The following is a 57,671-nucleotide window of genomic DNA, read 5'->3' as shown; positions in this document are numbered from 1 at the left end:
TCTATCACTTCCTGCACCTTATCTGTATCCAGATAACTGCCTTCTGTCTCTGGTATGATAACCGCCTCGCTCTTTTCAACTACTACATAGGCATCCTTTGGCTTATTCATATTCTTTTCCTGCATACAGTCCTGATTTTTTAAGAACTGATACAACTTTTCTTTATCATATGTTACTTCGTAACTGGTTTTATAATCTTTCCGATTATCATTCAGATACAAAAACCACAGAAAGCCATTTTGTTTCTTCTTGATGCTTTTCTCATTGGAAACTGCCTGTATCGTCATATCGATATCTTCCGGACGGATCACAAATGATGCATGTTCTCTGCCGTTTACGCTTAAAGAATATTCACTCATATATGTATCGATCGTGTTTTTTACAGATTTTACTGTATGATAGGATACATTCTGTCCGTCAATATATGTATTCTTGTTAAAATGAAAACTAAACCAGATCGACAATGTAAGATAACAAAGTAAAATAACTCCGCCCACAGAAATTGATATAATAGCAGCGATCTTTTTTCCTTTTTTCCGTCTATCGATCTGTTCATAGACACTCTTATCGACAAAGACATCCGATGGTATGGCAGCAGCCGTGGCAGCAACCTCCGGCTGGTCTTTTGTTTCTATTTCTTGAGTCTCTGTCTGGTCTGTCTCTTTGACTGCTTCCATCTCAGCCCCAGTCTGCTCAGCCTCTTTGTCCGCCACGTTTTCGGTTTCTTTGTCTGCGCCGCTTTCTGTTGGCTCTGCTTCACTCTCTGTCTGCTCTACTTCTTTGTATTCCTCACTCATAATCTTCCCCTGTTATTCTCCTTCCAGATGGATCACGCATATCTCCGGTTTATTATTGACCCGGAACTTTAAAGTATGACCACCAAGTCCACCTGTTAAAATCATTTTTTTATTACGATATTCATACATACCCCGGTAATATTTCGGAAACAGCCGTACCATCGGTGATATCACTCCCCCCAAAAACGGAAGTATGATCATGCCCCCGTGTACATGACCGGATAACACCAAATCTGCTCCCCATTCCGCATAAACCGAAAAATAATCCGGGTTATGCGCCAGTAGAATCGTATATGCATCCTGATGCCTTGTTGGAAGAAGCTTCACCAGATAGTCCGTCTCCATCTTCTGAAGCCGGAATCTTCTGTAATAAGCTGCATCCATGTCAAGCCCCACGATCTGAATGTTGTCAGATGCCAGAGTAGCTCCTCATTTATAAGCCAATGAACGTAATTCTTTGTCTGTTCATACAGGCATTCCCATATATCTCCATACTGCTCTGTATATAAAACGGTTCGCATCTCATGATTTCCCTTTGAAATATAAACAGGGAATTCACTTCCAAGCTTTTGCAGAAGGTCTATCGCAACACCCGGTCTGACATCTTTCTTTCCGACTATAACATCTCCTGCAATCAAAACTGCATCAGGAGCAATCTTTTTTATCTCTTTTATGAGATCCTCATTTTTATCTCCGAATTCTGCATTATGAAGATCTGCGATCATCGCAAATGTAGCAGACTTTTTTATCCTTTTATCCGTGATTGTATAATGAGATACCGAAAGCATATGATTCTCCCGTCTGCTTTCGATCAGAACTGCGCACAGACAGATAATCGCAAATATACAGATGATACTGATAATATCGAATAACATTTTCTCTTCCTCTAGGAACGAAAGGCAAGATATAATACTTTTTTAAAGCTGTAGCCAAACGTCATTTTCTTTATATTTTCTGCTGCAACGACCTCGACTGAACCAAGGATACGACCATTGATTGAATATTCTATATGACCGACAACATATCCTTTTTTTATCGGTGCTGTAAGCGGTTCATCCTGAACCAGTATCTTCTTTACATCATCTGCCTTTTCCCCGCGAAGCAGAACGGATGAGAAGTCCGATACACTGTCAATCGCCAGCTCGTCACTGATACCATTTTCTATAGAAACGCTACGGGTGTCAAGTACATTTTCATCTTTATACAGATTGCAATTTGCATATCCATAATCTAATAGCTTGCAGGCCTCTTTATTTCTGATATCCTTTGTTTCAGCTCCCATGATGACTGCGATCAATGTAATGCCGTTTCTGTTCGCCGTCGCCGACATACAGTATTTAGCTGTCGCCGTATATCCGGTTTTAGCCCGGTTGCCCCGGTATACATATTTAGGAATTTATTTGTATTAGCAAGGTCAAATCTTGACTCTCCCCTTGCGGTTTTATGTACGATTGAATCCATCCAGATACCGGAATAATTCAGGATCTCAGGATGTTCGTCAATTAACTGTCTGGACATGATCGCAATGTCTTTTGCCGATGTCTCATGTCCATCTGCATCCAGTCCACATGCATTGACGAAATGTGTATGCTCCATTCCAAGTTCCTTTGCCCGGTCATTCATTCTCTGAACAAAGGCTTCCTCGCTTCCTGCCGTGAATTCTGCCATAGCAACTGCCGCATCGTTTCCTGATGCAATAATGATACATTTTATCATATCTTCAACCGTCTGCTGTTCCCCGGTCTCAAAGAAGCATTGTGAACCACCCATAGAAGCTGCATGTTCACTCACAGTTACAATATCAGACATCTGATAATCACCTGCCTTCATTGCCTCAAAAATCAGAAGCAGCGTCATTACCTTTGTGACGGATGCAGGTTTCCTTGCTTCATCTGCATTTTTCTCATATAATACCGTTCCTGTCGTTGATTCCATAAGGATACATGATTGTGATTCCAATTGAAGTCCGGACTGATCTGTCGCTATTTCATCTGTTGCTGTTCCATCTGTTACAGCAACACTATATATTACCGATTGGCCGATATGTCCGACTACAAGTGCTATTCCAAGAACCGTACCTGCAAATGCTCTGCCTATCCTCTTTCCCATTTTTACCCGTTTCAATAACATCCCTCTAATCTGTTCATTTATACAATTTATGCTTAAAAAAATGAATAAAGAATGTTTGTGTTGATATTTTTCTTTCATAATTAATTATATTCTGCTATAATACTACAGAATTATGCGCAATATGCGGTAATTTAAGAAATAATGACACTTTCGTCATTTATTAACTGGACAAATTATAACAGGAGGAAAAATCAATGAGTATGAAATTGGTCAAACGAGTACCAACCGGTGAAGAGATCAAAGAGTTATATCCTCTCTCACAGGAACTCAAAGACATTAAAGCAAAACGAGATGAAGAGATCAGAAAAATTTTTACCGGAGAAGACAAGCGATTTATATTTATAATTGGTCCATGTTCCGCTGATAACGAAGATGCTGTATGCGACTATCAGAACAGACTGGCAAAGGTTGCAGAACAGGTCAAAGATAAAATTCTTGTAATTCCACGTATATATACGAACAAACCAAGAACAACGGGTGATGGATACAAGGGGATGTTGCATCAGCCGGATCCGAATAAGGCTTCTGATATGTTAGAAGGTTTATATGCAATCCGTAAAATGCATATCCGCGCGATCAAAGAAACCGGACTCACAGCAGCAGACGAAATGCTCTATTCCGAGAACTGGCAATATGTTGACGACATCTTATCCTATGTAGCGATCGGTGCACGTTCCGTTGAGGATCAGCAGCACAGATTAACGGCAAGTGGAATGGACATTCCGGTTGGCATGAAGAACCCAACCAGTGGGGATTATACTGTTATGATGAATTCTTGTCTTGCTGGACAGCATCCGCATACTTTCTTATATTCCGGATGGGAAGCCCACACAGACGGAAACCCACTGACCCATTGTATATTAAGAGGTGCATTAAATAAACATGGTCGTTCCATCTCAAACTACCACTACGAAGATCTTCGTCTTTTATATGAATCATACCAGAAGTTCAATCTGGTAAATCATTCATGTATCGTTGATGCAAATCATAACAATTCAGGCAAAAAATTTGATGAGCAGCCACGAATCGTAAAAGAAGTTATCCACAGCCGCAATTACGATCCTGATATCAAAGAACTTGTAAAAGGTGTTATGGTTGAAAGTTATATCGAAGACGGTAATCAGCCGGTTGGTGGAGGATGCTATGGCAAATCCATCACAGACCCTTGTCTCGGATGGGATAAGACAGAACGTCTCTTAAAGGAAGTTGCTGATCTGTTATAAAAATCTGATACCATGTAATGCAATGATATCAAACATCTTTTAAGTTGAGATGTAATGCAACGATATCCAAGCTTCTTTTATAAATAAAGATGTAACACATCGTTTATAGCTATAAAGGCAAAAAGAAACCTGCCAGTTAATATCTGACAGGTTTCTTCTTTTTTACTCTTTGATGATGCGTGACAGGAAATTTCTTCCCAATGACACATCACCAGCAATATTTAATTTTCCTGTAGCATATGCATAAATCGGATCCATTACTCCATTTATCACCCGTTCCAGACTGGATATTGTAACGATAAACTGAACATTTCGTTGTTTATATTCCCCCGAAATGACCTCAAGTGTACCATCTTTCAAATGAATATAAAAATGTCCACTGTCACGTCCAATAACATCAAACTGGAAATAGGTATCATCCTGTAATCCATCTATGTTCCTATGTACTGATAATTTATGAAAATAATCGAGACATTCCCTATATGTCATACAAATCAGCCTGCTTTATAAGAATTCGAAATCGTCATCCTCATCGCCATCACCGATCAGAACCTGATTGCGTTTAACGCCTTCTTCGATTTCTCCTACGATTACTTCGTCTTCTTCATCCTCTGTTACAGCACTCTTCCCTGCAAATGCCTGTGGCTTGCTTTCCTCTTTTGGCTCTTCCTTTGGCTTCATCTTCAGCTTCTGAGGTTCTGCTGTTGTCTGAGACTTCATCTTCAGCTTTGTAATCGGATCAGCTTCTAACGCATCTTCATTGATTGATGAAGCTGTCGTGCTGGCTGTTGCTGTTACAGTACCGCCATTTGCCTTAAGCTCTTCCATCTCCGCTTTTAACTTTGCAAGTTCTGCCTTTGCATTGGAAAGAACTTCATTTGCACGTTTCTTTGCATCGTTAATGATTTTGTTTGCTTCACTGTTTGCCGCATTCTGTTCCTTTTTGGAACCCGGAGCAGCCTGCTCTAACTGTTTCTCTAATTCATAGATCTTTACACTATTCTCTCTGAGAGAATTCTGAGCCAGTTCATTTTCTGCTACAGCGGCATCATATTTTGCCTGTAATGAAGCAAACTCATCCGATACTTCTCTCATAAATGAATTTACTTCATCTTTATTATAACCAAAAAGTCCCTTTTTAAAGGTCTTTTCTTCAATGCTTTCCTTTGTTAACATTATAGCGCTTCTCCTTTACGTGTTTATTTAACATAACCTAAACTCAATTATATTAATTCTTTGTATGTTTTTCAAGAAATAATCGTATGTTTTTGAAAAAAATTTACAATTTTTCATGCAAGATATTCAATTTGGATCCATTCCCATGTATTTTTTTACATTTCACGGCTATCAAACAGGATCGTAAACGGTCCATCATTGGACAGATCCACTCTCATGTCCGCACCAAAAATACCGCTTTCTGTAACTGCGATTTTTTCCCTGCAAGCAGACAGGACATATTCATATAACGCATTTGCTTTTTCAGGGTTGCCTGCCTTTGTAAAAGATGGGCGGTTTCCTTTCTTACAGTCTGCACATAAGGTAAACTGTGATACGATCAGAAGCTCACCGTTTACATCTGTAAGAGAAAGATTTGTCTTGCCATTTTCATCCGCAAATATACGAAGTCCCAGCAGTTTACGGATTAATTTGTCTGCAGCTTCTTCTGTATCTTCTTCGAATACACCTACAAATACCAACAGACCTTTTCCGATCTTTCCTACCTCTTTATCATCTACTGTTACACTTGCATGATTCACTCTCTGAATCAGAAATCTCATAATTTTTATCCCCTTTAGCGCTCCGACATGCTGATTGCTTCTACTGCAACGCTTCCTCCACGGACAACCTCGATCCGATTTGGAAAACTCTGCTTGAATAACTTGATCGCATCATTGTTCTGATTTTCTGTCTGTAAACATTCCACCAGAATATTCTTTCTGTCATAGTCCGTGATCTTGAAGTTAAATGCATTTGCAATACGGAATACTTCATCCTTATCATCGGTATTACATTCTTTTACCTTGATGAATAAGATCTCTTTATTATGGATCGGAATATCCGTATAATCAACCACCTTGATTACTTCCACGCTGCGGTTCAACTGCTTCTTTACCTGTTCAAAAGTACGATCATCACTGGTAAAACTGATCGTCATTCTGGATACCGTCGTATCCTCTGTTTCTCCTACAGTCAGACTGTTCAGGTTATAGGATTTACCGGAAAACAGACCGGAGATTCTTGCAAGTACACCTATTTCATTTTCAACATATAAACATATCCATCTTTTCTTTTCACTCATCTGTCTATCCTCCTTAACAATCCATGATCATATCATTTAATGACTTGCCACCCGGAACCATAGGGAATACATTTGCAGTCGGATCAATATAGAACTCTATAACTGTAGGTCCCTTTGTATTTGCCTTTGCCTGCTCAAATGCTGCTTTGATCTCTTCTTCCTTTGTAACACGGATTCCAAGCGCCTCATAGCTTTCCGCCAGTTTTACAAAATCCGGTGTATATTTCGGACAGCATTTGTCAGGATTCTGGCAGTCATGATTACAGCTCTTTCTGTATCTCAGACAGGTACTGCTGTAACGCTTGTTGAAGAACAGCTCCTGCCACTGACGTACATTTCCAAGATAACCATTGTTTAAAATACAGATCGTGATCGGAAGCTCCTGTGCAACCGCAGTCGCCATCTCCTGAATATTCATCTGTACACCACCATCACCGGAAATGCAGATAACATTCTTATCCGGGTTACCGATCTTTGCCCCGATGGCAGCAGGAAGTCCATATCCCATCGTACCAAGACCGCCGGAGGTTAAGAGCTGGTTCTCACCGCCAAGTGCAATATACTGTGTTGTCCATAACTGGTTCTGTCCTACATCTGTAGTAATAATGAGATCGTCATACATCTCGTTGATCGTCTTAATGATCTTCTCAGGTGTAACACCTTTATAAGAATTCATGTTGATCGGATACTGTTTCTTCACTTCCATGATCTCAGCAACCCAATCGGATATATCTAATTTCTTTGCATATTTTAACATCTTCGTGATCGCAAGCTTTGCATCTGCTACGATTGGGATGTCTACCTCGATATTTCTGGAGATTGATGCTGCATCGATATCGATATGTATGATCTTTGCATTCTTTGCAAATGTGTCAATCGTACCGGTGATACGGTCGTTAAATCTGGTTCCGATTGAGAATAAGACATCACATTCCATGATTGCTTTATTGGATGCGAGATTTCCATGCATTCCGATATTACCAACATATAAAGGATGGTCCGTCGGAATTGCTCCCTTACCCATGATCGTAGTAACAACAGGGATTCCTGTTAATTCACATAATTCCTGCATTTCTTTTCTTGCATGTGCGATATTCACACCGCCACCGATCAGAAATACCGGTTTCTTTGCATGGTTTAATTCTGCCAGAGCCTTCTTAAGCTGACCAGAATGTACACCCTCTGATGGCTTATATCCTCTGATATTTACTTCATCCGGATATTCATCCGAACCCATTGCAAGCTGGATATCTTTTGGTATATCAACCAGTACAGGACCCGGCTTACCGGTTCTTGCGATATAGAATGCATTCTTGATAATTCTTGCCAGATCTTCTCTCTTTCTGACTGTTACTGCATATTTGCAGATGTTTCTGGTGATACCTACGATATCGACCTCCTGAAAGGCGTCGTTACCGATCAGATTCATCGGTACCTGTCCGGTAAAACATACCAGAGGAACACTGTCATAATTTGCTGTTGCAATTCCTGTAACCAGATTCGTTGCACCAGGCCCGCTTGTAACCAGACATACACCAACCTTTCCGGTTGATCTTGCATATCCATCTGCTGCATGAACAAGTGCCTGCTCATGTCTTGGAAGAATCATATCGATTCCCTCTGCATCGTATAATGCGTCAAATAAGTCGATCGCTGTTCCACCCGGATAGGCAAACAGTGTATCAACATGTTCTTCCTGTAATGCTTTTACAAACATCTGTGCTCCATTAATCTCCATAACCTATATCCTCCTTTAATTGTCATCCATATAAATTTCCAAAAAGAGCGTTTCCCATCCACTAAAAAAGCCCTAAGCCGTATATCAGCTTAGGGCGAATAATCATATCCGTGGTACCACCTAAATTCAGGTTCTTCCTGCTCTCATCCAATACTTACAAATCTTATCTGCGTTATATTGTATTCCTATAACGGGGAAATCCGTTGAATCCTACTCAGCACTTCTTATGAAGTCATGCTTTTCAGTCCACTGCTCGAAGGCTACTTCCATACATCCTAGCTGAAGATTCTCACCACCATCTTCTCTCTGGGAGCCGGTCCTGTATGTACTCCTCCTTGTCATTGCATTTGACATATAAACTGTTGTTACTTTAGCATAAATGAGAAAAAAAGTCAATGCGTTTTCTGGGAAAAATCACCAAAACACCTGCATCAAACATACAGGACAATCCCCTTTTCTAAACGTTCGATCTCAAAGGCTGCATCCCGGTTGGCATCATATGTAATAAAGATCACCTTTGCAAACCGATGAATATCATGACGGAATTATCATTTGGTGTATCCAGTTCTTTTACCATGGTCTTTCCCATCTTAGCTGACATTTTCCAATGAATATTTTTGATACTGTCACCTTTCATATATTCCTTGATCTGAAGGATCTCTGAAATATCATTTCCTTTTACATGCTTGTAATTCACATCATTCTCGCTCACAAGACTGCCTTCTACATCATACAGATCCATGGAACACTCTTTCGGATATTGATAAAACATACTATAACAGATTGATCTCCGTTGAATCATCATTATCATTATTGTCCTGATCACTGCTGGAATCTTCTGATTCTGAATCCTGATTATCGGAACCACTGACCGCACCGTTACCAATGGTACTGTTATCATCCTCAGAATAGAAGCCCGGTGTAACTTCAACCGGAATAAATCCAAACCCATTTCTTCTAATTTCTCGACATATGAAGCAAGCGTAACATCTGTAACACTTTGTGTTGATTTTACATCTGCATAAATATTTCTTTTTTATTTTGTATTTTTCGGCACTTTTGTTTTGTATTTTTCGGATTTCTTTTTCTGCATATTTTACTGCCCTGTTTCATACAATTATACGACGAAACCGAAACGAGTTATCTATGTGTTCTATTTCTGGATTTTATAATGTACATGGCAGATACCTGGAAACGCCCGGACATTTTCATGATATTCTGTCTGCCATGAATGCAAAGCAAAAGCATCGCGGGCCGGATGATGATGGTATTCTTCTGATGGATACATGCGGACTGTCTCATACAAGATTATCCATCCGGGATATCAAAGCCGGACTTCAACCCATGTCCCGCACTGTACAGGGAAGAACGTTCACTATCGTATTCAATGGAGAAATCTATAATACAGATGAACTGAAAAGGGAACTGATCTTACGCGGTTATTCCTTTTCCACAACATCCGATACCGAGGTACTGCTGTTTTCATACATATACTATGGGCCTGACTTTGTAAAACATATCAATGGTATATTTTCTTTTGCGATCTACGATCATGCCGAAGAAGCCATTTTACTTTACCGGGATCCATTCGGTGTAAAGCCTTTATATTATACCTTTTTATCTGACCGGACACTTGTCTTTGCATCAGAGCGAAAGGCACTGTTCTGTTATCCCGGCACATTTCCAAGACTGGATAAAAAAGGCTTATGTGAGATTTTTGCTCTTGGCCCGTCAAAAACACCGGGCTGCGGTGTCTTCAAAGGAATCGACGAACTAAAACCCGGTCATTATATCCGATATGACCGATTCGGCTGTTCCATCACTTGCTATTTTCGGATTCAAAGCATACCTCATACCGATGACTATCAGACAACCGTGGAAAAGACCTCTGATCTGTTAAACGCTGCAGTAAAACGACAGATCGTATCCGATGTTCCGATCTGTACCTTTCTGTCCGGCGGTATCGATTCCTCGATCGTCAGTGCCATCTGTGCGGAAGAACTAAAGAAACAGGGGCAGGTACTCGATACCTATTCCTTTGATTTTACCGATAATTCACGCTATTTTAAATCAAATGCCTTTCAACCGGAACAGGATCGGCCATATGTAGATCAGATGGTCTCTTTCCTCGGAACGAAACATCACTACCTGACCTGCAATATGGAAGAGCTTGCCGACCTGCTTTATGATTCCGTTCTTTCCAGAGATCAGCCGACCATGGCAGACGTTGATTCATCCCTGCTGTATTTCTGTAAGCTGGTATCTGAAAACAATAAGGTTGTGCTGACCGGGGAATGTGCCGATGAAATATTTGGCGGATATCCATGGTTCTACCGGGAAGATCTGCTTGCATCCGATACTTTTCCATGGATGACCGATCTTACACCGAGAAAGCAACTGTTGGATCCGGAATTTGCAGATGCCCTGCAGATGGATGACTATGTGAAAAATCTTTACCATCAGATCATCTCCGAGATTCCGGTGCTGCCGGAAGAATCCAATATCGAAAAATCCCGTCGCCGAATCGGTTACATGAATATCCGGATGTTCATGCAGACCCTGCTTGACCGTATGGATCGTACCAGTATGTATCATGGTCTGGAGGCAAGAGTACCATTTGCTGACATCCATCTTATGCAGTATGTCTTTAATGTGCCATGGAAATACAAATACCGAAACCAGACAGAGAAAAGCCTGCTCCGTCATGCCGCTGTAAATCTGGTTCCAAATGAAATCCTGTTCCGGAAAAAAAGCCCGTATCCTAAGACCTATAACCCGCTTTATGAAACGATCCTTGCCGACCGGTTAAGAGAAGTGATCCACGATCCTGCAAGCCCTGTCAACCGGTTTCTGGATAAAAAAGCAGTTCTACAGTTTCTGGAATCTCCGAAGGATTATGGAAAACCATGGTATGGTCAGTTAATGGCAGGCCCGCAGATGATGGCATACCTGCTGCAGGTCAACTACTGGTTAAAGGAATACCAGATTGCTGTTGAACTCTGATTTCTGTTTTATACCATAAATAAAATGCAGGCAGAAACTTGTGTCTGGTGAAATCCACAATGGTGTCCATATAAATAACATCGACATTCGCGTTATTTCGTTGCGAGACCCGCGCTAACTGTCAGCATCAAGCCCATGTCTGAACCCGTCAGGGTGAGTTTGGGCGACTGCTGACAAAATAAGTGCACGTGTCGAGCAGAAATGAAGCGAGTCGTGTATTTATATGGACACCATCGTGGTTTTTTCCGGGCACAAGTTCCTGCCTGCGTTATCACTTGTCACATAACACCGGCTGAAGCTGCTTCCCCTTTAAAGCCTCCTCTATCGTCTCCGGTATCATGGACAGTTTTCCGATCAGGGAATTCGGCTTCTTTACCGGATCATCCTGATAAAATGGAACAAAATAAATATTCTTCATATTCATCAGCATTCCGATATTCTTAAAATTCATCCCCATCGCATCATTTGTTGAAATGCTGATGATCAGCGGTTTATTATTCCTGATATGCGCCTTCGCTGCCATCAGCACCGGAGAATCCGTGATACCGTTACATAACTTTGCAAGTGTGTTGCCTGTACATGGAGCGATTACCAGTACATCCAGATATGCTTTTGGTCCGATCGGTTCTGCCTCCTGAATGGTAAAGATCCCTTTCTTCCCTGTTATCCTCTGAATGTCTTTTACAAAATCATCCCCTCTGCCAAATCTGGTATCGTACGTTGCAGACCGTTCGGAAAAGATCGGATATACCGATATTCCAAGCTTTGTCATTTCCTCTATCTCTATCTTTACTTTATCAAAAGTACAAAACGAACCGGTTATTGCAACGCCGCAATTGCACCCTGATAAACTCATATCTATAATCCTTTCCATTCAATACAATCCATAAAATCATTCTGATCCATACTGTTTTATCAATTCCAAGCTGTTGTGTCTGGTTCCAACTATTTAACAGAACCAGACAAATACTACTGCCTGACAATGATTTTATGTTTATTATAGTGTATGCAGGATCATAAATTATGTGACTGTTTTATCAAAGATACGACAAAACTGCCTCGCCCAGGATCTCACCGGAAGTTTTTGGCGAATACCGTCCCGGAATCCCCAGACTATGTTTATAACAGATTCCCTGCTCATCCAGATATGCAAAATCCGTTCCGCCCGGTTTGGATGCTATATCCAGAATAACAACATCCGGACGAAGCTTTGACAAGACTGCCCGATCAAGCACAGGCGCCGGTATCGTATTGTAACAGAAATCAAATGTATCCAGCTTTTCACAGGAAGCCAACTGATTCAACAATATCGTATGACAATCCCCCATGGCTGCCTTAATACAGGCCTCCACACTTCTGGCTGTAACCGTCACCTCCGCTCCCATACGAAGCAGCTTCTGTGCAAGGACACGCCCGCATCTTCCATAACCGGTAACCAAACATTTGCTGTTTTCTATATTGATATCACTCATCATAAAGCTTTCCGTGATCGCACCTTCTGCCGTTGCAACCGCATTTTTTAGTGCAACACAGTCATCCTTCATATAATCATGACATGGTATACCTGATTCTGCACAGGCTTTTGTCAGTTCCTGTGAGATCACGCCCCCACATACCAGACCAAAGTCCCCCACCATGAAAGCAAGTGCTTCTGCCGTAAGCTCTGAGCAGCCATTGATATGGATACCGTCCTTTGTAACCGGAACCGGAAGCAACAGCCCGGTTTCTTTTAATGTATCATCGGTCTTGAGATTTCCAATTATATCCTGTAATTTTTCTCCGGTATCTGCAAGTTCCGGCACCTTCCATGTAAAAACCGGATAGCCCTGTTCTTTTAAATATAAGACCAGATAGTGGCAACGCAGGTCACCACCCACTACAACAAACTGTTTCAAATAATAACCTCCCTGTTCTTTTCATCAATCTTATGCTCCATATTATATAGTAACCTGTCATCTGTTGCCCGTATACTACAACTATAATTCAACGATCAGGAATAATTTCTGTCAATATAATACTTTATGTACCCACTTATAAAATCCTTCCATGTCATTCCGGATATTGTTTCTGTAATAAATACCGGATAAATAGCATAGACCTTACCGTTAATTGACAGAACAACGGAACCAATCTGCATCCCGGTTTGCAACGGAAGTCCAAGTTTCTCCGGCATAATATACCGGACAGTGATCTGCTCATCTTCCCGCAGCAACAATGTTTCTGAAAAATTGCAGTCCCATGCGATCGTGTCCTTTTCTGCATCCTGCTGTTTTCTGTAATTGGGATCATACTGAATAGGAATGTTCGTTTTTTGCAGGATATCATCTTTTATGGTATGTTCCTGATAATGATCCAGTCCATAGTTCATAAGCTTTTTCGTATCTGCCCATTTATAGGTTTTATTCCCCGGCCAGCCGCATCCAAGCAAAGCTACGATGAACAGCTTTCCATCCCTTTCTAACGCTCCAACATAACAGTAACCGGCTGTTCCTGTAAATCCGGTCTTACCTGTCAGTGCTCCATCCATCATATTCAGAAATGCATTATGATTATTGCAGGTAAAGCTTCTGGTTCCTGCAAGATTGGTAAAAGAATAAACAGATGTTCTTGTGATTGTAAGAAATGTATCCTTTTCAGGTGATTCTTTAATGCAATACCGCAGGATCCGAGCCAGGTCAGCAGCCGTTGTTCCGTGTATCCCATGTTCATCCTTTGCATCTAAGCCATTTGGTGTAATAAAATGTGTCTTCATGCAGCCAATATCCTTTGCCTTCTGATTCATCAGCTCCGCAAATTGTTCCACACTTCCGCCAATATGCTCTGCGATCGCAACCGCACTGTCATTATGGCTTTCCAGCATCAGCGAATACAGAAGATCTTTTAATTTATATTCCTCTCCCTCTCTGATATTAAGCTGTACATCCGGCATCTTTGCTGCATAGGAAGATACGACCACCGTATCGTCCAGATCACCATATTCAAGTGCCAGGATACAGGTAAGGATCTTCGTCGTACTGGCATTTGCACGAACTTCTTCACCTGCTTTATCATACAGGATCCTGCCGTTTTCTCCATCCATCAAAACAGCCGACAGTGCATGAAGATCATTGTCTGTGATCTTTTGCTCTGTATCTACCTGAAGGGTATTACTGTTCTGTTTGCTGCGGTTATTCCAATGAACTATCCTTTGCAGCTGCGGCTGCATCACAAATGCTTTCGCAGGAATCACAGAACAGAGCAATACTGAAGCAACAAGGATCCATGCAAACAGAAAACCTGCGGGAATCTTCTGTCGCCTTCTTCCTGCAGGTTTCTGTTTTCTTTTATGATATTTGAAATATAACCCTAACATACGATCACCGGATATATTCTTTCTTCATAAAAATATATTCCGGATCTGTCGGTTTTATGACTCGTTATCCAGCCCGAGTGTGATCTCATTTGCCTCTTCCTGTGCTTCCTTCTTAAAGTCCTCGATCTTATCCGGACTGATCATCGGAAGCTCCTCTGTCGATGCAACGCCGAAGCTTCGCAGGAATTCCTCTGTCGTTCCAAACAGGATCGGTCGTCCCGGAGCATCCAATCGTCCAACCTCATCTACCAGTCCGTATTCCATCAGCTTATTGATCGCATGTGCACAGGAAACTCCACGGATGGCTTCAATCTCCGGTCTGGTGATCGGCTGCTTATAGGCAACGATCGACAGGGTTTCAAGCAGTACATCCGTCAGATTTGGTTTCTTTGGTGTACAGACAACCTTTGTCAGCACATCGTAGTACTCATTTCTGGTACACAACTGATATGAATTTTCAAGCTCGACCATCTTAATGCCCCGGTCAGACTGGTTATAAATTTCCAGCACCTCTTCCATCTGCTTGGACAGCTTCTTTGTCTCCATCTCCAGTGCCTTAGCCAGTCGATCTACTGACACAGACTCCCCAATGGAAAACAGGATTGCTTCAACTGCAGAAACCAGATATTCTGTACTGTATTCTTTATAAACTACCAGCTGTTCTTCTACATTTTCCTGTGTTATCTCATTTACTGTTGCTTCGTTCTCTTTTATCTCACCCATACCCATCTTATCCTCGTTCTGTCTCATTGGCTTCACCATCTGCCTGATGAATGGTTTCTGCTTTTGTCTCTATTGAATCCGGCACATCTGCATCTGTTTTATCTGTATCAGTATTCTGGCTGTTCAACTCATATGCAGCAATGTCATCTCTGGAATCAATGATAATCTCTCCAAATATCTCTTCCTGCCGGATCTGAATGGCTCCAATCTTCATAAGCTCTAATATTGCAAGAAATGTTACGATAATATTTGATCTCGATGCCTGCATTTCAAGCAGTGTCCGGAAATTGATGCCTGCAAGTCCGCGAACCTGTTCCCGAACCTCCGCCATCTTTGCTTCCAGTGAGATCTCCTCTCTCTCAATATTTTTGAACTTACTACGGATCGGATCTACCTTTTCAACCTGTTTCCGCATCACAGATTTGAAGATCTCGTTTAGTTTTTCCAGATTCATATCATATTCCGAGATCAAAGCAACAGGATCCACGACCGGCTTGAAATTTTTCACCTCTGCAGGAATGCTTTCTTTTTTATAAAATGCCTTTGCACCGTCAAACTCCAGATCTTTCAGCTCACTTGCCGCATATTTGTACATCTTGTACTCCAGCAATCTGCGGACAAGTTCCTCTCTCGGATCCTCTTCCTCTTCATCCTCTTCTGTCACCTTTGGAAGAAGCATCTTGGATTTGATACGGATCAGAGTCGCCGCCATGACCAGAAATTCACTCATAACATCCAGGTCTTCCTCTTCCATATGATTCACATAATCCAGATATTGCTCTGTGATCGTTACAATCGGTATATCATAAATATTTACTTTATTCTTTTCGATCAGATGAAGGAGCAGATCAAGTGGTCCTTCAAATACATTCAGTTTTACATCGATTGCCGACATATCGTCTCCCTTTATCCCATACAGACGCCATCAAGGTTTTTTCGCATCTGTTCTCTGTGTGCCTATATAATAATGCAGACCAGTCCGCCATTTCCATCATTTACGATCTTCTCCATGGTATCCTGAAGCTTCTGCTTGCTTTCTACATTCATCTTATTTGTCTTTGTATTTAATCCATCCTCTACAAGCTGCTCGATCGACTTGCCAAAGATATTCACATCCCAGATATCTTCTCCATTCTCTCCGGTGCTTGTTTTGATATATTCGACCAGATCCTCCGCCTGCTCCTTCGTACCAACGATCGGTGCGATCTCTGTTGTAATATTCGCTTTGATCATATGAACCGATGGTGCCTCTGCCTTGATCTTTACTCCATATTTGTTACCTGCCTTGATCAGCTCCGGTGTTTCCAGTGTAATATCCTTCTTTTCCGGCATTACCAGACCATAACCGCCATTTTTCACACTGTCAAGTGCATTTATAACCCCATTGCAGAACTTTTTCTTTTCTGCCATATCTTTGATCTCTGTAATAAAATCATACTCATTATGGATCTCTGTCCCAAGCATATCGGAAAGCATCTCATAATAATATCTTCCATAGATCGTAACCTGAACACTTAACGAACCATCTGCAAGATTTACATTGTTATATGTATACTTTTCCACATATTCATTTTCCGGAAAAGCAAAATGAACCATATCATATATGTGCTGATTGCTGTTCATGATGTCCATGGCATTCTCGATCACACTCTTTTTGATCTTATTGTCATTCTCGGATACCTCCAGCCACTTTGGTATCACAAAATTAATACAGGTGATCGGAAAACTGTACAGCATCGAAGTAAAGATCGCATTGATATCATTTCTGCTCAACTGATCACAGTTTACGGGAAGAACAGCAACACCATATTTATCTACCATCGTTGCTGCAAGCTCTTTTGTTTCATTTGCTCCCGGCCGATTTGAATTCAACAGGATCACAAACGGCTTTCCAATAGCTTTTAATTCCGCTATCGTTTTCTCTTCTGCTGCAAGATAGTTTTCTCTTGCCAGATCGCCAAAGCTGCCATCACAGGTCACCACGATCCCGATTGTTGAATGACTGTTGATCACCTTCCTGGTTCCGATCTCTGCCGCTTTTGCAAATGGAATATCATAATCAAACCATGGAGTCTTGACCATCCGTTCTTTTCCATCCTCCATCTGACCTTCCGCTCCATCTACAACATAGCCAACGCAGTCGATCAGCCGGACACGCATATCGATCTCATCATCTACCGGATCTCAACGCCTTCTTTGGGTATGAATTTGGGTTCTGTCGTCATAATCGTCTTACCGGACGCAGACTGTGGCATTTCATCCAGCGCAATCTCACGGTCATTCTCATCTTTTATATTTGGAATGACCATCATTTCCATAAACCGTTTGATAAATGTTGATTTTCCGGTTCGTACCGGACCTACAACACCTATGTAAATTTCACCATTTGTTCTGGCATTGATGTCGTTGTACACATTAAAGCCTCCCATATATACCTCCTGCATTTCTTACACATTTTCCGTTTCTGCTCCTGTATTTGTATCATAAAAAATGGAAATACAAAATCTGTTTCCTATGTAAAGATTATCATATAAGTAATATATGAAAGAGCTTTTACAAGTATGTCAAAAACTTACTCCTCTACAGATATCTCTGCCTTTCTGTCTCTGGTAAGCAGATCCACAACTGCTTCACGGGCAGGCTTGCCCTCGAATAATACCTTATTTACCTCTTCAACGATCGGCATATCGACTCCGTACTTCTTTGCAAGCTTCAGTGTCGCCTTTGCAGAATATACCCCTTCTACTACCATCTTGACCTCAGCCATTGCTTCTTTGTAGCTCTTGCCCTGTCCGATCAGATAACCGGCATTCCGGTTACGGCTGTGCTTGGACGTACAGGTAACGATCAGATCACCCATACCGGATAAACCGGCAAGTGTCTCTACATGTGCTCCCATCGCAGTTCCGAGTCGTAAGATCTCTGCCATTCCTCTGGTCATTAACGCTGCCTTCGTATTATCTCCAAAACCAAGACCATCCGTAATTCCTGCAGCCAGCGCAATAACATTCTTAACAGATCCGCCAAGTTCGATTCCGGTTACATCTGTACTGGTATACACACGGAATACATCATTCATAAACGTATTCTGGATCAATTTAGCTGTATCCATATCGCGTGCTCCGGCTACTACTGTTGTCGGAATACCAATACCAACCTCCTCTGCATGGCTTGGTCCGGAAAGAACTGCAACCTTTGCTCCAGGGATCTCACTCTCGATGATCTCTACGATCGGAGTCAGGGTTGCCTCCTCAATGCCCTTGCTGACATTGACGATCAACTGATCGTTTGTAATGTAAGGCGCGATCTTCTTTGCTGTGCTCCGGATAAATGGGGACGGAACTGCACAGACGATCATTTTTTTCCCTTTTATCGTCTGTTCCAAATCTGTTGTAAATGTGATTGTTTCATTCAGATGAACACCTGGAAGACGGTCCCTCTGCTCCCTGTATGTGTTCAGCATTTCAATCTCTTTTTCATCAATGGACCAGACGGTAACATCATGCCCATTCCCCGCCAGCAGGTTTGCAAGTGCAGATCCCCAGCTTCCTGCTCCTAAAATACCTATTATCATACTAAATACCTCTCCATCTTTATAACTTTGTGGTCGATATAATTTAACATACTATGCCTGTTCTTCTGTTGTCTTATTTCTTCCCTTTAAAGAGAATTTATTCTCTGTTCCTTTGATCAGTCTGACAATATTCTGTTTATGACGATAGATTGCAAGCAAGGTAATAAGTCCTAAAACAATGCAGCTTTCAAGTTTCATCGAATCGGATGTAAAACCATAAGAACCTGTATATGCAAATATTGTATAGGAAACTAAAAGTCCCAGGACAAGGCAGATAGAACCTACGGATACATATTTGGTTACAACCACACAGAATACGAATAATCCTAGTTCAATAAGCGCAACTCTCCAATCCAGTAAACCGATTGCGATTCCGGATGTCGCTGCAATTCCTTTACCACCTTTAAACTGCATGTAAAACGGAAAATTATGTCCAAGTACAACGCCTGCCGCTGTATAGATTACAAACAAATATACGTTTTCAATGCCAAGAGCATTCATGATAATATGTGTGATGCTGCATGCGATCACTGATTTAAACAGATCACCAAGGAATACAACTGCTCCAGCCTTCTTTCCAAGTACACGGAGTGCATTCGTCGTTCCTGCATTACCACTTCCATATTCCCTTATATCAATACCATGTAATTTACCGTAAATATAGCTTGTCTGGATGATACCAAAGAAATATCCTCCAACCAGACATATGATTCTCGCCAGTACTAACATTATTTTTCTTTTCTCTCCCTGATAATAAATTTTAAAGGTGTTCCCCGGAAACCAAATGCTTCTCTGATCTTGTTTTCAATATAACGTGTATAAGAGAAATGCATCAGTTCTTTATCATTTACGAATATAACAAATGTAGGCGGCTTAACAGCTACCTGCGTAATATAAAACAGCTTCAGACGTTTACCTTTATCTGTAGGCGGCTGCTGCATCGCAACTGCTTCTGTCATGATCTCGTTCAATACACCAGTCGCAACACGAAGCGAGTGATTCTCGATGACAGCATCGATTGTTTCAAATAATTTCGGAAGTCTCTGTCCGGTCGCTGCCGATACGAATAACAGCTCTGCATAAGGCATATAAGACAGCTTTTCCCGGATCTCCTTTGTAAACTTATAAATGGTCTTGTCGTCTTTTTCCACAGCATCCCATTTGTTTACAACGATGATCATACCTTTTCCACGTTCATGTGCAATACCTGCGATCTTCGCATCCTGATCTGTGATACCCTCTGTTGCATCAATGACCAGAACCGCTACATTACATCGTTCAACAGCCGATACAGTACGGATGATACTGTAACGCTCAATATCTTCTTTGATCTTGCTCTTTCTTCGAAGTCCTGCAGTATCAATAAACACATACTCCGTTCCATTTCTGACGATTTCGGTATCGATCGCATCTCTTGTCGTTCCGGCAATATCAGATACGATCACACGGTTTTCACCCAAAAGCTTATTGATGATCGATGACTTACCTACATTCGGCTTACCGATAATGGCAATTCTAGGTCTGTCATCTTCCTCTTCATTTTTTGATTCTTCATCAAAATGAGACACAACTTCATCTAACATATCTCCGATTCCAAGTCTGGATGCACCGGATATTGGAACAGGATCGCCCAGTCCGAGATTATAGAACTCATATACATCATTCATATATTTCTCAAAGCTGTCCACCTTGTTTACAACAAGGATCACCGGCTTCTTCGATTTACGGAGCATCTGGACTACCTTATGATCATCGTCCACAAGTCCCTGTCTGACATCTGTCATAAATATGATAACATCAGCAGTCTCAATGGCGATCTCTGCCTGCTCCCGCATACTTTTTAAAATAATATTGTCGCTTTCCGGCTCAATTCCACCGGTATCTATGATCGTAAAATTATAATCGAGCCAGCTCACATCTGCATAGATTCTGTCTCTGGTTACGCCAGGCGTATCTTTTACAATTGAAATTTTCTCTCCTGCCAGTGCATTGAACAGGGTAGATTTACCTACATTTGGACGTCCAACGATGGCTACTATCGGTTTACTCATTTACGTTTCCTCCGTCTGCTGTCGATTTCAGCATGATAACAGCTCCCAGATTGCCACGTTTCCCATGGCTCGCCCTGTGTGAAAACAGGAAATCCGGATTGCAGCATGTACATATGTCGGTTACATTTATATGGTCAGGCAATATACCTGCACCAGTCAGATTATAATAATTTGCCCGGTGTAAATCAAGCAAATACTTACCATTTCCAATTTTTTTTGTCATTTTATCATACTGTTCCGGTAAATAAGCATCCTGAAATGCCTCAGCTACATCCTCGCTTACCTCATAACAGTTCTGACAAATAGACGGTCCGACCGCACAGATCAGATCCGAAGCCTCACATCCATACTCTTTATTCAAAGCTTCGACCATATGGAGGCTGATGTTCTTAACAGTTCCGCGCCAGCCGGAATGATTCATGGCTACAACCTCTTTTACAGGATCATAGAAGAAGACCGGTACACAGTCCGCATAAAACGTGATCAATGGCAAATCCTTTACATTCGTCATCAGACCATCTGTTTCCGTTATATCCGATTCTCTTGTGATACCTTTTCCGGCATCTTCCTCTGTTATTTTACGAATCACAGTTTCATGTACCTGATCAGAAAATACCAGTCGTCTGTAATCATATCCGACTGCCTGTGCCAGCCTCCTGTGATTCTCCATAACTGCATCCATATCATCTCCACGATGAAAGCTCAGGTTCATCGTAGAATACATTCCTTCACTGACCCCACCAAGTCTCGTTGAAAATCCATGAACGATCCCCGGCAGTTCCAGATTCTTAAATACAATATACGGAACTCCGTTTTCCTCTTTTATCTCTGTTGTCTTATCCTGATTGATATATGTTATGTTATACATTTTCATACCTCATAACCTTAATAATATCCCTGATAAGGGAAAGCATCTTTCATATGATGGATCTCATTCTCCGCCACCGCAACCACATCGAATCGTACCGGTGTATTGTAAGGATCATATCCATATCGTTTCATATAATACAGGGCTACCCTGCTGATCTGACGCTGTTTGACAGGTGTTACCGCCGCCTCCGGCGATCCGTATCTGCTGTTGCTCCGATATTTTACTTCTACAAATATCAGATACCCATCTTTTGATACGATCAGGTCAATCTCTCCGGATGCGACCCGGTAATTTCTCGCAAGTATCCGGTAACCTGCATCTTTCAGATATGATGCAGCCATCTCTTCATATTCTGTTCCTTTTTTTCTTGTATTATAATGGTCGATACAGTTGTTCTCCTTTTTCTGTCTATCTTCTATTCTTTCCAGAAATGTGTGATAAAAGATCTTCTGTGGATCTCACATGGTCCAAGTAATTTTAATGCTTCTATATGCTCCTTAGATCCATACCCCTTATTCTTTGCAAATCCGTATCCCGGATATATCTCATCATAAGAAACCATCAGACGGTCTCTTGTTACCTTCGCTATAATACTAGCGGCAGCGATCGAAGCAGATTTTGCATCTCCTTTTATGATCGAAACCTGTGGGATCTCTACCTCCGGTATCTTAACCGCATCGTTTAATAACAGATCTGGCTGAACCGTAAGCTTACGGATTGCAATCCGCATGGCTTCATAATCTGCATTTAAAATATTGATCTGATCGATCAGCTTCTCATCCGCCATACCGATTCCGTAAGCAACCGCTTTTTCTATAATCTCATCATATAATTCTTCACGCTTCTTTTCAGAGAGCTGCTTGGAATCATTCAGATACAGAATATCACAATCCTTTGGCAGGATCACAGCCGCCGCTACTACCGGACCTGCCAATGGGCCACGACCTACCTCATCAATTCCACAGATATACTGACAGTCAGCATGCTGTCTCTCATATTCAAACATATGCTCCATCCGGTCGAGCTCTTTTTGATATGCTGCAATCCTCTTTTTCACTGAAAGGATCAGTTTTTTTACACCCTCACGGTCATCCTCTGCATATTTTTCTATTACTTGTTTTACTGCATTCACATCTGCATTTGAAAATTCTGCTTTAATCTCTGTTATGCTTTTTCTTTTGTTCTCCATCTCATCCTCATATAGCATAAATGGCTGTTGTTTCTTACACACAGCCATTTATCTGCACTTATTATTCTTCTTTATTCAGAAAACCGAAGCCTCCGGTAAACCGGAATACTGCTTTCCCCACAAATTTATTCTTATGGATATTACCGACATCCGACAACCGGCTGTCCCGGCTGTTATTCCGGTTATCACCCATAACGAAATACTCATCATCACCAAGTGTGACCGGTTCTGCCGCAAGCCCTCTGTGATTTTCTTCTATGACTTCTTTTCCATAATCTTCCTCCAATGGTTCATCATTGATATAGATCACACCATCTTCATCAATATATACGGTTTCACCCGGAAGTCCAATGATACGTTTGATATAATAGGTATCATCTTCTTCCTCATATGGAAATACAACAATATCAAAACGTTCCGGATCTTTAAAATGATAGGACAGTTTATCGATCCAAAGGCTGTCACCATTATGAAGGGTATCATTCATGGAGTCTCCGCTCACCTCTGTACGCTGTCCAACATATGTAAGGATCAACCAGCATACTGCAACGATCGCCAGAATATATAAAGCGAGACTGATTAAATCTTTTACGATATTGATCTCTTCTTTCTCCTGTTTCTTCTTTTTCTTGTCTTTTTTCTTCTTTTTTTTCGACTGTTCTTCTTCCTCCAGTACATGAGTATTGGAGGATGCATCTGAATCAGCAAAATAATTCGTTACTGTTTCTCCGGCTTCATTTACAACATCAGACGCTGCTTCATTCTTTTCTTCCGTCTCTGCCTGCTCCGAAGGAATTGTTTCTGTTTCTTCCTTCTTCTGCTCCGGATCTATTCCCTTTTTCTTTAACTTTGCAAGCTGCTTTTCACGCTTCTTTTCAAGCTTTTCAATCTCTTTTTCCCGTGCTTTTTTTGCGGGATCATCGTCAAATATAGCATTCAGTGCTTCCACACGTTCGTTATCATCTTTCATATCAACTACTTATCCTTTACAACAGCCGGTCGTTCCAGTGATATCCTGCCAAGCTTTCCTGCCCGGAAATCATCCAGTAGCTGCGCTGCAGCTTTATCGATATCCAGTTCGCCGCCTTTTTTTATACATGCCCTTTTTTCTGCGATCTGTTCCAGAATATGAACAAAATCGGCATCCTCATTAATATTATACCTATCAACAAGGCTCTGACAATAGTTTAATTGTAAAAATTTGATCAATTCATACGCAAGGTCGGTAATACTTAAAATCTCATCATTGATCGAACCGATAAAAGCAAGTCGTAATCCAACCTCTTTATCATCAAATTTGGGCCACAATATTCCTGGGGTATCCAATAATTCAATATCTTTTCCAAGACGTATCCATTGCTTTCCCTTTGTAACACCCGGCTTATTTCCAACCTTTGTACATGCTTTTCTGGCATAAGAATTGATAAATGTAGATTTACCGACATTTGGAATACCAACAATCATCGCACGAAGCGGCCGGTTAATGATCCCACGCTTTCTGTCCCGCTCGATCTTTTCTTTACAAGCTTCCTTTACCACATTACTGATATTCTTCATGCCATCACCGGATCTTGCATTGATCTTTGCTACAAAAAATCCTTTTTCTTTATAATAATTTTCCCATTCTGCTGTTGCTGATACATCTGCCAGATCTGTCTTATTCAACAGGATCAGGCGGTATTTGTTCGCTGCAAGTGCATCAATATCCGGATTCTTGCTGCTATATGGCACTCTGGCATCGATCAGCTCGATCACAACATCGATCAGCTTGATGTCTTCCTGCATCATACGTTTTGCTTTTGTCATATGTCCGGGATACCATTGTATATTCATCGTGTCTTTATCCTTCCTAATATCTCTGCTTTTTTCACATTTCCCACTTTCAGGAATCTGGAATCTTCACTGTTATTGACATTATCACCAAGCAGGAAATACTCATCATCCCCCAGCTTTACTTCACTCTCTGCCAGTCCTGCTGTAAATATATAATCATCAAATGGCAGATCCGTCCGTTCACTGCCATCAATATATAATTTTCCATCTCTGATCTGAACGGTCTCTCCCGGCAATCCGATCACACGTTTAATATCATAATAAGCATCCGGCGTATCAACACTTCGGTATGCAACAATGTCATATCGATCCGGAGAGCTAAGAAGGTAACATAACTTATTTACTGTAACCTTCTCCTGATTAGTACACACAGGATTCATGGAATCACCAACGACATACACAGACTGAAAACAATAAGAAACCATTCCATATCCCAGCACAACTGCGATCAGAACGGACAACAGCCAGCCAAATATCGTTCTGACCGTACGCCTAAAGCTTCTTTCTTTTCTTCTCTGCCGACGTTTCTCCCGCCGTATTCTTTTTCTGCGTTCACTTTTATCGCTCATATCTCTACTCCGATAGATTCATATTACAAAAATGGCTGGAGCTATCAACCCCAGCCACTTTTTCATGTAACCTGTAAAAATTATTTAACAAGCTCTTTAACCTTTGCAGCTTTACCAACTCTTGAACGTAAGTAGTAAATCTTAGCTCGTCTTACTTTACCATGTCTAACTACTTCAATCTTCTCAACAAATGGTGAATGTACTGGCCATGTCTTTTCTACGCCAACACCGTTTGAGAACTTTCTAACTGTGAAAGTCTCTCTGTTGCTTCCACCCTGTCTCTTAATAACAGTTCCTTCGAAAATCTGGATTCTCTCTCTGTTACCTTCTTTGATCTTGTTGTGTACTTTAACAGTATCACCTACTGCAAAGTCAGCAACTTCTGTCTTCATCTGAGAAGCTTCAAGATTCTTAATGTAATCGCTATTCATTTGTGTGACCTCCTTGATATTTAGATGTTCTTACTACCACACCGGTACAGAGGACCATCGATTTTTTTCACAACTCGTTCAGTTTACCATACAAATAAAAAGAATGCAAGAAAAATCTACACCTTTTTTGGGTGTACGACCTTGCATCCTTTTTGCCATAGTTCATGCTATGGAGCTGGTGGGATTCGAACCCACGTCCAAAAGCTCATTCATCACGGCATCTCCCATCACATTCCGTATTTTAACATTTCCTCAGTACCACGCCTACGGACAGGCTGGATACATCAGTAGCTTCATGAATTTTCCGATACCGCAAAGCTTAAGCACCGGAGTTTCCCGTTGGATGATACCAGATCTGAAAGGTACGGGGGACCTTAAAGCTGGCAGTTGCCTTTAATTAGGCAGCGTAAGCTAAATTATCGTTAGCGTTTATATTTAATCTAAGTTTTAACGTGGTCCTAGTCCACGGATGGCTTCCATGACTGCAAAACCCCTGTCGAAACCAGTCAACCCCTGGTTTATAAAGGAAAGCTCTGTTGTCAGGTGCTTTCTTATATATTACTCAGCAGCTTCTGTTGTGTCAGTCTCTGCTGTAGTTGTCGTTTCAGATGAAGCATCTGCTTCAGAAGCTGTATCTTCAGAAGTATCACTGTCAGTATCCTCTGCATCGGATGCTGTAGCTGTACTGCTGTTCTCAAAATAGCTTCCATATCCCTGTTCTGCCCATGTCTGGCTGACATATGCGCCAAGCTTCTCAGCTTCTACATACTTTGGAATCGCTTTGTATATCTTTACACCCAGTGTAGCTGCAAGAATACATCCAACTAACACGCCAAATATGCACCATCCAAGGATTTTCTTTCTCTTTTCACGCTTCATGATCGCTGCGCGGTTCTTCTTCTCATATTTTCTTTTATCTACTTTACTCTGGCTCACTTACCTGACCTCCCGGTAAAAATCTTATTGGAGTATATCACATCTGTATGAAATATTCCAGTATTTCACAAAATCTTTAAAACTTCATATGAAATATCGGGAATTATCCAGTCCATCAGCCTCGGATATTCTGGAAATCCTGTATCAAATCTTACAAATTACGGATCTTGAACTCACGCTCATTCTCACGCTTGACATCCTTCTTCGCAATGTCCTGACGTTTGTCGTATAATTTCTTACCTTTTGCCAGTCCGATCTCCATCTTAACCAGACCGTCACGGATATAAACCTTTAAAGGAACGATTGTGTATCCCTTCACCTGCTGGGCTCCCATCAGCTTATTGATCTCGTATTTGTGAAGTAGCAGCTTTCTGGTACGAAGCGGGTCTTTATTAAATATATTACCCTTTTCATATGGGCTGATATTCATACGGTAAATGTAGATTTCTCCCTTATCGATACTGATAAAGGATTCTTTGATACTACAATGTCCCTGTCTGACTGATTTTACTTCTGTTCCGGCCAGTGCGATCCCTGCCTCGTACTTTTCTTCTATGAAATAATCAAAATATGCCTTTTTGTTATTTGCGATGAGTTTGTTTCCTCTTTCCTTTGCCATGTCCTGTTTCATCTCCTTCTTTGGCATCTGACCGGATCACGAATTCGATCCGTCTGCTCTGTTTGTCTGCCAGCTTTACTTTTACCTTAACGGTATCACCGATCGAATATTTCTTTCCGGTTGATTCTCCGATCATAGCATATTCATCCTGCGAATACACATAAAAATCGTCATAAAGTGTCGACACATCTACAAATCCCTCAATAGTATTTGGAAGCTCTACAAAGATACCACGGTTGATGACTCCTGATATGATACCTTCAAATTCTTCTCCGATATGATGCTCCATGTATTCCACTTTCTTTAAACGCTCGACCTGACGTTCTGCTTCTTCTGCGCGGCGTTCTTTTCTGGAATTATCATCGCTAACCTTTGGAAGGATCGCATCATAATGCGAAAGTCTCCTGTCATCCAATCTTCCATGAATATTATCCTTGATGATCCTGTGGATCTGAAGATCCGGATATCTTCGGATCGGCGATGTAAAATGGCAGTAATATTTACAAGACAATCCAAAATGTCCTTCACATTCCGTCGAATATCTCGCCTGCCTCATCGTACGAAGTGTCATACGGCTGATCAGATTCTCACATGGCTCACCCTCGATCTTTGATAACAGCTTCTGGAACTCCTTCGGATGAATATTCTCTTTGGATGCCTTAAAGTAATATCCAAACTTGCTGATCAGAATGGATAACTGCTTTACACGCTCCGTATCCGGTGCTTCATGGATACGATATTCAAATGGAATCTGTTGCCAGAAATAGTCCTCAGCGATTGTCTCATTTGCAGCCAGCATAAAGTCTTCAATGATCTGATTCGAACGTCTTCTCTCATACACTCCGATATAAGATACCTGACCGTCTTCATCAACTGTGATCTTAGACTCATCAAAATCAAAATCAATCGAACCTCGCTCATGTCGGATCGTTCTTAACAACTCTGACACATGAAGCATTAATTCAAACATCGGAACCAGTTCTTTATATTTTTCTGTTTCTGTCGGATCATGATCCTCTACGATCGCAGATACACTTGTATATGACATTCTGCGGTCAACATTGATCACCGATTCACAGATCTTATGATTGATGATCTTGCCGTTTGCATCTATATCCATCAGGCAGCTAAGCGTCAGACGGTCTTTTCCCTCATTCAGTGAACAGATACCGTTTGACAGCTTATGCGGCAGCATCGGTATGACCTTATCGATCAGATAACAGCTTGTTCCACGCTTCAACGCTTCTTTATCAAGTGGAGAATTCTCCCTTACATAATGTGTAACATCTGCAATATGAACGCCAAGCTTATATAACCCGTTTTCCTCATAGAGTGTGATCGCATCATCCAGATCCTTTGCATCCTCTCCATCGATTGTAACGGTCTGCAACTGTCTGAGATCGGTTCTTCCTGCCATCTCTTTCGTTGTTACCTCATCCGGTATATTCTTCACCTCTGCCATAACAACATCCGGAAAATCAACCGGAATATCAAGATCTCTTACAACCGATAATACATCCGTCTCCGGATCATTAATATGTCCAAGTATCTCAACGACACGTCCCTCTGCAGATTTAGACTTTTCTCCATAATTTGTGATCTCCACAACAACCTTATGTCCGGTTACTGCTCCCATGGATTTCTTCTCCGGTATAAAGATGTCACTGTCTAATTTACCGTTATCCGGAATCACAAAACCAAAGTTCCGGTTCTTCTGATAGGTTCCGACCAACTGTTTTAAACCTCGTTCCAGAATCCGTTCTACATGCGCTTCTGTTGATCTGCCCCGGTTGCCGGATGCAACACGGATCAGCACTTTATCATTATGGAATGCTCCCATCGTATACTTCTGTGGCACAAAGAAATCTTCCTTATATCCTTCCACACGGACAAATCCAAATCCTCTCTGATTGCTGATGAATGTACCGACAAGGACACCCTTTCCAAGCTTCTGATACTTACCTTTGGAGGTTTTCTCAATCCTGCCCTCATCGACAAGCTCATTTAAGATTTCTAACAGATCATCCTTATCGCGTCCTCCGATCTGAAGCAGATAACAAAGCTCTTTAAATTTCAACGGTCTGTAATCATCGTCATTGATCAGGGTATATATATTCTCTTTTCTTTCATTCTTTAATTCTTCTGTCATAAATACCTCTCCGTATATCTAAAAAGTGCTTACATATAGGATATATGTAAGCACTGATAAATTCTGTATATGAACTAGAACAGCTTAGAATCAAGAAGCAATGCAATTACTATAAAAAGAATACCAAGCACTGTTGTAATCTTTCTGAGAACCGCATCTTTTGAACTTCCTTTATTCTTGCCCCAGTATGAATTATCATAATTACCGCCGGTAATTGAACTTGTCAGACTGGCTGATTTACCTTCCTGTGACAGGACAATAATTGTTAATGCTATACATATAATTACATATACGACCATGATAATTGTCTTTACCATATTGCCACCTCCATTCCAAGTGTTCTGGTGTCAAATGCGCTTTTACACCAACTTTGTCCATAATAACATAGTCATTTGAGATTCGCAACCACTTTTTTCATGATTCTGCAAATCTGCTTTTCAGATCAAAGCCATGATTCATAGGTCCGCTTCCATGTCCCAGATCCATGCCATCCGCAAGCGCACCGGATATATAATCTTTTGCGTTTCTTATCGCCTCATCGATCTTATACCCTTTTGCAAGATTTGATGCGATTGCACTTGATAGTGTGCATCCGGTTCCATGAGTATTCGGATTATCGATCCGTTTTCCATAATACCAGTTGACTTTTCCGTCCGAATATAAGACATCATTTGCATCGTTGATACTGTGTCCTCCCTTGCAGAGAACCGCACAGCCATAGACTTTTGATATTTTTTCAGCTGCACGAACCATATCCTGTTCATCACGGATCGTCATTTCGGCCAATACCTCTGCTTCTGGAATATTCGGAGTAATGACCTCTGCGATTGGAAGCAGACATTCTTTTAAAGCACCGATCGCATCTTCGTCGATCAGCCGGTGTCCACTGGTTGATATCATAACAGTATCCACTACCACATGTTCTGCCTGATATTCCTTTATTTTATCTGCGATCACACGGATCAACTTCTCGGAAGCGACCATACCGATCTTAATCGCATCCGGCCGAATATCCGTAAATACGGCATCAAGCTGTAAGGCGAGCATCTCCGGTGTCGTTTCCTGGATTCCTGTTACCCCCAGCGTATTCTGGGCGGTTAATGCAGTGATCGCACTCATGGCATAACAACCATTTGCCATAATGGTCTTTATATCTGCCTGGATTCCCGCACCGCCGCTGGAATCACTTCCGGCTATTGTAAGAACTGTCTTCAACCCTTTTGTCTCCTTTACTTTTACAAATACTTTCGTTACCGGTCTGTTCCTGTCTGCTGTACATTTTTATCAATTCTGTATCATACCGGTTTCTTTAAAGGAAGAAAATATTATATAATTCCTTTGTATTGTCAACATACAGCGTACTATATTTTTTCAACTCATTTATATGCTCCGCACTTGCAGCATCATAGATGCCACATACTTTGAAACCTGCATCAAATGCTGTTCTTGCGCCATGATAAGCATCTTCAAACACCCATGTCTCAGCAATGTTCGTCTGCATACACTTTGCTGCCTGAATATAAATATCCGGATGTTCTTTCCCAATTCCTACCTCCGAGCAGGTAAGGATCTTTTTGAAAAACTGATCCATATGATTATGCTTCAGTACGGCTCGATATGAACCCTGTCTGTCGCAGTCGCTACTGTCATTGGGATCTTCCGCTCCTGTAAGGCAGATAAGAACTCTATGATCCCCGGCTTTGGTTCTGCTTCATTTCTGTAAAATGCACCAATCGTTTCATTGATCCCATCTATGATCTCAAGAATCGTTTTTGATAAACTGTAATTCTTCTTAAGGTATTCTGCCGATTCTGTAATCGTAAAGGTATACAGTTTTTTCTGGAGATGGGGTTCTGCTTCGATACCCATTCCTGCCAGATATCGTTCTGCCGCATGTTCCCACATTTCCATAGAATCGATCAGTGTTCCGTCTATATCAAAGATCGCACCTTTTATCATCCTTATTCTCCTAACATCTTCTTTGTCTGTTTTTTTAGATCTGCCGTGGCAGCCTCAATATCTGTCTGACCAAAGATCGCGCTGATAACTGCGATACCACAAATTCCACTTTGATTTAATTTCACAACATTATCTCTGGTTATGCCGCCGATTGCAATAACCGGGATATGCACATGCTCACAGATTTCCTTTAACGTCTCAAAACTGACTTCTGTTGCATCATCCTTGGATCCGGTTGGAAATACCGCACCAACGCCCAGATAATCCGCTCCATGCTCTTCAGCCAGTTCTGCCTGTTCCACTGTCTGTGCAGATACACCGATGATCTTATCGTCTCCCAGCACCTTTCTGACATCTAAGGCCTCCATATCAGACTGTCCGACATGAACACCATCCGCTCCGATCTTCTTTGCAAGCTCTACATTGTCATTGATCACAAAAGGAACCTTATAGTTTCTACATAATTTCTGGATCTCAAGCGCTTCTTTATAAAATGCTTCATCATCCAGATTTTTCTCACGAAGCTGGATAAAGGTCGCTCCGCCTTTTAATGCTGCCTCTACCTGACTGATCAGAGTTGCACCGTTCAACCAGTGTCTGTCTGTTACTGCATATAGCAGAAGCTCCTCCGGTTTTGTATTTGTCTGCTTACTCATAGCCTCATTCACTCCTTATCTGATCTCACACTTTGCCATACTGCAAAGCTTATCTGCATCCATATTATAGATTGCGTCAATAATGCGGTTTCTATAAGTTGAATTGCCATCTGTAGACTCCATATTCGCAAATCCGACTTCTCCGGCAACTCCCATCAGTATAACGGCAGTTGCAGCAGCTTCCAGTTTGTTATCCGGATTTGCTGTCAGATAAGCTGTCATAAGACCGGACAACTGGCATCCGGTTCCTGTGATCTTACCCATCTCCGGTCTTCCGTTCCGGATCACATAACAGGTATCTGCATCTGCTACCAGATCGATTGCACCTGTAACAGCGATGATACAGCCAAGTTTTCCCGCAAGTTTCTTCACAAAAGTAACTGCCGGATCGAGAGTATCTTCTGTGACTGCATCTGCCACATCTGCATCTACGCCTTTTGTACTGCCGGAACCAAATGCAAGTGTCTTGATCTCGGATATATTTCCACGAATCACATCAAATTTTATTTCATTTAAAAGCTTTATCGCTGTCTCCGTACGAAGTCTGCTGGCACCTGCGCCCACCGGATCAAGCAGCACGGCATGTCCCAGCTCATTTGCCTTTTTGCCGGCGGCAAGCATAGATGGGATCGTATTCTTATTTAAGGTTCCAATATTAATATTTAAGCCACCACAGATACTGGTGATATCCTCTACATCGTCAATATCATCTGCCATGATCGGACTTCCTCCACATGCCAGAAGCACATTTGCAACATCGTTTACTGTTACATAATTCGTGATATTATGCACCAGTGGAGTTTTCATCTTTACATTTTCAAAACATGTTTTTATCATTTTATCTACCTCCTGTAATAGCAGCTTAACTATACTCAGTTTTCTTCTCTTTTTCAACTATTTTTATTTGAAAAGATATTCTCTTATTTAAAATTCCTGCCACCAGCCTGCCCGGCTGATTTATATTAATTAATGTCTACTTCTTTCAATTTATAATTCATAGTAATCACGCTTTTTTCATAAAATACTGATGAATACATGAACTGGAGTTTTCCTTATGAAGCATCCTTCTGTCTTATCGGTCCGCTCATTCTTCTTATATCCGGCTTTCATCCTGCTTATTATCGTCCTTTGCCTGAATTCTTCCTTAGTTTCCAAAAGTTTCGCAGAGGGTCTTGTGTTGTGGTATAACAATCTGGTGCCCCTTCTGCTCCCATTTCTTCTAATCTCCGGCTTCTTTCTCTCGATGATCGACTGGAACCATCCAAACCGGGCAGGCTGTCTGATTCTGTTATTCTTATGCGGTCTGTTCTGCGGCTACCCGGTCGGCGCGATTGCTATAGGCAGGCTCTACAAAAATCAAGTCATATCAAAAAATTTCGCCCATGCCATTATGCCCCTCTGCAACAACATCAGTCCTATGTTTCTGATGGGATATGTCTGTAACCAATATCTGAACGGACAGATAAATACTATCACCGTACTGGCAATCATCTACCTGCCACAGATCTGCTATGCTATCCTGTACTATCTGCTATCAAAAAATTCTTTACATATTTCGCTTTTTAAACAAAATAAAAAAACAGTTCACAGATCTCCTAATGATGCGAAAGATCTCCAAATACCTCTCTCTGAAACTACGGGCACTATGTCCGAATATGCTGCAGCACAGGATATCGGCAATTCACCATCTGTTATCGAAAACAGTATAACAACCATCACCGTTATAGGTATCTATGTCGCTGTTTTCTCCGTTTTGTATAACCTTGCGATTGCATGTGGAGGAAATATACCAACTTTCCATATTCTGGCATGCTACCTGGAGATAACAAAAGGTCTGTCCGAATTATCCCTTTTTCCACTTTCTTCCATACAAAAAACAGCTCTGATCCTTTCTGTTACATCATTCGGAGGAGTCTCATCCCTCTTCCAGTCCATGCACATTTTAAAAGATACAAAGCTGTCTTTTGTACGCTATACATTCGGTAAATGTATCTGCGCTGTATTCAGTTATCTAATGACGCTTTTATTCTTAAATTACAGGATATAAATTCCTAATCATCTAAAAAATCATCGTCAAAATCATCATCCTCGTCATCTTCGTCATCATTGGAGTATTCTGTCTTACCATATACGTTATAATCCTGCTCATTTTCTACAGTTGTATTATCCTCCTCTGATGCTGTCTGTGCAGCTTCTTCAGGAGCCGCAGCCTGCTGCGCTGCTCCGGTCATATTTGCAATATCTCCATTAATCTCATTTGTATTATTCAATACAATATCCAGATTTGACTGTAAGGACTGAATCAGATTATCGTAATTTGCCTTTTCAGCCTCTAATGTTGCATTAATATAATTGCTGACCTCTGTAAGCTTATCCTTCGTGTAATACATAGAACCCAGACGGATCTCGTTTGCATCTGCATTTGCCTCATTTACAATCTGGTCTGCCTGACTTCTTGCCATATCCAAAATCTCATTCGCACGGATATTTGCAAGTTCTACGATCTGACTCTGATCAACCAGCTTATTTGCCTCTGCAACAGATTCTGTAATAATGGAATCTGCCCTTGTTCTGGCATCTGCAAGTATGGCTTCCTTGTTACGCATGATCTTCTTGCAACGCTCAATTTCATTTGGAAGCTTTAATTTTAATTCATTCAGCATCTGTTCCAGATCATCCTTTGGAACAATAATCATACTGGATGACAATGGTTTATACTTACAATTATCTATAAAAATCTCAATCTCGGAAATCATTTCCTCAATGCCTTTTTTTGCCATGACTTATTTCCTCCTAATACTATCTGCTATATTTTTCTTTTATCCGATCGACAACTCCTGCTGGTACAAACTGTTCCACATCTACACCAAAGCTGGCATACTCTTTTACGATACTGGAACTCAGATATGCATAATCAATACTGGTTGTCAAAAATACGGTGTCTATCTCAGGAGCAACCTTGCGATTACTCTGCGCGATCTGTAATTCATATTCAAAATCGGTTACAGCCCTTAAGCCTCTGATGATCGTCTTCACCCCATTCTGTCTGGCAAAATCAATCAGCAGACCTCCAAAACTCTCAACACGAACATTCGGTATGTCTGACACCACTTCAGACAACATATTAACACGTTCTTCTACAGAAAACAATGGAGTTTTTGAAGTATTATTCAAAACACCGATTATAACTTCGTCAAACATCTCCGCAGAGCGTCTGATAATATCAAGATGTCCTAATGTTACGGGATCAAAGCTTCCCGGATATATTGCACTGCTCATTTTTATAGAATCTCCTGTATAAATGTATGCTTATTTGTCTTGTATTTCTTCACACGATCGATCTCATATCCTATATCGGTCAGATAATCGTATTCCGTATCCAGATCTGATTCTACAATGATCCAGGTATTCTTATCAACAATGCCGGATGATGCAAGACGGTTCAGCACCTGTTTTTCCAATAATTTTCCATATGGCGGATCCATAAATATAATATCAAACACAAGTCCTGACCGTTCCAGACTGTCGATCGCTGCAACACAGTCTCCTGTGATGACTCTTGCCTTATCTTTCAATTTCGTAAATTCCAGATTCCGGTTAATGCAGTCAACCGCTTTCCGGTTCTGTTCTACAAGGACTGCCTGTTTTGCTCCACGACTCAATGCTTCGATCGCAATCGCACCGCTTCCGCTGAACAGATCCAGGAATGTACAATCCGGCAATTCTCTCGATATGATATTAAATAAGGTCTCTTTGATCCGATCGGTTGTCGGTCTGGTATCCATCGTGTCGATCGTTTCCAGCCGAAGACTTCTGGCAGTTCCCGCTATTACTCTCATAAATCATGATCTCCCATAGGTTGTTAAAATCTTTTTTTATTGTATATATTTCATCCCTTTTGTCAATAGAAACTCTCAATTTTTTCCTTAATATACCTTCCGCTGTCTGACAGATCATCATCTGTAAAACCGCTTGTCTTTGTACAGGAGGAATCAAATAATGATGACGTTTCAGCTTTGTTTGAGATATTCCATGCCGCATAGCTTAAGTTCTTATCATTGATCAGATCAAACCATGCATCAGACTGATCATAATCAATCGAACCGTTTCCTGATGCATCACACAAGCCAAACTCTGATACAAAAACCGGGAGTCCGGAATCAAGTGCCGACTGAACCTTATTTCTCAGATCATCCTTATGGGTTGCGGCATAGAAATGAACCGCATACATCAGATTGGTTTGATCTGTGATCGGATCTGCGGCTGCCACATCCACATCCTGACTCCAGGTTGGTGTTCCGACAATGATAATGGCATCCGGTGCATTTTTTCGTATGATCGGGATGATCGTTTCCGCATAGCTCTTTACAGAATCCCAGGTTGTACCACCATTTGGTTCATTTGCGATCTCATAGATCACATTTCCGTAAGAAGCATATTCCTTTGATATTCGGTCAAAGAAATCCTTTGCATCATCTATATGCATATTTGGATCATTGTCATTTAAAATATGCCAGTCAATTATCGCATACAATCCAAGATCCGTTGCTGCATCAACACCTTTTCCCAGAAGCTCCTCGATCTCTGATTTATTTCCGCCTGAACAATATCCATAGGAATCTCCTGTATCTGTATACATAGCAAAACGTACCAGATTGATACCAAAGGAATCTTTGAAATACTGATAAGTGTCCTTACTTACAAAATCAGCAAACCAGGTAAGTCCGTGTGTACTGACACCTTTTAACTGGAATTTACTGCCTGATGCATCCACCAGGTCCGTTCCTGATACCGCAAGCTTTCCATGTGCCTTATACGGATTATCTTCTTTTTTACCGTTTTTAGTATCTGTGACCTTATTACTTCCGGACTGATCTTTTTTATCACTGTCAACAGACTGCCCATCTGTCTGAGCTGCCTTCTCACCAGTATTTGTTTTCACTTCTGCGTTCTCATCACTTTTCTGCTGATCATCACCAGTGACAGTTGTTACTTCTTTTCCTGCGATCATCAATGTACAACGAACAGGCTTCACGTCCGATGCTGATAAATTATATCCAAAATCAATGCTACCACCAGCCGGTATCTCCTCATTATAACTTTCTGCGGTTACATGAACCACCGATCCATCTGCCGTATACTTTCCATTCCAGAGCTGGTCGATCGTTACTTTCCCGGAAAATTCCAGATCAACGCTCCAATCCGTTGCAGCTTTATCGGTCTTATTATAGATCGTGACCGTCTCTGTAGCGGCTGTCATTCCGTTATTTTCCCATGTACTTCCAACCGTTACTTCTGCATATAAGGTCTTCTTGTCATCTGTCGACTTCTGAGTATCGGATGCACCCTTTTCCTTCTTTTGATCAGCGCCATCCTCAGCCTTTTGCTCCGCATCCTGCCCGGATCCCTCTATCACAGCTTCTGTTCCGGCATTCTTCTGTCTGTCCGGATCATTATTTTTCCGACTTTTTGTCACCAGTATAACTGACAGTGCCACAACAGCCGCTGCAAGTACTATGATGACTCCCCATAATACGATCGTCTTTTTCTTCTGGTTCATTTTTGCACTACTCCCTTTTTATTTTCTTTTTTATTCACCCTTTTATTCTGGACTGATGCTGCTTTCATTTCTCGTATAACATAGTTGTCCACTTCTCCTGCTCCATATCGGATCTGTTCATATATGGCAGAAATACCCTCTACATTTCCAACCTCCGTCTCTGTTATCTCCTGCCTGATATCTTCACAGGTCATCCGTTTGTTAAGTGTGATCACATCCTTATATCGCAGGATCGACTTCTTATAAATTTTTCTTGCCTGTTCTTCAGCTGTCAACCTGTGCATTATGCGTCTGTTTGTTATACGTTCTTTATATTGATTCGGTTCTTCGGCGATAAGCTCGATCACATCATCTGCATAACTTCTCGGTTTCAAAAGGAAACGGATCACCTGCAACAATATCCGTACCAGAAAGAATATCAGAAGAAGAACTACAAATACCTTTAATATCAAGGTAAATACATCATATCCCTTTACACTGTTCTGATAATACTCATTTAAGGTATCCTGATAATCGAGACTGGTTGCTGCCGGTCCTCCCTTCGTAAGCAGCGTCAGCACAAATACCCATATGACCATGATCGCGCCAAATACTGTCTGAACTACCTTTGCAAATGCACGAGCAAGCACATTTACAAACCCGGACAGATCAAGGAAACGACAGGCTCCCATTAATAACAACACAAGCACTGCAAGGAATAATACAACCCTGCCATTTATAAATGCGATATCCCGGATGGATTGCTCCGATACTTCTGTTGTCTGTGAGATATAGCGTTTCAGCCCCTGTATATACCGGATCATCATATATATAGCCATAAGTAATGCAACTGCAATATAAGACAGGTTCGACAAAACAGGAAGTTCCATGCCGATACTTGCAAAATAAACAAAAATCCCTGCTAAGATCGATGGCCATGGTTCGCTCATATCTGTAAGTCCGGAACCTCTCTTTGCATAAGCTACCGCACATGGCAGCAGATACCCGATATCATAAATTCCTGTAACCGTTCGGATCCATACTGTGCCCGGCAAGATAACTAAAAGTCCCGCAAGCACCAGATGTCCAACGGTAAGTAATATATGATTCGGTGCAAAATCTCTGATCAGATAGGACAACAGAAATATTCCTGCGATCCAAATGGCATCCACAAACCGCGGATCTTGTCTCATAAATATCATGCAGAATGTATACATGAACAATTCCGCCGTTACCACCTCATAAAGATAACGCAATCCTCGCTCTGCCCAATATATCTTATGTGTCATTTAACTCTACCTCCATTCCATGAAGATAAGGTCTGATATCATCGCACCCCTGTATATCCAGATATGGAACTATCATATAAATGTTTTTTGCTTTTTCAGCCATATGATCAAGCTCATCCAGCAAATCCTTTTTATGGTATGCAGATACGATGAGATATGTTGTATTGCTGTCTACATCTGTCACTTCCTGCTTCAAGACTTCAACAAATCTATCGATCCCGGCATTTTCCGTTATTCGTGCCAGATATTTATCAACCGTAAATCGATGTTCTCCGGAAGAACCAAAATCCACCCATTCCATCTCACCGGATAACAGATCATATCCATTTGCCCGTATCATGACAGGAATCCGGTTATCCAGAAAGTAAGATGCTGCCGTGGATGCTATACTGATACACATTTCCTGTATATAATGAACTCTTATCATGGTGTTCGGCTCCAGACAGACAAGTATCTTCACCCTCTGTTCTGCCGTGTGCTCATATACATTTACCATCAGGTCGTCGCATCTGGCTGTTGCTTTCCAGTTAATGCTCTTTCTCGGGTCTCCCACGCTGTAAGTCCGCAGGCCGGAAAAAGCAAACGGATCCGGAAAAAGACTTCTCCTTGATGTCAGATCACCCAACATACCATCCAAGACCGTATCAAGCTGTATATTAGAAAGTTTTTCAGGGAAAACATACAGAAATGCCTGATTTTCTACAGACAACGCAAATGTCTTCGACATCAGAAAATCCTTTGCCATCAGCTTTACAGCACTGATAAAAAACAATCCTCGTTCTTTCGCCGTAAATGAAAGCTTTCTGACTACCTTCCGGTTTCCCATAATCGAAAACGGATCATTTCTATGATAAAAATCCGTAACAACCGCATTCTCATTTTCCTGAAACTGCAAGGATCTCGCTGTGGAAAACTTCACATGTAAAGTTGTAAGAGGCAGCATCTTTCGATTTGTAATTGTCTCTGTTATCCCTGATTTGTCGCCAATCTCCAGATACCTGTCATTAAAATCCAGATCAAGAGAAAGCCCCTGATCCCAGTATTTGCGGTAAACAACAGTCTGTCCGAGATAGATCACCAAAAAGCACAATACTGCTATCAGTATCTCCATATTAATTCTCCCAATCTTCAACCGGAACAGCGATCTGATCGACCAGTTCCCTGATCACTGTCTTTTCCTTTTTCTCATCCATGTGTCCTGCCATGATCACACGATGTGCAAGGACATATGGTGCCATATAACGGACATCATCCGGACGGACAAAGGTTCTGCCCTCCATAGCAGCATATGCCTGCGACAGACGAAGAAGTCCTATCGTGCCTCTGGAGCTTGCACCAACCTGTATCCGGCTGTTATTCCTGGTTGCAAGGATTATGTCTGCAATATATTCCTTTACGCAAGAATGAACAAAAACTTCTCTGACCGCTTCCTGCATCGTCTTTATATGATCTGTATCACAGACCGTCTGAAGTGTATCAAACGGATTCTCAGACATAAAACGATCCATGATCGAAACCTCTGTAGCCTTTGAATTATCTCCCATGGAGATCTTTATAAGAAAACGGTCAAGTTGGGCTTCCGGAAGCGGGTATGTACCGGTAGTCTCGATCGGATTCTCTGTTGCAATAACAAAAAACGGTGCTTCAAGCCTATGACTTTCTCCATCGATCGTCACCTGCTGCTCTTCCATTGCCTCAAGCAAACTGGATTGTGTTCTCGGTGTTGCACGGTTGATCTCATCTGCAAGCAGGATATTTGTAAATACCGGTCCCTTCACCAATACAAAATCTTCTGATTTACGATTATAAATACTTAAGCCTGTAATGTCGGATGGCATAAGATCAGGTGTGAACTGAACTCTCTTAAACTGCCCTCCGATGCTTTTGGCAAATGTCTTTGCTAAAAGTGTCTTGCCGGTTCCCGGTCTGTCCTCCACCAGCACATGTCCTCCTGCATAAAGTGCCGCCAGTATCACCCGTATCTCTTTCTCTCTGCCGATCAAAACCTTTGATATATTCTCACAGATCTTATCTGCCTGTTCTTTTACCTCTGTTATCTCCATCGTTCTAATCTCCTTATAATATCGGTTTTCCATACATCTCATTTCTTGCTGCGACACTTCGGTCAAATTCCGTCCGTATACGACTACCATATTTCTCATAGACATCCGATGCTGCCTTTAACATGTCGGCATGTTTATAGATATCTCCCATCTTAAACAGCACATCTCCGCTCTGTCTGATGCCAAAGAAATCTCCCGGTCCTCTTCGTTTCAGATCTTCTCCCGCAATATAAAAGCCATCGTTTGAATCTGCAAGAACATTTAACCGTTCCATCACTTCTTTATTTTTCTTTCCGCTGATAAAGATACAATAAGACTGCAGATTTCCACGTCCCACACGCCCACGGAGCTGATGCAGGGCTGCCAGTCCAAACCGTTCTGCATTTTCTACCATCATAACCGTGGCATTCGGATTATTGATCCCTACCTCGATAACCGTTGTAGATACCAGTACATCAACCTTTTTTTCATAAAAATCCGTCAGGATCCGGTTCTTCTCATCCCCTGTCATCTTGCCATGCAGATAGGCCACATGTATGCTGCTGTCAAGCTTCTGTGACAGTTCTTCCGAATACTCAACTACATTTGCCACATCATCTAAGGCTTCGCTTTCCTCCACCATCGGGCATACCACATAGACCTGATGTCCTTTCTTAACCTCTGCCCGGATAAACGCCTGTGCTTTCGGGCGGTAGCTCTCATCCACTACACAGTTTTTGATCGGAATCCGTCCTGCTGGCAGTTCATTAATTACCGAAATATCAAGATCTCCGTACATAATGATCGCAAGGGTTCTCGGAATCGGTGTCGCACTCATAACAAGAACATGTGGCGTTCCCCCTTTTAACGATAATTTCTCTCTCTGTCTTACGCCAAACCGATGCTGCTCATCCGTTACAACAAGCGCCAGATTATCATATTCCACCTTGTCCTGTATCAACGCATGCGTTCCGACGATCACATCCGCACGATGCTCTGCAATCTCCTGATACGCTTCCCGTTTCTCCTTTGCCGTCATCGAACCGGTCAACAGCGCAACATGGATTCCATATGGCTCAAATAAGCCGGTCAGTTCTTTAAAGTGCTGATTTGCAAGTACCTCGGTCGGTGCCATGATCACACCTTGATAGCCCTGCGTCGCACAGGCAAATAATGCGATCGCGGCAACGATCGTTTTACCGGAACCAACATCCCCCTGCACAAGACGGTTCATCACATGCTCTGAATCCATATCTGCCATGATATCCCGAACCGCATCCATCTGTGCCCCTGTCAGACGATACGGAAGACTCTCGATAAACCCTGTCACCTGCTCCGTAAATGGTATCTTCGCCTGATTGTATTTCACCGTATCATGTTCTTTCAGACTATGCATATTCTCTATAAATTCATAAAATTCATCAAAAGCAACCCGCTTGATCGCAGCTCTTAAGTGATCCTCCGTATCCGGGAAATGGATATGGGTTACAGCTTCATTTGCCCGCATCAGATCATATTCATCCCGAATGTCCTCTGGTATATAATCTGAAAGCGTCTGAATCAGAGGAAGCGTTCCCTTTACCGCTTTCTGGATCGTCTTGCTTGTAATACCCGCCGTACAACCATATACCGGCTGCCATTCTTTTAAAATTTCCTGATATTTGGGCACTGTATAGTACTCCGGCTGGCTCATCGTATACATGCCATTCTTATATTTCACTTCTCCGACAAAGATATAACGATCTCCAATATGAAAATAATTACGCAGAAAAGGACAATTAAACCATGTCAGTTTAATTGTCCCGGTATAATCTTTGGCATAGGCAGTCGCAATCGAGAATCCGCGAAGCTTCTTCACTTCCACCCGACTGTTGAGCATCACACTTACTGCCTGACGCTCATCTGCCTGTATATCCTGAATGTCAACAGGATCCATATATGTAATATAAGTTCTTGGATAATAATGGATAAGGTCACTCACTGTAGAGATACCAAGCTTTGCCAGATTACCGGCTGTTTTTTCTCCTATCCCTTTAATGCAAGTTACCTTATCCTTTAATTCCATGTAGTTTTTCTCCCTTTATTCTACAGAAACAATGTAATAATAGATTGGCTGACCACCATAGTAGTTCTGTACATCGCAGTCCGGGAAGCTTTCTTCCACTCTTGCCGCAAATGCCTCTGCATCCTCCTTCTTTACATCTGCTCCGTAATAAATACTGATCAGTTCGCTGTCTTCATCTACTGCATCTTTGATCAGATCAAATGTAACATCCGAAATGTCATTACCAACGGATACCAGTCCCTTATCACCGATACCCATGATATCACCCTCATGGATGGCCTTTCCATCGATGGAGGTATCTCTGACTGCATATGTTACCTGTCCGCTCTTTACATTTGATACAGCTTCTAACATATTGTTTTTGTTATCCTCTAATGTCATCGTACTGTCAAACGCTATCATTGCACTGATACCCTGTGGCGCATTTGCCGTTGCAAGGACGATGATATTCTTATCTTCACATAAGCCGGCTGCCTGATTGGCTGCAAGAACAACATTTTTATTATTTGGGAATATAAATATATTCTCGGCATGAACCTTCTCGATCGCATTCAGCATATCCTCAGTGCTTGGATTCATCGTCTGACCACCTTCGATCACATAATCAACTCCAAGCTCCGTAAAGAACTCCTTTAATCCATCACCCATGGATACTGCGATGAAACCATATTGTTTCTTTGGCTGCTGTTTTTCTTTCTCTGCCTGTCTGGCTGCTTCCTGTCTGGCTGCTTCTTCCCGTTCTGCCTGCTTAATGACCTTCTCATGATGCTCCAGTCTCATATTATCGACCTCATATTTGACAGATAACCAAGGGTAAGACCTTTTTCAAATGCCTGACCCGGATGGTTTGTGTGAACATGGATCTTAACGATCTCATCATCTGATACGCAGACAATGGAATCACCGATCGACTCTAAGAACTGTTTCAGATCGTCTTCTTCTTTTATGCCGTATGGTTTTTCCAGATTAATAATAAATTCTGTACAATATCCGAACTTGATATCGGCTGACAGATCTTCAGAATACTTTGGATTGTCAACACCTGATACTCCTGCTCCGGAAGGCTTTGTATCTGCAATTACGACACGTCCGAGAATACAGTCAACTGCACCTTTTAATACTTCCATCAGGCCCTGTCCGCCGGAATCCACAACACCGGCTTCTTTTAATACCGGAAGCAACTCCGGTGTGGAAGCAAGCACTTCATCTCCATGCTTAATGATGGTTTCGCAGAATTCCTCCAATGTAATATCTGTACCTGCACATTCTCTGGCCTTAGTAGCAATACCTCTGGCAACTGTAAGGATCGTTCCTTCCTTTGGCTTCATAACAGCCTTATAAGCTGTCTCAACCGCCTTCTGGAATGCATCAGCAATCTCGATTACTCCGATCTCTGTTTTATCCCCGATCTTCTTGCTGAAACCACGAAGAAGCTGAGAAAGGATTACACCTGAATTACCTCTGGCTCCACGAAGGGAACCGGTTGACATTGCCTTTGCGATATCACTCATTGTCTCCTTACAGGATTCAACTTCCCTTTTTGCTGACATGATCGTCATTGTCATATTTGTACCGGTATCTCCATCCGGTACAGGGAACACATTCAGCTCATTAATATAATCTTTTTTATTATCAAGGTTATTCGCACCGGCTATAAATGCTTTCTTCAGTGCAAGTGCATCAATCGTATTTTTCACTTCTACAGTTCCTCCGTCTAATCCAGAATCTTTACATCTTCAACAAATACATTTACCTGACTGACTTTAAGAGATGTAAAATCTTCTACTTTATATTTTACAGACTGCATCAGATTATCTGTTACAGCCTTGATGCTGACACCATATGCCACAACGATATGAAGCTCTACCACAATATCTCCATTCTCATCAAACGTAACATGAATTCCCTGCGTGATATTGTTTCCTTTTAACTGTTTTACGATTCCGTCTTTTACACTGACAATACCCATACCAACAATGCCAAAGCAATCGAGTGCTGTCATACCTGCTACCTGTGCAACCACATTCTCATCCAGACTGACGGTTCCATTATCATTATTTATATATTCGTTCATAGAAAACCTCCCATGCTTTTGTCCTGTTATATGATGTGCAGGGATCCCATCTCCTTGTCATTCTGAAAAGTAAATTTAAAAATAGGCAAACCTGTCTCACCATAATTATAAACATATAGTTCTATTATAACAGAGAATATGCAAATTTCAAGACAACCGTTTATTGTCTATTCTTTTTAAAAAAATTAAAAATATGCTTGCATATAACAAAATTATCTGATATAGTAACATTTGTTGTGAACTTATGAGAGGATAAGTTTAATAAAAATAAGGAGGTGCTATCATGGCAAAATGTTCAGTTTGTAATAAAGGTGCTCATTTCGGTATCAAAGTGAGCCATTCACATAGAAGAGCAAATAAGATGTGGAAATCAAATGTTAAGTCTGTTAAGGCTATCGTAGATGGTTCTCCAAAGAAGATTTATGTTTGTACTTCATGTTTAAAATCTGGAAAGGTTGAGCGTGCATAGTTCACCTCGTATTCTTTCTAAAAAAGACTGCCATAAACAATGGCAGTCTTTTTTGTTTTCTTTTTTCAGACTGCCGGCCAAACTTCTATCATAAATTCTCAAAATCTCTCCTGCCGTAACCCGATCAGGTCATTGGCTTTTAGCATCTGCAAAATAATATATATGCCATTAAAAAAAAGATTACAATAATCAAAAATTCCAGAAACCCTTCTACCAGATAGCTGAATATCATTCCGATCGCAACGAAAAAGAGAGCAAATCCAACTACACGCTTCAAACAACATCACCGCCAAAAAAAGACTTCACATACCACTATAAGATATGCAAAGCCTTTTTCTTTTATGTCTGTTTTATTCCTCTGCCGGTTTCGATGCTTCTTCTACCGCCTGTTCGATCTGCTCTTCTTCCTCTGTCTTTTCCTTCTTAAAGAAGCTGGTGATCCGGTCAACGATCTCAGGTGCCATATCAATGATCTTGCTGATGGCATCCTGATTCTTAATATTAACAAGTCTTGTCTTACCATTTGAGATAACCAGAACCGCAGCCGGACTGAGCTTTGCTCCGATACCACCGGCCGCATTATTGCCGGTCTGTTTATTGAACGCACCGGCCGCCATACCGAAATTCACATCAAGAAGTGGAATAATGATCGTATCTCCTACCTTGATAGGATCTCCCACTACAGATTTGGATGAAACAAATCCATCCATTCCATGAAACAAAGTGCTGATCGTTCCGTCAATATTTGTATTTGCCATTACTTATTTCCTCCCGAAATCTTTTTTAAATATGCCATAGATCTTTTCACGTATTTATTAAAGTATACCTTGCAGCAATAATATAATATATTATAAACCCTGATTCTTCCTTTTATGAAAATATCCCCTTCCAATATCTTCTTGGAAAAATCCGGAGTTATATCTATTTTATTATAATATAACGGTAAAATCAAACTCAGATATCCAAGCTGTTTTCCGGTAGATGCCGGATCTCCTGAACCATATGTTACCTGCCCTTTGATCTTTGTCGGATTCAGATGCTTTAATAACAGGATCACGTTTCGCTTTAACACCTGAAATGCCTGCTTCGTTGTACCCGCCCGGACGAATTTCTTATACTGCTCCGCCTTATCTTTCATATGACGCAGTTTTCTTACAACTGCTTCGATCTTATCCTTTACCGCAATAACAAATCGGTCGAACTTCTTACCGATATGGGTAAATATCGTCTCCGGACTTTTTTGAAATTCCGAATGATCTTCTGCAAATTCCCGGTTAGCATCTCTATCTTCTCTGTCGGGATCTGCATCCTGTATCATCTGATCTGACAAACCATCCTGCTGATCGGATTCAGCATCTTCTGCTTCCTGTTTTTCAGTTTTTTTCGCTTTTCCGGATTCCGCCTGTTCACGTTTTTCCTGTTTCTTTACTTTTCGAGCCTCTGCCTTTTCCTGCTTTTTCAGTTTTTTTGCTTCTCTGGCTTCTGCTTTTTCCCGCATACGAGTTTCTTTTTCACTTTCTGCGGCTTCTGTCTCCGTATCTGTTTCTTCCTGACTTTCTTCCGAAAATCCATCTTCATTGGATACCAGCGTTCCGCCGAATGACCGCAGCCAATATACAAAGCCGTTTTCATCATAATTTGCTTTGAAGCAGAATACGAAACCCAACCACGAAGCTTTTAATTTGCATATAAAATTGTCATGTTTTTCTGCATAAAACCGATACCGGACAGGAACGAATAATAATAAAAGCAACAGTACAAGTACAAGCCCTACCAGGATCAATACTGTAATCAACAGAATCTTTAATATCAATAAGAAAATATGTAACATATGCTCCCCTTATATCAGCACACTGTCATGTCATATAGAAAATAGTCCTTACAATCAAACTTTCCGGTCGTACCGTATACATCCCGGATAATATCCCGTATAAGAAAAAACGCTCCGGCCTTTGTCATCGACATTCCAACGATAACGATATCATCCGTTCGTTTCTTATAGTACGGCTGCAGGAATTCATTTGCCTCATAAACCTCTAACAGCCCGTCCTCAAACAATGGAAGTGTTATGACATAAACATCCGCACAGGGCTTCCGCTTTTTTATTCTTTTTATCAGTCGGGATGCCGTCTTATCCGGCATAACTCCGGTATAAAGCCGCTTTACTATTGTCATTTTTTCACTCCCCTGCTCTGTCCGACCTCTCTCTAATCTTCCATAATTCCCTGAATGATCACATAACATGCAAGAACCTCGCTGCGATTTGAACAGCGCACCAGTGCATTATCAATATAATCTTTGATCTCCTGCTGTGTATTAAAGAACACAGGAATTGTAGAAAGTATCTTCGCCATGACCGCACGATTAACTACCTGTGAGTTTCCGGTAAATACCTCTCCGAATTCTTCTATGAGTTTATCCTTTTTCGAAATAATATATTCAGAATCCGCAAGTGCGCCTGTCTCAATCTTCACATGATCGATATCTACAAACATACTGCCGGATAACAGTTTTTCCAGTGTATCAATACGATGATAAGCATCCTCCAGACCAAGGCGGATAATATCCGGCTGATTGGAAGATACGATATCATAGATCGGAGCTTCAAGCACCATCCGGTGTTCTCCCGCTTCCTCCTGCGCGCCTCATTTGCAACCAGCATATCATATGCATCCGTCGGAAATTCATCTTCGTTCTCCATGGATTCATAGATGCGTCTGATAATAGATAATGCACGCATACAGGATTCCGATACTCCTGACTTGCATTCAGCCGCAAGCATCATGCTGTACAGATCATTTACCAGCTCGATCAGCATCATATAATCGGATACGACATCATTGATAAAGCCTGCACTTTTATCCAGAACCGTTGACAGATTCCTGTATCCGTCAAAATCAAGATGTGCATAATCTCCCTCTTTAATAATCTCATATGCTTCATGCAGAGAAGAATATTCTGTCTCGAATTTCTCCGGAAGCTGTAATAAGGCAGTTTCTTCTACTGTCTCTATAAAATCATCCAATGAACTGATCTCACAACCATTATAAATTGATAAAGTCTGTCCGATAATATCGTAAAATCTTGCCTTTGTCATACGAAGCGGAAGCTGGCCTACGATCTGCTGGATCTTCGCATTTACCGCTACCTTATCCTTATCTGCAAAGATGAAGTTAAAGACCTCCGCACTGAACTGCTCTGCATCAAATTCCTCAAACATCTTCTCAAGTTCTTCGTCCACATTTTCCTCGAATCCATATTCTTTTCGGTTCAAGATATATTCGTACAACTCAAACGCATCAGTATATGCAGTAAGTACCTTCATCTTCTCCGTGATCTTATTTCTCATTTCGGAGATAAGCGCCAGATCCTTGTCATCCAATTGATCCGCATCTCCTGCCAGATAAGTTCCGACCAGCTTATTGATTCCCATAACACATTCATAAATATATGGATCCTCTGCAAAATCTTTGTCTGCCATCAGTTCACGGATCACGACATAGTTTAATGCAAATTTCTGACAGGCATATTCGAAATCTGCTGTCATGACTGCATCTGCAAATTTTGCAAGATTCTCATCCATATTGTTCTTACGGGTTATCTCTGTGATCAGTTTTTTATCTTCATTATACATAACTATCTATTATCCTCTCATCATTAATTAAATCCATCTCTTATTTATGCTCGTGCGTGAACAAATGATCCTGGCAATATTCCTTGTTGCCTGTACATCTGGAGCAATAACGAAACTGCATGTCAGGTGCTTCCTTATCTGTGATGCCGCATACATAACATTTATGTGTCACATTCTCTGAATTGTTGACACGCACCTGCTTCGCATAATTCCTCCTTCGCTTGATCTGCTTTGGAGAAAGCCGTCTGAAATCCTTTGTGCTGAAATAGAAAATTACAAAGTTTAAAAGTGACATTACGATATTTACACGTCCCATCAGGTTTGCGTTCATAAAATAATATCCTATAAACACCAGATACAAAACAGATAACCACTTCATCTTAACCGGAATGATCATTGCATACAGTACCTGCATATCCGGATAACAAGCTGCGACTGCCAAAAATAAGGACAGACAGATATAATAACTGGATACGATATAGATATGAGAATCCCATGACATCGGAATATGAAATACATACTGACAAAGTATATATGCGATCATTGTTCCTGCCATTGTTAGAAACATGCCACCAAATATATACAGGTTGTACAAAAACGTACCGATTGAACGTTCTAACAGATTACCGATACTGTAATAAAAGAACAACATAATGATAGTAAAGATACTGACACTTAATTCCGGAGGAGTGATTACCCATGTAAGTAATCTCCAAACTTCTCCCTGCATAACAAATGCAGGAACAAGAATCAGTTTTGATAAAACCTGTGGTGCAAACATCAGAAGCAGATAGCCAATGACATATCCAAGGATCAGATACAAGGACAGATTCTTGATCGCATACCGACCAAACTTCCTTTCAAGCTTGTTTATCATCTTCATGAATGGATCTCCTTTTAATTTCATTCATACTATTTGTTTTCGGTATATAAACAGATTTGCCAACATCTGTTATATCCACAAATCAGGGAACTGCCATATTCCCATCCAATGAGAATATGGCTGATAGTATCCCGACATTATCAAATTATATAATAGAACGAAAAACTTTACAACAGCACAATCATGAAGAATTTCTAACTTTTATATATCTTAATCCACAACCAGCTCCAATCCTTCCGGCAAAACGACCTGATACAAGTTCTTATTGTTCTCAAATAATTCCTGTGGACCGACACCAAAATACATGAATACAGATTCAAAGGTATCTCCTTTTTTCACTGTATAATGCATCTTTCCATCTCCGGAGCCTTCCTGTTCTATCGGAATACAGATTTCTTCCCCTTCCTGCATATTATAGACATTTACATACGGATTTGCAGTTATGATGTCACAGAGATTACATTTGTAGTGTTTTGAAAGCTTATATAATGTATCCCCTTTTTCTACTACATGGATCACTCCATTGCAATGATCATAATTTTCCATTTCATACCATCCGGCTTTTTTTATTATTATATTCGGAATCTGAAAAATGTTCCCTTTTCTTCTTATTAAAATATAAATCTTTCTCTACCTTTTTCTAAAATAAAAATTAAATAATAAAAAATCAAGGAAAATCAATCCTAAAATAAATATTAAGTTCGTCAGAAAAGGGAAAAAATCATTGTTTTTTGTAAAACGTTCCACTATAATAGATTCGGTTCAATAAAGAGAAAATTTTGCAAAAAGATTAGGATGGTTTTTATGTACAAATTAGGAATTGACATCGGCTCAACAACCGTAAAAGTTGTTGTTCTTGATGATTCACACAAGATTTTATTTTCTGATTACAGAAGACACTACGCAAACATAAAGGAGACATTACAGGCTCTTATAAATGATGCAAAAGCCAGGCTTGGTGATGTAGAAGTTACTCCGGCAATCACCGGCTCCGGCGGTCTTGCGCTGGCAGAGGTTATCGGTGTACCTTTTACCCAGGAGGTAGTCTGTGTTTCAGAAGCATTACAAGACTATGCTCCACAGACGGATGTTGCGATCGAGCTTGGTGGCGAAGATGCCAAGATCATATATTTTACAAATGGAATCGAACAGCGTATGAATGGTGTCTGTGCCGGTGGTACAGGTTCCTTCATCGACCAGATGGCTACTCTTCTTCAGACAGATGCCAGTGGTCTGAACGAATATGCAAAGGACTATGATACGATCTATCCGATTGCTGCCCGCTGTGGTGTATTTGCCAAGACAGATATCCAGCCTCTGATCAATGAAGGTGCAACCAAGCCGAATCTGGCTGCGTCTATCTTCCAGGCTGTTGTCAACCAGACAATTTCCGGTCTTGCATGTGGTAAGCCGATCAAAGGAAATGTTGCGTTCTTAGGCGGCCCGCTTCATTTCCTCCCTGAACTGAAAAATGCATTTATCCGTACTCTGAATCTGACCGGGGATGCGATCATCGATCCGGGTCATTCTCATCTTTTTGCTGCAACAGGTGCTGCCCTGAATTCCAAGCCGGAGGTATCCAGAACACTCGGCGAACTCAGTCATTCCTTAGACGGTGAGTTACATATGGCTGAAAATGTACTCCGTCTTCCTCCATTATTTGAAGACGAAGCAGCCTATGAAACATTCAAGGAGGAGCACAATAAATATAAAGTAAAACGCGGTGACCTTGCTACATATAAAGGAAACTGCTTCATCGGTGTTGATGCCGGTTCTACAACCACCAAGGTAGCTCTTGTCGGTTCAAATGGTGAATTATTATACGACTTCTATAGCAGCAACAACGGAAGTCCGTTAAATACAACGATCAAAGCGATCAAAGATATCTATTCCAAGTTGCCGGAGGGTGCTGTCATCGCCGGTTCATGCTCTACCGGTTACGGCGAAGCCCTGATCAAGCAGGCACTTTCTCTTGATTTTGGCGAAGTAGAAACGATTGCCCACTATACAGCAGCAGCATTCTTTGATCCTGAGGTTGACTGTATCCTCGATATCGGTGGCCAGGATATGAAATGTATCAAGATCAAGAACAAAGTCGTAGATAATGTCATGTTAAATGAAGCATGTTCCTCCGGCTGTGGTTCTTTCATTGAAACATTTGCCAAATCCTTAAATTATGATATTGCTGATTTCGCAAAGATCGCTACAACTGCCAAGACTCCTATCGACTTAGGTTCCAGATGTACGGTATTCATGAATTCAAAAGTAAAACAGGCACAGAAGGAAGGTGCATCCGTAGCTGATATCTCAGCCGGTCTGGCATATTCCGTTATTAAGAATGCACTTTTAAAGGTTATCAAGCTGACGGATCCAAAGGATCTCGGTAAGAACATCGTCGTACAGGGTGGTACCTTCTACAACGATGCTGTCTTAAAGAGCTTCGAGGTGATCTCCGGCAGAACCGCTATCCGACCGGATATCTCCGGTATCATGGGTGCTTTCGGTGCTGCCCTTATTGCCATGAATAAATATAAAGAAGGCTTTAAGACTTCTATGCTGTCGATTGATGAGATCAGCAAGCTGACTTATACCACAAATATGACCAGATGTAAGGGCTGTACCAACAACTGTCTGCTGACGATCAACCGTTTCTCAAACGGTAAGAATTTCATTACTGGAAATCGTTGTGAAAAGGGTGTCGGTCTTAAGAAGAATGCAGATAACATTCCAAATCTGTTCGAATATAAATTAAACAGGATCTTCGACTATACCCCGCTTACACCTGATATGGCAAAACGTGGTGTGATCGGCATTCCTCGTGTCCTGAATATGTATGAAAATTATCCATTCTGGTTCACTTTCCTGACAAAGCTCGGATTCTCGGTAGTACTTTCTCCAAAGTCATCCAGAGATATCTACAGTCTTGGTATTGAATCGATTCCAAGTGAATCCGAATGTTATCCGGCTAAGATCTCACACGGACATGTTATGTGGCTGTTAAAGAATGGTATCACATCCATTTTCTATCCTTGTGTTCCATATGAAATGAACGAAACACCGGAAGCAAATAACCACTACAACTGCCCGATCGTTACATCCTATGCCGAAAATATCAAAAACAACATGGAAGAATTAAAGGATGACAAGATCACCTTTATCCGTCCGTTCGTCGCACTGGATAATGAACAGGCACTTGTCGAGCGTCTGCATCGTGAAATGAAAAAATACTACGATGTTACAACCGATGAGATCGCATCTGCTGTCCGTGCTGCATATGAAGAAGCAGAAAAAGTAAAGACCGATATCCGTGAAAAAGGCGAAGAAACTCTTCGATATATCGATGAACACGACATCCTTGGAATCGTCCTTGCCGGTCGTCCATACCATATCGACCCTGAGATCAACCACGGTCTTCCGGAACTGATCAACTCATATAAGATCGCTGTTCTGACAGAGGATTCCGTTGCTCATCTGGGACAGGTAGATCGTCCGCTTATCGTATCTGACCAGTGGATGTACCACTCCAGATTATATAAGGCAGCAAACTATGTTAAGACCTGTGACAATCTGGAACTGATTCAGTTGAACTCCTTCGGCTGTGGTCTGGATGCCGTAACAACCGACTGTGTAAATGATATCCTGACAAAATCAGGAAAGATCTATACCGTTTTGAAGATTGATGAAGTAAGTAACCTTGGTGCTGCCAGAATCCGTATCCGTTCACTGATCAGTGCAGTTAATTCCAGAAAGGAACAGAACTACAAGACCTGCCCATCAAGCAGTGCGATCAACCGAATCGAATTTACCAAGGATATGATGAAGGACTACACCGTTCTTGCTCCACAGATGTCACCGATCCATTTCAATCTGCTGGAATCTGCATTCAAGGTTATGGGCCTCAATATCGAGATCCTGCCGGATGCAACCAAGGAAACGATCGATGTCGGATTAAAATATGTAAATAACGATGCCTGTTATCCTTCTCTGATCGTCGTTGGTCAGTTGATGAGTGCCATCACATCCGGTAAATATGATGTAAATAAACTTGCAGTTATCATGAGCCAGACCGGTGGTGGCTGCCGTGCAACCAACTATGTCGGATTTATCAGACGTGCGCTTGCAAAAGCAGGTTACGGCCAGATCCCTGTAATTGCATTATCGGCTCAGGGATTTGAGAAGAACTCCGGTTTCCCTATCACCTTAAAGCTTGCAAAGCGGGCAATTCAGGCACTTGTCTATGGTGATGTCTTCATGCGTTGTCTTTACCATACAAGACCATACGAGAAAGAACCGGGATCTGCAAATGCGATCCATGAGAAATGGGAAAAGATCTGTAAGAAGACACTGGAAGAAACAGGAAGCACAGCAAGATTTAAAAAGAATATCAGTGGAATCGTACATGACTTCGATACTCTCCCACTTCTTGACATCAAAAAGCCAAGAGTTGGTATCGTTGGAGAGATCCTTGTAAAGTTCCTTCCATCTGCAAACAACCATCTGGTTGATCTGCTGGAATCGGAAGGTGCTGAAGCTGTTATGCCGGATCTGCTTGATTTCTTCATGTACTGCTTCTACAACAGTAATTATAAATATGAATATCTGGGCAAGACACACAAAGGCGCAATCATCGGAAATGCAGCTATCTCGCTCCTTGAGCATATGAGAAAGCCTGCAACTGATGCTTTAAAGGCAAGCAAACGTTTTGATCCACCTACACCGATCACGCATCTTGCAGAATATGCCAGACCTTTTGTATCCATCGGTAACCAAACCGGTGAAGGCTGGTTCTTAACAGGTGAAATGATCGAGCTGATCAACAGCGGTGCCGCAAATATTGTCTGTGCACAGCCATTTGCCTGTCTGCCAAACCACATTGTCGGCAAGGGTGTTATCAAGCATCTTCGTGAGGCTTATCCGGATGCTAACATTGTGGCAGTCGACTACGATCCTGGGGCATCCGAGGTTAACCAGATCAACCGTATTAAGCTGATGCTGGCAGCGGCCAACAAGAAGCTGAAATAACCCGCCTGTTTGGACATTGCGGCAAACTGCATATAGGCAAATTTACTTTACAATTATAAAAACAGACACATATAACTTCTATTCCGCAGATCACTTTCGTTCTATTTTTCACGTAGCGGTACTAAATTCACCGCTTATCGCGGTTCATTAAGGACCGACGTGAAAAAAGGTCTGCTTCATAGAAATATATGTGCCTGTTTTTTCTTTTATTTACGAATGCCTATATGCAGTTTTTATATTTATCGAAGCATTATCATTCTCTACACAAGGCAAATATTTCATAATAAAAACCACATATACAATCTATTTCTCAGATTATCTACAAGAAATGCTTCCAAAACACGCATACACACAATGGATATTCTACATCATCCGCATAGGGATGCCACGTTCACTTAAATACTTCTTCAGATCTGAGATCTCAAGCTCTTTGTAATGGAATAATGATGCTGCGAGTGCAGCTTCTGCTTTTCCTTCTGTCAGAGCATCGTAGAAGTGTTCTTTGGTTCCTGCTCCACCGGAAGCAATAACCGGTACATTTACATTCTCTGCAATCGTTCTGGTAAGGTCGATATCGTATCCGGCTTTCGTACCATCACAATCCATACTGGTAAGAAGGATTTCTCCTGCACCAAGTTCAACTGCCTTCATGGCCCATTCGACTGCATCGATACCACAGTCAATTCTTCCACCATGCTTGAAGATATTCCACCCACCATCCGGACGTCTCTTGGCATCAATGGCAAGTACAACGCACTGGCTGCCGAATTTGTCGGCTGCTTCTGCGATCAGATTCGGATTATCGATTGCGGCTGAATTTACAGATACCTTATCTGCACCTTCACGAAGAATTGCCTTAAAATCATCTACTGTTCGGATTCCTCCACCTACAGTAAACGGAATAAAGATCGTCTCTGCCACACGTCTGACCATATCTACTACGATATTTCTCTGATCGGAGGATGCTGTGATATCTAAGAATACCAGCTCATCAGCGCCTGCTTTATCGTAAGCAGAAGCTACCTGAACCGGATCTCCGGCATCTACCAGATTTACAAAATTAATACCCTTTACAACTCGTCCGTTTTTCACATCCAGACATGGAATAATTCTCTTTGTATGCATGATTACGCCTCCAATTCTATGAAATTCTTCAGGATCTGAAGTCCAACGGTTGAACTTTTCTCCGGATGGAACTGGCAGGCAAATACATTGCCATGTTCGATCGAAGCATGGATATTCGTTGAGTAAAATGTGGATGCAGCTACATCTTCCTCATGATCTGCCTTCAGATAATACGAATGAACGAAATATACATATGGATGTTCCGGAAGTCCTTTAAATAACCTTGCTTTCGGATTGATATCAAGTGAGTTCCATCCGATCTGTGGAATCTTAAGTCCCGGCGCATCCGGAATCCGGAGGATCTGTCCATCTACGATTCCCAATCCTGTTACTCCCGGTGTCTCCTCGCTTGTCTTAAATAATAACTGAAGTCCAAGACAGATACCCAGAAATGGTTTTCCCGAATCAACGACATCATAAATAACATTTTTCAATCCATATTCATTGATTTTTCCCATTGCATCGCCAAAACTTCCAACACCCGGAAGAATAACTCCAGAGCTGTCCATAATGACATCCCTGTCTCTTGTAATTATGGCTTCTTCGCCAAGAAATTGTACGGCTTTTTCGACGCTTTTGATGTTACCTGCATCGTAATCAATAATCGCTATCATTTGTTTATTTCCTTTCAAATCAGGTATAAATCATCCTTTATCAGCAATGACCTTCATCATTATATCACACCAAGGGTACAGTGTCTAATTACTCTATATAGTAACTTTTTCTTTTTAATTGAACATTTGTTCTGTTTATGTTATGCTATTGTTGTATAATTGAAAAGAAAGCAGGATGTGATGTTCCGATTATTAGATGCCCTCTAGTTTACAAAGGAGGGTGATGCCCTATGAACACGCTTGAAGTTTTAACTTTAGTGCTAGTAATTTTTGCGGCTCTGTCTTACATAGACAATCATAATAATAATAAAAAGAAATAGCATCCTCCGACCAAAGTGAATGCTATTTCTTAATAAATATCATATTACTGAGGGCAAATCGGATATTACATCCGATTACCTTTCTAAGTAGATTATATACTAGGGCATTTGTTTTTTCAAGTGCCCTTTTTCATCATCCCGTAACTCTTTTACAATCTCTACTTTTTCCCATTTAGTACAACCTTTTTACATTGATTTTTCTTCCAAATAATCAGTTAAATCGTCTATTCAACCACCTTATCATTTAAAGTCAGATTTTTTCAGAAAGTCTTTAACTTATGCCTTCTACATAAATATTTTTATCAGTCTATATCTTCATCCATATTATCATTGTATCCAACTTCCATTTCAGAAATTGCACACTATCTAAGTTTTCTATATTAAGAAAAACTGTTTTTATATTTTTCACTAACGTTTTTTAGTACTTAGTACATATACATAACATTCTTTTCCGATTGCCGAATCTAGTAAACTAAGTTTATTATTTTTTCCA

53 protein-coding genes, 1 other RNA gene, 4 pseudogenes and 1 other annotated feature (1 of these 59 running past the window's edge) are annotated in these 57,671 nt (G+C 41.2%); of the genes and pseudogenes, 4 read left to right on the top strand and 54 right to left on the bottom strand.

Annotation, left to right across the window (positions count from 1 at the left end):
* The 5 genes and pseudogenes from DW959_RS05530 to DW959_RS14515 form a co-directional block, all read right to left on the bottom strand.
* Nucleotides 1-797: the 5' portion of a peptidoglycan binding domain-containing protein gene (locus DW959_RS05530; RefSeq protein ID WP_117807536.1), read on the bottom strand. It extends 841 nt beyond the left edge of the window; 797 of the gene's 1,638 nt are visible here — the first part of the coding sequence; the start codon lies at nucleotides 795-797; the stop codon falls past the left edge of the window.
* 12 nt (nucleotides 798-809) lie between these two features.
* Nucleotides 810-1,181, bottom strand: coding sequence for a hypothetical protein (locus DW959_RS14530; RefSeq protein WP_243023347.1), 372 nt, complete (start codon nucleotides 1,179-1,181; stop codon nucleotides 810-812).
* Nucleotides 1,121-1,672: a metallophosphoesterase gene (locus tag DW959_RS14525; protein ID WP_243023346.1), complete on the bottom strand. Its 552-nt coding sequence runs from the start codon at nucleotides 1,670-1,672 to the stop codon at nucleotides 1,121-1,123. Before DW959_RS14525 ends, DW959_RS14530 begins: the two co-directional genes overlap by 61 nt.
* An 11-nt stretch (nucleotides 1,673-1,683) precedes the next feature.
* Nucleotides 1,684-2,079, bottom strand: coding sequence for a hypothetical protein (locus DW959_RS14520; protein WP_243023353.1), 396 nt, complete (start codon nucleotides 2,077-2,079; stop codon nucleotides 1,684-1,686).
* A gap of 45 nt (nucleotides 2,080-2,124) precedes the next feature.
* Nucleotides 2,125-2,732, bottom strand: a pseudogene (locus DW959_RS14515) (D-alanyl-D-alanine carboxypeptidase family protein); the annotation flags it as partial.
* A gap of 389 nt (nucleotides 2,733-3,121) precedes the next feature.
* Here DW959_RS14515 and DW959_RS05515 point away from each other — a divergent pair.
* Nucleotides 3,122-4,150: a 3-deoxy-7-phosphoheptulonate synthase gene (locus DW959_RS05515; protein WP_021943918.1), complete on the top strand. Its 1,029-nt coding sequence runs from the start codon at nucleotides 3,122-3,124 to the stop codon at nucleotides 4,148-4,150.
* A 162-nt stretch (nucleotides 4,151-4,312) separates the two neighbouring features.
* Here DW959_RS05515 and DW959_RS05510 read toward each other — a convergent pair whose 3' ends face one another.
* The 6 genes from DW959_RS05510 to DW959_RS05485 all read right to left on the bottom strand — a co-directional run bounded on the left by DW959_RS05510 (nucleotide 4,313) and on the right by DW959_RS05485 (nucleotide 8,992).
* A complete protein-coding gene (locus tag DW959_RS05510) occupies nucleotides 4,313-4,639 on the bottom strand; it encodes an SCP2 sterol-binding domain-containing protein (protein WP_117807533.1) in 327 nt (108 codons plus the stop codon).
* 15 nt (nucleotides 4,640-4,654) lie between these two features.
* Nucleotides 4,655-5,326: a DivIVA domain-containing protein gene (locus DW959_RS05505; protein WP_117807532.1), complete on the bottom strand. Its 672-nt coding sequence runs from the start codon at nucleotides 5,324-5,326 to the stop codon at nucleotides 4,655-4,657.
* A 155-nt stretch (nucleotides 5,327-5,481) separates the two neighbouring features.
* Entirely contained in the window at nucleotides 5,482-5,928 is a 447-nt protein-coding gene (dtd, locus tag DW959_RS05500; protein ID WP_117807531.1) for a D-aminoacyl-tRNA deacylase, read from the bottom strand.
* A 14-nt stretch (nucleotides 5,929-5,942) separates the two neighbouring features.
* Nucleotides 5,943-6,449 (bottom strand): acetolactate synthase small subunit, encoded by a 507-nt coding sequence (ilvN, locus tag DW959_RS05495; protein ID WP_021943922.1) that lies wholly within the window; start codon nucleotides 6,447-6,449, stop codon nucleotides 5,943-5,945.
* A 13-nt stretch (nucleotides 6,450-6,462) separates the two neighbouring features.
* Nucleotides 6,463-8,187, bottom strand: coding sequence for a biosynthetic-type acetolactate synthase large subunit (ilvB, locus tag DW959_RS05490; protein ID WP_021943923.1), 1,725 nt, complete (start codon nucleotides 8,185-8,187; stop codon nucleotides 6,463-6,465).
* A gap of 87 nt (nucleotides 8,188-8,274) precedes the next feature.
* Nucleotides 8,275-8,538 (bottom strand) — a binding site (T-box leader).
* Nucleotides 8,539-8,698: 160 nt separating this feature from the next.
* Nucleotides 8,699-8,992 (bottom strand): DUF58 domain-containing protein, encoded by a 294-nt coding sequence (locus DW959_RS05485; RefSeq protein ID WP_226801011.1) that lies wholly within the window; start codon nucleotides 8,990-8,992, stop codon nucleotides 8,699-8,701.
* A 341-nt stretch (nucleotides 8,993-9,333) separates the two neighbouring features.
* On the opposite strand from DW959_RS05485, the gene asnB reads away from it, so the two are divergent.
* On the top strand, nucleotides 9,334-11,190 hold the full coding sequence (asnB, locus tag DW959_RS05480) for an asparagine synthase (glutamine-hydrolyzing) (RefSeq protein ID WP_117822618.1): 1,857 nt from the start codon (nucleotides 9,334-9,336) through the stop codon (nucleotides 11,188-11,190).
* A 271-nt stretch (nucleotides 11,191-11,461) separates the two neighbouring features.
* Here the strand turns inward: asnB and DW959_RS05475 are convergent, their stop codons facing one another.
* The 35 genes and pseudogenes from DW959_RS05475 to DW959_RS05295 all read right to left on the bottom strand — a co-directional run bounded on the left by DW959_RS05475 (nucleotide 11,462) and on the right by DW959_RS05295 (nucleotide 45,111).
* Entirely contained in the window at nucleotides 11,462-12,046 is a 585-nt protein-coding gene (locus DW959_RS05475; RefSeq protein ID WP_117822617.1) for a dipicolinate synthase subunit B, read from the bottom strand.
* A gap of 181 nt (nucleotides 12,047-12,227) precedes the next feature.
* Entirely contained in the window at nucleotides 12,228-13,085 is an 858-nt protein-coding gene (locus DW959_RS05470; RefSeq protein ID WP_117822616.1) for a dipicolinate synthase subunit DpsA, read from the bottom strand.
* A 95-nt stretch (nucleotides 13,086-13,180) separates the two neighbouring features.
* A complete protein-coding gene (locus DW959_RS05465; protein WP_117822615.1) occupies nucleotides 13,181-14,542 on the bottom strand; it encodes a D-alanyl-D-alanine carboxypeptidase family protein in 1,362 nt (453 codons plus the stop codon).
* Between the two features lie 54 nt (nucleotides 14,543-14,596).
* A complete protein-coding gene (gene scpB, locus DW959_RS05460; RefSeq protein ID WP_243860340.1) occupies nucleotides 14,597-15,292 on the bottom strand; it encodes an SMC-Scp complex subunit ScpB in 696 nt (231 codons plus the stop codon).
* A complete protein-coding gene (locus DW959_RS05455) occupies nucleotides 15,273-16,160 on the bottom strand; it encodes a segregation/condensation protein A (RefSeq protein ID WP_226801012.1) in 888 nt (295 codons plus the stop codon). Before DW959_RS05455 ends, scpB begins: the two co-directional genes overlap by 20 nt.
* A 62-nt stretch (nucleotides 16,161-16,222) precedes the next feature.
* Nucleotides 16,223-17,694, bottom strand: a pseudogene (gene spoIVA / locus DW959_RS05450) (stage IV sporulation protein A).
* Nucleotides 17,695-17,837: 143 nt separating this feature from the next.
* Entirely contained in the window at nucleotides 17,838-18,839 is a 1,002-nt protein-coding gene (locus DW959_RS05445) for an NAD(P)H-dependent glycerol-3-phosphate dehydrogenase (protein ID WP_021943932.1), read from the bottom strand.
* A gap of 51 nt (nucleotides 18,840-18,890) precedes the next feature.
* Nucleotides 18,891-19,568, bottom strand: a complete 678-nt coding sequence (plsY, locus tag DW959_RS05440) for a glycerol-3-phosphate 1-O-acyltransferase PlsY (RefSeq protein ID WP_021943933.1) — start codon at nucleotides 19,566-19,568, stop codon at nucleotides 18,891-18,893.
* Complete coding sequence (der, locus tag DW959_RS05435; protein WP_021943934.1) at nucleotides 19,568-20,890, bottom strand: ribosome biogenesis GTPase Der; 1,323 nt, start codon at nucleotides 20,888-20,890, stop codon at nucleotides 19,568-19,570. The genes plsY and der overlap by 1 nt, the downstream gene beginning before the upstream one ends.
* Nucleotides 20,883-21,758, bottom strand: coding sequence for a peptidoglycan editing factor PgeF (gene pgeF, locus DW959_RS05430; protein ID WP_309295071.1), 876 nt, complete (start codon nucleotides 21,756-21,758; stop codon nucleotides 20,883-20,885). The genes der and pgeF overlap by 8 nt, the downstream gene beginning before the upstream one ends.
* A gap of 17 nt (nucleotides 21,759-21,775) precedes the next feature.
* On the bottom strand, nucleotides 21,776-22,147 hold the full coding sequence (locus DW959_RS05425; RefSeq protein ID WP_278286970.1) for a YraN family protein: 372 nt from the start codon (nucleotides 22,145-22,147) through the stop codon (nucleotides 21,776-21,778).
* A 29-nt stretch (nucleotides 22,148-22,176) separates the two neighbouring features.
* Entirely contained in the window at nucleotides 22,177-22,950 is a 774-nt protein-coding gene (locus DW959_RS05420; RefSeq protein ID WP_117807524.1) for a ribonuclease HII, read from the bottom strand.
* 61 nt (nucleotides 22,951-23,011) lie between these two features.
* Entirely contained in the window at nucleotides 23,012-23,920 is a 909-nt protein-coding gene (gene lepB / locus DW959_RS15060; RefSeq protein ID WP_309295072.1) for a signal peptidase I, read from the bottom strand.
* A 5-nt stretch (nucleotides 23,921-23,925) separates the two neighbouring features.
* Complete coding sequence (gene ylqF, locus DW959_RS05410; RefSeq protein ID WP_117822612.1) at nucleotides 23,926-24,783, bottom strand: ribosome biogenesis GTPase YlqF; 858 nt, start codon at nucleotides 24,781-24,783, stop codon at nucleotides 23,926-23,928.
* On the bottom strand, nucleotides 24,780-25,352 hold the full coding sequence (lepB, locus tag DW959_RS05405) for a signal peptidase I (RefSeq protein WP_117822611.1): 573 nt from the start codon (nucleotides 25,350-25,352) through the stop codon (nucleotides 24,780-24,782). Before lepB (DW959_RS05405) ends, ylqF begins: the two co-directional genes overlap by 4 nt.
* A gap of 80 nt (nucleotides 25,353-25,432) precedes the next feature.
* A complete protein-coding gene (gene rplS / locus DW959_RS05400) occupies nucleotides 25,433-25,783 on the bottom strand; it encodes a 50S ribosomal protein L19 (RefSeq protein ID WP_021943941.1) in 351 nt (116 codons plus the stop codon).
* Nucleotides 25,784-25,950: 167 nt separating this feature from the next.
* Nucleotides 25,951-26,297: a transfer-messenger RNA gene (gene ssrA, locus DW959_RS05395) on the bottom strand.
* Nucleotides 26,298-26,341: 44 nt separating this feature from the next.
* The gene (locus tag DW959_RS05390) at nucleotides 26,342-26,719 is read right to left on the bottom strand and encodes a hypothetical protein (protein ID WP_117822610.1); all 378 of its coding nucleotides are present in this window, start codon (nucleotides 26,717-26,719) and stop codon (nucleotides 26,342-26,344) included.
* 151 nt (nucleotides 26,720-26,870) lie between these two features.
* Nucleotides 26,871-27,338 (bottom strand): SsrA-binding protein SmpB, encoded by a 468-nt coding sequence (gene smpB / locus DW959_RS05385; RefSeq protein WP_117784805.1) that lies wholly within the window; start codon nucleotides 27,336-27,338, stop codon nucleotides 26,871-26,873.
* Nucleotides 27,301-29,487 (bottom strand): ribonuclease R, encoded by a 2,187-nt coding sequence (rnr, locus tag DW959_RS05380; protein WP_117822609.1) that lies wholly within the window; start codon nucleotides 29,485-29,487, stop codon nucleotides 27,301-27,303. The genes smpB and rnr overlap by 38 nt, the downstream gene beginning before the upstream one ends.
* 74 nt (nucleotides 29,488-29,561) lie before the next feature.
* Entirely contained in the window at nucleotides 29,562-29,804 is a 243-nt protein-coding gene (gene secG, locus DW959_RS05375; RefSeq protein ID WP_117807518.1) for a preprotein translocase subunit SecG, read from the bottom strand.
* Nucleotides 29,805-29,901: 97 nt separating this feature from the next.
* The gene (gene thiD, locus DW959_RS05370) at nucleotides 29,902-30,702 is read right to left on the bottom strand and encodes a bifunctional hydroxymethylpyrimidine kinase/phosphomethylpyrimidine kinase (RefSeq protein WP_117822608.1); all 801 of its coding nucleotides are present in this window, start codon (nucleotides 30,700-30,702) and stop codon (nucleotides 29,902-29,904) included.
* Nucleotides 30,703-30,796: 94 nt separating this feature from the next.
* A pseudogene (locus DW959_RS15055) lies at nucleotides 30,797-31,392 on the bottom strand (HAD family phosphatase).
* A 56-nt stretch (nucleotides 31,393-31,448) separates the two neighbouring features.
* Nucleotides 31,449-32,102 (bottom strand): thiamine phosphate synthase, encoded by a 654-nt coding sequence (gene thiE / locus DW959_RS05355; protein ID WP_117807516.1) that lies wholly within the window; start codon nucleotides 32,100-32,102, stop codon nucleotides 31,449-31,451.
* A 15-nt stretch (nucleotides 32,103-32,117) separates the two neighbouring features.
* Nucleotides 32,118-32,939 carry a hydroxyethylthiazole kinase gene (thiM, locus tag DW959_RS05350; protein WP_117807515.1) on the bottom strand — a complete coding sequence of 274 codons (822 nt, stop codon included), beginning with the start codon at nucleotides 32,937-32,939 and terminating at the stop codon, nucleotides 32,118-32,120.
* 1,214 nt (nucleotides 32,940-34,153) lie between these two features.
* Nucleotides 34,154-34,882 (bottom strand): hypothetical protein, encoded by a 729-nt coding sequence (locus DW959_RS05340; protein ID WP_117822605.1) that lies wholly within the window; start codon nucleotides 34,880-34,882, stop codon nucleotides 34,154-34,156.
* A 19-nt stretch (nucleotides 34,883-34,901) separates the two neighbouring features.
* Nucleotides 34,902-35,381, bottom strand: coding sequence for a pantetheine-phosphate adenylyltransferase (gene coaD, locus DW959_RS05335; RefSeq protein WP_117807512.1), 480 nt, complete (start codon nucleotides 35,379-35,381; stop codon nucleotides 34,902-34,904).
* A 2-nt stretch (nucleotides 35,382-35,383) separates the two neighbouring features.
* Entirely contained in the window at nucleotides 35,384-35,941 is a 558-nt protein-coding gene (rsmD, locus tag DW959_RS05330; RefSeq protein WP_021943953.1) for a 16S rRNA (guanine(966)-N(2))-methyltransferase RsmD, read from the bottom strand.
* Nucleotides 35,942-36,003: 62 nt separating this feature from the next.
* The gene (locus tag DW959_RS05325) at nucleotides 36,004-37,662 is read right to left on the bottom strand and encodes a cellulase family glycosylhydrolase (protein WP_117822604.1); all 1,659 of its coding nucleotides are present in this window, start codon (nucleotides 37,660-37,662) and stop codon (nucleotides 36,004-36,006) included.
* Nucleotides 37,659-38,930 carry a hypothetical protein gene (locus DW959_RS05320; RefSeq protein WP_117807510.1) on the bottom strand — a complete coding sequence of 424 codons (1,272 nt, stop codon included), beginning with the start codon at nucleotides 38,928-38,930 and terminating at the stop codon, nucleotides 37,659-37,661. The genes DW959_RS05325 and DW959_RS05320 overlap by 4 nt, the downstream gene beginning before the upstream one ends.
* Nucleotides 38,920-40,041: a DUF58 domain-containing protein gene (locus tag DW959_RS05315; protein ID WP_117822603.1), complete on the bottom strand. Its 1,122-nt coding sequence runs from the start codon at nucleotides 40,039-40,041 to the stop codon at nucleotides 38,920-38,922. Before DW959_RS05315 ends, DW959_RS05320 begins: the two co-directional genes overlap by 11 nt.
* Nucleotide 40,042: 1 nt before the next feature.
* The gene (locus DW959_RS05310; RefSeq protein ID WP_242997327.1) at nucleotides 40,043-40,993 is read right to left on the bottom strand and encodes a MoxR family ATPase; all 951 of its coding nucleotides are present in this window, start codon (nucleotides 40,991-40,993) and stop codon (nucleotides 40,043-40,045) included.
* 13 nt (nucleotides 40,994-41,006) lie between these two features.
* Nucleotides 41,007-43,037: an ATP-dependent DNA helicase RecG gene (gene recG, locus DW959_RS05305; RefSeq protein WP_117807507.1), complete on the bottom strand. Its 2,031-nt coding sequence runs from the start codon at nucleotides 43,035-43,037 to the stop codon at nucleotides 41,007-41,009.
* Between the two features lie 15 nt (nucleotides 43,038-43,052).
* Nucleotides 43,053-44,734: pseudogene (locus DW959_RS05300) on the bottom strand (DAK2 domain-containing protein).
* Nucleotides 44,735-44,751: 17 nt separating this feature from the next.
* The gene (locus tag DW959_RS05295) at nucleotides 44,752-45,111 is read right to left on the bottom strand and encodes an Asp23/Gls24 family envelope stress response protein (protein ID WP_008400960.1); all 360 of its coding nucleotides are present in this window, start codon (nucleotides 45,109-45,111) and stop codon (nucleotides 44,752-44,754) included.
* 283 nt (nucleotides 45,112-45,394) lie between these two features.
* On the opposite strand from DW959_RS05295, the gene rpmB reads away from it, so the two are divergent.
* Nucleotides 45,395-45,580, top strand: a complete 186-nt coding sequence (gene rpmB, locus DW959_RS05290) for a 50S ribosomal protein L28 (protein ID WP_008400961.1) — start codon at nucleotides 45,395-45,397, stop codon at nucleotides 45,578-45,580.
* A gap of 350 nt (nucleotides 45,581-45,930) precedes the next feature.
* On the opposite strand, the gene DW959_RS05285 is transcribed toward rpmB, so the two are convergent.
* From DW959_RS05285 to DW959_RS05260, 6 genes are all read right to left on the bottom strand, one after another.
* Complete coding sequence (locus DW959_RS05285; RefSeq protein WP_021943960.1) at nucleotides 45,931-46,338, bottom strand: spore germination protein GerW family protein; 408 nt, start codon at nucleotides 46,336-46,338, stop codon at nucleotides 45,931-45,933.
* On the bottom strand, nucleotides 46,338-47,411 hold the full coding sequence (locus DW959_RS05280) for a DUF2953 domain-containing protein (protein WP_242997326.1): 1,074 nt from the start codon (nucleotides 47,409-47,411) through the stop codon (nucleotides 46,338-46,340). Before DW959_RS05280 ends, DW959_RS05285 begins: the two co-directional genes overlap by 1 nt.
* A gap of 14 nt (nucleotides 47,412-47,425) precedes the next feature.
* On the bottom strand, nucleotides 47,426-47,755 hold the full coding sequence (locus DW959_RS05275; protein WP_117807505.1) for a hypothetical protein: 330 nt from the start codon (nucleotides 47,753-47,755) through the stop codon (nucleotides 47,426-47,428).
* Nucleotides 47,756-48,065: 310 nt separating this feature from the next.
* A complete protein-coding gene (locus DW959_RS05270) occupies nucleotides 48,066-49,214 on the bottom strand; it encodes a hypothetical protein (protein WP_243023345.1) in 1,149 nt (382 codons plus the stop codon).
* A gap of 40 nt (nucleotides 49,215-49,254) precedes the next feature.
* Complete coding sequence (locus DW959_RS05265) at nucleotides 49,255-50,097, bottom strand: hypothetical protein (protein WP_226801013.1); 843 nt, start codon at nucleotides 50,095-50,097, stop codon at nucleotides 49,255-49,257.
* A gap of 210 nt (nucleotides 50,098-50,307) precedes the next feature.
* Nucleotides 50,308-50,643, bottom strand: coding sequence for a LysM domain-containing protein (locus DW959_RS05260; protein ID WP_008400969.1), 336 nt, complete (start codon nucleotides 50,641-50,643; stop codon nucleotides 50,308-50,310).
* 249 nt (nucleotides 50,644-50,892) lie between these two features.
* Here DW959_RS05260 and DW959_RS05255 point away from each other — a divergent pair, with 249 nt between their 5' ends.
* Nucleotides 50,893-55,119 (top strand): acyl-CoA dehydratase activase-related protein, encoded by a 4,227-nt coding sequence (locus DW959_RS05255; RefSeq protein WP_347465325.1) that lies wholly within the window; start codon nucleotides 50,893-50,895, stop codon nucleotides 55,117-55,119.
* Between the two features lie 363 nt (nucleotides 55,120-55,482).
* On the opposite strand, the gene hisF is transcribed toward DW959_RS05255, so the two are convergent.
* Both hisF and hisH read right to left on the bottom strand, forming a co-directional pair.
* Nucleotides 55,483-56,244 (bottom strand): imidazole glycerol phosphate synthase subunit HisF, encoded by a 762-nt coding sequence (hisF, locus tag DW959_RS05250; protein WP_117822599.1) that lies wholly within the window; start codon nucleotides 56,242-56,244, stop codon nucleotides 55,483-55,485.
* Nucleotides 56,245-56,246: 2 nt separating this feature from the next.
* The gene (gene hisH, locus DW959_RS05245; protein WP_021943968.1) at nucleotides 56,247-56,858 is read right to left on the bottom strand and encodes an imidazole glycerol phosphate synthase subunit HisH; all 612 of its coding nucleotides are present in this window, start codon (nucleotides 56,856-56,858) and stop codon (nucleotides 56,247-56,249) included.
* Between the last annotated feature and the right edge of the window lie 813 nt (nucleotides 56,859-57,671).

The organism is Clostridium sp. AM46-21 (genome assembly GCF_003480025.1).
In the GTDB taxonomy this organism is placed as follows: domain Bacteria; phylum Bacillota; class Clostridia; order Lachnospirales; family Lachnospiraceae; genus Coprococcus; species Coprococcus ammoniilyticus.
Note: the sequence above shows the minus strand (reverse complement) of the source record. Positions and strands in the feature narration are given on the sequence as shown.

Bases quoted from the DNA above. Each gene is read 5' to 3' on its own strand.
- DW959_RS14530 (WP_243023347.1), bottom strand. From the start codon at position 1,181: ATGGATGCAGCTTATTACAGAAGATTCCGGCTTCAGAAGATGGAGACG.
- DW959_RS14525 (WP_243023346.1), bottom strand. From the start codon at position 1,672: ATGTTATTCGATATTATCAGTATCATCTGTATATTTGCGATTATCTGT.
- DW959_RS14520 (WP_243023353.1), bottom strand. From the start codon at position 2,079: ATGGGAGCTGAAACAAAGGATATCAGAAATAAAGAGGCCTGCAAGCTA.
- DW959_RS05515 (WP_021943918.1), top strand. From the start codon at position 3,122: ATGAGTATGAAATTGGTCAAACGAGTACCAACCGGTGAAGAGATCAAA.
- DW959_RS05510 (WP_117807533.1), bottom strand. From the start codon at position 4,639: ATGACATATAGGGAATGTCTCGATTATTTTCATAAATTATCAGTACAT.
- DW959_RS05505 (WP_117807532.1), bottom strand. From the start codon at position 5,326: ATGTTAACAAAGGAAAGCATTGAAGAAAAGACCTTTAAAAAGGGACTT.
- dtd (WP_117807531.1), bottom strand. From the start codon at position 5,928: ATGAGATTTCTGATTCAGAGAGTGAATCATGCAAGTGTAACAGTAGAT.
- ilvN (WP_021943922.1), bottom strand. From the start codon at position 6,449: ATGAGTGAAAAGAAAAGATGGATATGTTTATATGTTGAAAATGAAATA.
- ilvB (WP_021943923.1), bottom strand. From the start codon at position 8,187: ATGGAGATTAATGGAGCACAGATGTTTGTAAAAGCATTACAGGAAGAA.
- DW959_RS05485 (WP_226801011.1), bottom strand. From the start codon at position 8,992: ATGATGATTCAACGGAGATCAATCTGTTATAGTATGTTTTATCAATAT.
- asnB (WP_117822618.1), top strand. From the start codon at position 9,334: ATGTGTTCTATTTCTGGATTTTATAATGTACATGGCAGATACCTGGAA.
- DW959_RS05475 (WP_117822617.1), bottom strand. From the start codon at position 12,046: ATGAGTTTATCAGGGTGCAATTGCGGCGTTGCAATAACCGGTTCGTTT.
- DW959_RS05465 (WP_117822615.1), bottom strand. From the start codon at position 14,542: ATGTTAGGGTTATATTTCAAATATCATAAAAGAAAACAGAAACCTGCA.
- scpB (WP_243860340.1), bottom strand. From the start codon at position 15,292: ATGAGACAGAACGAGGATAAGATGGGTATGGGTGAGATAAAAGAGAAC.
- DW959_RS05455 (WP_226801012.1), bottom strand. From the start codon at position 16,160: ATGTCGGCAATCGATGTAAAACTGAATGTATTTGAAGGACCACTTGAT.
- DW959_RS05445 (WP_021943932.1), bottom strand. From the start codon at position 18,839: ATGATAATAGGTATTTTAGGAGCAGGAAGCTGGGGATCTGCACTTGCA.
- plsY (WP_021943933.1), bottom strand. From the start codon at position 19,568: ATGTTAGTACTGGCGAGAATCATATGTCTGGTTGGAGGATATTTCTTT.
- der (WP_021943934.1), bottom strand. From the start codon at position 20,890: ATGAGTAAACCGATAGTAGCCATCGTTGGACGTCCAAATGTAGGTAAA.
- pgeF (WP_309295071.1), bottom strand. From the start codon at position 21,758: ATGTATAACATAACATATATCAATCAGGATAAGACAACAGAGATAAAA.
- DW959_RS05420 (WP_117807524.1), bottom strand. From the start codon at position 22,950: ATGGAGAACAAAAGAAAAAGCATAACAGAGATTAAAGCAGAATTTTCA.
- lepB (WP_309295072.1), bottom strand. From the start codon at position 23,920: ATGAAAGATGATAACGAACGTGTGGAAGCACTGAATGCTATATTTGAC.
- ylqF (WP_117822612.1), bottom strand. From the start codon at position 24,783: ATGAATATACAATGGTATCCCGGACATATGACAAAAGCAAAACGTATG.
- lepB (WP_117822611.1), bottom strand. From the start codon at position 25,352: ATGAGCGATAAAAGTGAACGCAGAAAAAGAATACGGCGGGAGAAACGT.
- rplS (WP_021943941.1), bottom strand. From the start codon at position 25,783: ATGAATAGCGATTACATTAAGAATCTTGAAGCTTCTCAGATGAAGACA.
- smpB (WP_117784805.1), bottom strand. From the start codon at position 27,338: ATGGCAAAGGAAAGAGGAAACAAACTCATCGCAAATAACAAAAAGGCA.
- rnr (WP_117822609.1), bottom strand. From the start codon at position 29,487: ATGACAGAAGAATTAAAGAATGAAAGAAAAGAGAATATATATACCCTG.
- secG (WP_117807518.1), bottom strand. From the start codon at position 29,804: ATGGTAAAGACAATTATCATGGTCGTATATGTAATTATATGTATAGCA.
- thiE (WP_117807516.1), bottom strand. From the start codon at position 32,102: ATGAGTAAGCAGACAAATACAAAACCGGAGGAGCTTCTGCTATATGCA.
- thiM (WP_117807515.1), bottom strand. From the start codon at position 32,939: ATGATAAAAACATGTTTTGAAAATGTAAAGATGAAAACTCCACTGGTG.
- DW959_RS05340 (WP_117822605.1), bottom strand. From the start codon at position 34,882: ATGGCAAAAAAAGGCATTGAGGAAATGATTTCCGAGATTGAGATTTTT.
- coaD (WP_117807512.1), bottom strand. From the start codon at position 35,381: ATGAGCAGTGCAATATATCCGGGAAGCTTTGATCCCGTAACATTAGGA.
- rsmD (WP_021943953.1), bottom strand. From the start codon at position 35,941: ATGAGAGTAATAGCGGGAACTGCCAGAAGTCTTCGGCTGGAAACGATC.
- DW959_RS05325 (WP_117822604.1), bottom strand. From the start codon at position 37,662: ATGAACCAGAAGAAAAAGACGATCGTATTATGGGGAGTCATCATAGTA.
- DW959_RS05320 (WP_117807510.1), bottom strand. From the start codon at position 38,930: ATGACACATAAGATATATTGGGCAGAGCGAGGATTGCGTTATCTTTAT.
- DW959_RS05315 (WP_117822603.1), bottom strand. From the start codon at position 40,041: ATGGAGATACTGATAGCAGTATTGTGCTTTTTGGTGATCTATCTCGGA.
- DW959_RS05310 (WP_242997327.1), bottom strand. From the start codon at position 40,993: ATGGAGATAACAGAGGTAAAAGAACAGGCAGATAAGATCTGTGAGAAT.
- recG (WP_117807507.1), bottom strand. From the start codon at position 43,037: ATGGAATTAAAGGATAAGGTAACTTGCATTAAAGGGATAGGAGAAAAA.
- DW959_RS05295 (WP_008400960.1), bottom strand. From the start codon at position 45,111: ATGAACGAATATATAAATAATGATAATGGAACCGTCAGTCTGGATGAG.
- rpmB (WP_008400961.1), top strand. From the start codon at position 45,395: ATGGCAAAATGTTCAGTTTGTAATAAAGGTGCTCATTTCGGTATCAAA.
- DW959_RS05285 (WP_021943960.1), bottom strand. From the start codon at position 46,338: ATGGCAAATACAAATATTGACGGAACGATCAGCACTTTGTTTCATGGA.
- DW959_RS05280 (WP_242997326.1), bottom strand. From the start codon at position 47,411: ATGTTACATATTTTCTTATTGATATTAAAGATTCTGTTGATTACAGTA.
- DW959_RS05275 (WP_117807505.1), bottom strand. From the start codon at position 47,755: ATGACAATAGTAAAGCGGCTTTATACCGGAGTTATGCCGGATAAGACG.
- DW959_RS05270 (WP_243023345.1), bottom strand. From the start codon at position 49,214: ATGTATAATGAAGATAAAAAACTGATCACAGAGATAACCCGTAAGAAC.
- DW959_RS05265 (WP_226801013.1), bottom strand. From the start codon at position 50,097: ATGAAGATGATAAACAAGCTTGAAAGGAAGTTTGGTCGGTATGCGATC.
- DW959_RS05260 (WP_008400969.1), bottom strand. From the start codon at position 50,643: ATGGAAAATTATGATCATTGCAATGGAGTGATCCATGTAGTAGAAAAA.
- DW959_RS05255 (WP_347465325.1), top strand. From the start codon at position 50,893: ATGGTTTTTATGTACAAATTAGGAATTGACATCGGCTCAACAACCGTA.
- hisF (WP_117822599.1), bottom strand. From the start codon at position 56,244: ATGCATACAAAGAGAATTATTCCATGTCTGGATGTGAAAAACGGACGA.
- hisH (WP_021943968.1), bottom strand. From the start codon at position 56,858: ATGATAGCGATTATTGATTACGATGCAGGTAACATCAAAAGCGTCGAA.